Source organism: Halobacillus litoralis (assembly GCF_020524085.2).
Taxonomy (GTDB): Bacteria; Bacillota; Bacilli; order Bacillales; family Halobacillaceae; genus Halobacillus; species Halobacillus litoralis_E.
On record NZ_CP129016.1, the window covers coordinates 1,469,861 to 1,527,531 of the forward strand.

Genomic DNA, 57,671 nt, shown 5'->3' on the forward strand with positions numbered 1-57,671 from the left:
CTACAATGAACCTTTATATCAATTTAGACTTACTAAAACCAGTCTTATCTCCGATCGAATTTACTTACCACGGGGAGACAATCAACATAGAAAACCGTGGGGTCGACGGCATGCTGGAGTTTCTCATCCGGAAAGCCGCCCATCTGACCGTATTTTTCCTCCTCATGGTCACGACGTTTCTGGCTTTCCATCACAACACAGGCTGGGGGTTAAAAGGAAAGCTGATCGCATCTTACATCACTACCGTCCTCTATGCTTGCTTTGATGAGTATCACCAGTCGCTCACACCAAACCGCACGCCCTATGCAGGGGATGTCGTCTTAGACAGCGTCGGAGGTATGATAGGGCTCTTAGTGATCCTTCTCATTTATTTTAGAAAAAGGAAGGTTACACGTTGATGCTGAATGATGTATATTTTGAACAACTCAACCTAAGCACATCTAAAACATCCCATATTGATAAAAAAGAGAACCAGCACGCCATGTACTGGTTCTCTTCGTCATTTTTCAGGAGTTAAAACGAGCGTTTCCGCACCACTCAGGTCTACTTGAAGCGGTTCGACTTGGTAATCTTCCAGAGCCAATTCAAGTCGTTCTCTTTTACTATCATCCCATTCATCAAAAAGGGCGACCGTGGTCGGCCCAGCCCCGCTGATATAATGGCCAAGAGAATGTTCTTTCTCCAGGATCCCTTTGAAAGAGGAAAAGCCGGGAATCAGAATCTGCCGGTAAGGCTGATGCCAGCGGTCGCTCTGCATCATTTTTCCGGCAAGCGGCCAATTTTTCGTTGCTAATGCCGCGACGAGGACATTAGCGCTCCCACTATTGTTGACCGCCTGTTTATAGTCCATCTCCACAGGTAGCAACCCACGTGCTTTTTCTGTTTCCAAATGGTAGTCCGGTATGATGGCGAGCTCCAGGTCAAATCATCCATTCCTTCTGTAAAATGGACATAATCCAAATGCTCCCCATCGTAATTGGATACCATAATGCCACCGAATATAGCAGGTCCTACATTATCAGGATGCCCTTCGATTTCGCAGGCGATTTTAAACTTCTCATAACGGCTCAAGCCAAGATCGAGAAGGTGATCGGCCAGTTCAATTCCTCCGACAACGGCGGTTGATGAGCTGCCAAGTCCCCGAGCAATCGGCACATCATTCGTCAACTCCACGTGGGTCGCCGGAAGCTCTTCATGACCCATGGCTTCGGCTGTGAATAACGCCGTTTTGTAAATCAGGTTGCTTTTGCCCGAAGGAATATAGGGCTGGTCTTTTTCAGGAACGGAAAAAAACCACTCATCCGCCGGCTGACAGTCAAACGTCACGTACTTCGATAGTGCAATGCCGACGGAATCAAATCCCGGACCCAGGTTCGCTGATGTTGCAGGCACTCGGATTTGAAACCGGCTCATGATTGGACACCTGTGACAGCAGAAGCGAAAATGTTGTAATCATTTCCGATCCTTGTAGGCTTGACCGGGCTCTTATCAATAGCTGTGTTCGGGTCTTTCAAGCCATTTCCTGTTAACACATGAACGATTTTCGAGCCTTGCGGGATCGTGCCGTCTTTTACTTTTTTGATCATGCCTGCGATAGAAGCGCAGGATGCCGGTTCAGCGAACACGCCTTCTTTTTCAGCTAAATATTGATACGCTTCAACGATTTCTTCATCTGTTACTTCATCAATTAGACCATTGGATTCATCACGCGCGCTCAACGCTTTATCCCAGCTAGCCGGGTTACCGATCCGAATCGCTGTCGCCAGCGTTTCCGGATCCTCGATGATTTGATTGCGGACGATCGCAGCAGAACCACTCGCCTCAAAGCCCATCATCTGAGGCAGGCCGGAACCATGGCGCTCATTGTATTCCTTGAACCCTTTCCAGTACGCCGTAATGTTTCCGGCATTACCTACGGGGATGCTTAAAATGTCCGGTGCAGAGCCAAGAGCGTCACAAACTTCGAATGCAGCCGTCTTCTGACCTTCGATGCGGTAAGGGTTCACAGAGTTCACGAGTGTGACCGGCTCATTCTCCGCCATTTTCCGGACCATACGAAGAGCGTCATCAAAGTTCCCTTTGATTGCAAAAATTTCCGCGCCGTACATAACGGCCTGCGCCAATTTTCCTTCCGCAATTTTTCCATCCGGAATGACGACGATGCAGCGAAGTCCTGCCCGTGCAGCAAAGGCAGCCGCTGAAGCGGAAGTGTTCCCAGTAGAGGCACAAATGACAGCCTCTGAGCCTTCTTCGATTGCTTTTGCCATCGCCATCACCATGCCACGGTCTTTGAAGGAGCCTGTCGGGTTCGCTCCTTCAATTTTTACATAACCCTCGATACCCAGGTCCTGCGAGATGGACGGGATGGGAAGGAGCGGGGTATTGCCCTCATGTAACGTCAGCTTTGGTGTTTTTTCGGAAACGGGTAAAAACTCGCCATATTCATGAATTAATCCACGCCACATGTCAGTTTCCTCCTTCTACACGGAATATACTGTCGATACTTCTTACGGAATCAAGGGACTCAATGTCCTGGATCGCTTTTTCAAAATCTTCCTCACTGACCTGATGGGTCACCATCATCAATTCACGTTCGCCATCCTGATCGGTGGAACGTTGAGTAAACTGATCAAAGGAGAGGTCGTATTGGGCGAAAATGTTCGTCAGGTCGTTCAACATCCCGGCTTTATCATCGACGTGAAGGCGAATGTACTTCTTCGTCAATTGATCTTTCTTCGCTTTCACTTGCTTAGGGAATTGCGGCTGTACATACGCCGTTCCTGTCGTGCCAAGGCGAATGTTTTTCAGAACAGCAATAAGGTCAGCAACAACAGCAGTGGCTGTCGGAAGCTTCCCGGCCCCTGGTCCATAAAACATCGTTTCGCCGACGGCATCCCCATAAACGTAGACCGCATTGAATTCATCGTTAACAGAAGAAAGCGGGTGTTGGATCGGGAGCAATGTCGGCTCGACACTGACAGAAACTCCATTGTGGTTGTTTTCCGCAATTCCAATCAGCTTGATGCGGTACCCCAGCTCTTCTGCGTAGGTGATGTCATCTGATGAAATTCCACGGATCCCTTTGATATCAACATCTTCTAAACTATAAGGCATAGAAAAACCTAAGATTGATAGAATCGTCATCTTCATGGCCGCATCCAGACCGTCCACGTCAGCAGTAGGATCTGCTTCTGCAAAACCAAGGTCCTGCGCTTCCTTCAAGACGCTGTCAAAATCAACGCCGTCCTGCGCCATTTTCGTCATAATATAATTTGTCGTTCCGTTCACGATCCCCATCATTTTCGTGATGCGATCGGAGGACAGGCCATCCATAATGGAGCGGATAATTGGAATTCCGCCGGCTACGCTTGCTTCATAATACAAGTCACACTTATGTTTCTGGCAAGCTTCGAAAAGCTGCTCTCCGTGCTGGGCGACAAGATCCTTGTTCGCAGTCACAATGTGTTTTCCGTGTTCAATCGCTTCTAATAATATAGTAAGCGTGTGATCGATCCCACCCATCACCTCTACGATGACATCAATCTCCGGATCTCTCGTAATATCCTGGTACTGATCCGTCAACTGGGTCTCAGCCGGAACCTCGCGGGGCTTAGACATATCACTGACAAGCACAGACTTAATCGTGACGTCACACCCTGTCTTATGTTCAATGCGTTCTTTATGATCGCGGAGGATCTCAATCACTCCACTTCCGACCGTTCCAAGTCCTAGTAGTCCTACGGTAATGGCTTTATTCATCGTTCACACTCCTTGTCTACTTGAAATAAACATTATTCTTTGTATAAAGGACATTGTAACGGAAAGGAAATTGAATCACAAGAGCGAATTATCCGACTATTTCATTATCCAAATTTTGTATGACCTGATACACCAGTAAATGGAAATTTAGTTGTGGGTTTATCCCCTGCTCTAAATGGATTTATTGGTTGATGCTATAGATAAGCCCATGCTTTTTAGTAGATTCAATAACTTTACATTAAATTAACAAACCCAAAACATTTCATTTTTAGAAGTCATTTTCATATTGAAAAGGGTTTTTTTATATAATTTCAATGGTGAAAATCGTTTTCTTTGTATCGTTTATTGTAAAAATTACAAATGGAGATATTTTGAAAAATATAGGATATATTGACTAATAATGGAAGGTACATTATAACTAAATGGAACAGATGAGGAGGTGAAACCACAAATGGAAATGTCAACACAGTCGGGAATACAAGGCGTCTTACAATTACCCAAGAATTTCGAAATCTATGATGAATTCGTAAGGAAACTCATTAAAGAATGGGGAATATATGGACGCGAGGATGAATTTATAAGAGAAGGAAGAGCAACCGTGTATCGCCTCCATAGAGAGAAGAAAGAGACGATGGATATAGATATATGTATAGAGATAAAAAACGATCTACTGAAATTTTTCCCCTCAGACTAAACTCATAATAAGGAAGCAAAAGAAAAGAAGGCCGCTAGCTACATCCACAGCGGCCTTCTTTCTTTTGGAAATAATAGTGAGACCAGGTCATACAAATATTCCCATCATTAATTTACATATTAGAACAGTATAAACAATGGAAATCTATCGATGGAAATAAAAGGTGTAGCAGGTCATACAGATATTTCCATAACAGCCCCAACCTATATAAATGTTACAATTATAGTAAGCAGTTACATAGTTTATTAGCTCTCGGTGTAAAAAGATAAGAAAAGTAAAAGATTTCTATCTAAATGCGCCGAAAAAACAGGAATTCGACCAAATAATGGCGAAAGAAAAGAACAGAGAAGAACGAGTAGGAATCCAATGTCGGTGTGGGTGATTCACCCATCACTAATCTAAATTCTGCTCTTAGAAAATGACTTCCCTATATCACTAACGAAAAATAATAACGAAGGAGTGTTGTGCATGTGGAAAAATGATTACAACCGTTGGAAAGAATTTACCGAACTTGATGCCGATCTTGCATCAAAGCTAGAAGAACTAACATCAGATGAACAATCTTTGGAAGATGCTTTCTACAAGAACCTGGAATTCGGGTGGAATGCGCGGAAAGCTCGGACCAGGAACAAACCGCATGAACATCTACACAGTGAGAAAAGCCGCCGAAGGTCTGGCTACGTATGTCAACGACCAGGGCTTGTCTAATAGAGGGGTGGCGATCGCCTACGACTCCCGTTATATGTCCAAGGAGTTTGCAGTTGAAACCGCTCGTGTGCTTGGTCACCACGGCATTCCTTCTTATGTATTCACGTCGTTAAGACCGACACCGGAGTTGTCTTTTGCTGTCCGTCATTTGAACGCAGCAGCAGGCGTTGTCGTAACCGCAAGCCACAACCCTCCGGAATACAATGGTTTCAAAGCCTACAATGAGGACGGTGGACAACTACCTCCTGAGCAGGCGGAAATCATGATCGATTTTGTGAACAAAGTGGAAAACGAATTGAAAGTCGAAGCTGCTGATCAGCAAGAGCTTGAAGAAAAAGGGCTGCTTCGCTGGATGGATGATGAAGTCGATGCTGCCTATCTGGAAGCATTGAAAGGCGTCACCGTCCAACCGGATATTAAAAAGGACCTATCCCTTGTATTCACACCTCTGCACGGTACGGCACGTGACCTTGTAGAAAAAGGGCTGCAGCAGAGTGGATTCACTTCCATTCACATTGTGGAAGAGCAAGCGAAACCGGACCCTGAATTTTCTACTGTCGCATCACCGAACCCTGAAGAACATCAGGCCTTTGAGATGGCGATTGATCAAGGAAAAGCCATTGGAGCTGACTTACTGATGGCGACAGATCCTGATGCCGATCGCCTCGGAATTGCTGTCCCTAACGAAAAAGGAGAATATGTCGTCCTTACAGGAAACCAGACAGGTGCCCTTTTACTGGATTACATTCTCGGTCAATCTGAACAACTGCCGAAAAACGGACTTTTGATCAAAACGATTGTAACCTCTGAATTCGGCCGGGTCATCGCAAACGCTTACGGCATTCGTTCCCTCGATACGCTGACAGGCTTCAAGTTCATCGGGGAAAAAATCCGTGAATATGAACAAAGTGGGGAGCACACGTTCATGTTCGGCTATGAGGAAAGCTACGGTTATCTAGTTAAAGACTTTGCCCGTGACAAAGACGCTGTCCAGGCCGCTGTCCTTGCAGCAGAAGTCGGGGCACATTGGAAGAATCAAGGGAAAACGTTACTGGATGCTCTCGATGAGTTATATGAAAAACACGGCTACTTCCTTGAGGACCTACAGTCGATGAAACTCGAAGGGAAATCAGGGACAGAGCAAATCAAGGCAATTATGGACGACTTCCGTAACGCAGAAATTAAAGAAGCGGGTGGAAAGAAAGTCGTTGCCATCGAAGATTATGCGACGACCATCCGTAAACATGTGCAGGACGGAACCGAAGAGGAAATCGATCTTCCGACGTCCAACGTGGTCAAGTTCATCCTTGAAGATGACTGCTGGTTCTGCCTTCGTCCATCAGGTACGGAACCGAAAATCAAGTTTTATTACGGGGTGAAATCCAGTACGAGACAAGAAAGTGAAGAATTACTGGCCTCAGTGAAAGCAACCGTTAACGAACGCTTGCATGCGCTCATCTAAATCAAGAAACCTCGATTCCGTTTCCACGGGATCGAGGTTTTTTTGTTACGAACCTACGTTAGCTCGTTATCCCCCAGCGTTAAGTCGCTGCACGACTCAGTTTGGTCGTTATACAACAATGTTCAACATTATTCACCTAAACACGAACCTATAAACTCCAAACCCACAGCCCATTCCGGATTAATCGCTTTCATTTTGTTGACAAATGAGCGATAATAGAATAAAATACTGAAAATTCAGATTTAATGAAAAAGGGGTGGGCCTATGTTGAACATAAAAATGCTTAAGCCATACTATGTTAAAGAAGACAAACGCTTCATTCGAGTCGTTCTAGCCTACCAGTACTTTTCGCTACTCATCGATAACGAGTTGTATCAGTTCATCCCAATGGAATCAAGAGAAATTATAATCGACCGCAATCGTCAACGGGTGCATAACGTTTTCGATATATTCGTCTTTCAACGGGGCAAGAAAATGGTATATGTTTCTGTCTCCGATTTACTGCAACTCCCTGAGTTTCTCAAGCACCTTCATTCGATTGTGTCGCCGTATTATGAAGAGGGGATCGAAATCAGTCAGCAATCATCTAAAGAAGTGAAGGAAATCATCCGTGAATTAGAAAAAAATAACCTTCGACGCCTCATCGACAAGGCGATCGATCAAAATGATGAAGACGCCTTCCGTCTTCTCACTGAAAAATGGAATCACATGTACAAATGAAGATACCCAGGTATGAATGCAATCATGCCTGGGTATTTTATCCCAATACTCTATTCTACAAAAAATTACAATAACTTTATGAAAAATCAGAAAAATTAACTGAAAAATGTGAAAAAATAGTGAGTATATTTAAATTTCCATCTATATCCATCCATTATAATAGTACATAGAAGATAAAGGTATAGGAGCATGAGAGCTCATAGAATTGGGGATACAACCGATCATGAAGCTCACCTCATCGATTTAACCATTTTAGGGAGGGTGACCGGATGAAAACGTTACCTGGAAAGCAAAAGTTGGATGATGAATGGGTTTCTCTCATAAAGGAAGCAAAAGCATTGGGGTTAAGCACGGAAGATGTTAAAAGCTTTTTGCAGGAAAATCAAAAACAAAAGAAATCAGTTTAACATCCTTTACTTGAAAGGGTGTTCTTTTTTTGACATGATAGAATTAATGAGTAATAAGATGCAGTGAGGGGTCTATCATGACGAAATATGAAATTATTAATTTATTAAAGGATTGTTCTATTGCCCTACAAACCCCGGTTTTGTTAATTAACGATCGTAACAAATTGTCATACCATTTTCCTGATAGCTTTCAAAAGCCACCGTATGCACTGAGAGACTTACATAGAAGTTATATCAATGAGAGCAGAAAACGTCCGTACACTATTCAGATGTTCACAGATCCTTATGATCAACACCTTTTTCTATATCCTATGGAGTTGGAAGGAAAAGAATATGTATTAGGTGTAGGTCCATTTTTGGAAAAGGATGTATCAAGGAAGCATGTAAAGATGACGCTTATTATGAATGATCTTGATGATACATTAGAGGAACAGTTCGTTCAATACTACCAGCAGCTTCCTATATTGAATCAAGTTCAAATCCAGTCGGTCAAACGGTTGCTTAACCAACTATTTCCGAAAAAAGAAAAGAAAGTCAGATATGCACTTGAGGAAGAAAAGATCCGTAACCAGTATCAAGCTTTTACACAGTCGCTTCATTCATACCCTGAAATCATCGCTTCCAAACAGAATTTTATTGACCTCTTTAAAAAAGGGGATGCCCGAGCTTTGGAAGAATATCAGGCGCATAGAGAAAAAGCTCTCATTAACCCTGATGTGCGAATGATGAAGAATCATATGATCCGTCTGGTGTCGGAGTTAGGTTACATATGCACGGAAGAAGGAGCCCAACAGGATGAAGTCAATTCCCTTTGTGACTTCTATATCAATTTCTTAGAATCAAAGATTTTGGTGGAGGATTTGAAATCCCTCGAACTGAACATTCTGCAATCCTTTTTAGATCGGATTAAAAAAATAGATGAACAATCATTTTATTCACCACTTGTCGAACGAGCGCAGAAATACATTTTTCAGAATCTGACGAAGGAGCTCACATTGAAAGGCATCGCAGAAACTCTGAAAGTGAACCCCAATTACTTGTCAGGGGTGTTCACTAAAGAGAAAGGGGTCTCCATCACTCACTTCATTAATCAGCAGCGAATTAAGGAAGCGAAGGAACTTCTCTGTATCACTCAACATTCCTTGTTGGATATTAGTATGCTGCTCGGATACAACAGCCAAAGCTACTTCACGAGAGTTTTCAAAAGTATGGAAGGCATCGGTCCAAAAGAGTTCAGACGAAAATATCAGATGGAAAAGGGTTAACAGTCAGGAAAATGATCCTGGCTGTTTTTTTGTTCTCAAAAAAGGAATGAAAATAAAGGAAATTCGTGATATCGGTAGTATTTTGTTTATAAAACGTACATAGTAAACAAATTCGAGCGTTTTCTTTAAAGAACTGAACCGTTATAATATTCTTTATAAAGAACATACGTGAAAAAGGTCAACTACTAAGAAGGTGAGGGAAAATGGATGTTGTCTATCGGGGAGAAAATCCGTGTGCTGCGAGTAGGAAAAGGGATGTCTGTCAATGAATTTGCGAAAAAGTCCGGAGTTTCTAAGTCGTACATTAGTAATATTGAGAGAGACGTACAAAAAAATCCTTCATTGATTATCATGGGAAAGCTGGCAAAGACACTTGATGTCCCATTAGAAGAATTACTGACACATAAATACGGGGAAGACGAGAAAAAAGATGTGAATTGAGCTTTGCAAGAAAGGAGAAAAAGCTTGGGTAATTACGAGAGTCAAACCGATAACGAGTGGGTGGATCTGATCAAAGAGGCCAAAGCAATAGGGCTTTCTATAAGTGACATCAAAGGCTTTCTGCAAAATAATAAAGACTAAGAGCTTCTTAAAAAGGAACAGGAGGAGCAGGTGTGAAAAATAAAACGATATTTAAGCGCGAGGCTACCTTTAAAAATAGGATCAACCCTCCTATTCCTCCCATCCCATTAAAAACGGGAGAAAGGATACGTTTAGATGGTGTAGTCGATCAGTATTCTCAACTATACTTGAAACATGGATGGTCTTTATTATGTTCGAACAATGATGTTTTTGCGAATCACTATGAGCAAGGACTTGAAGATGAATTCATGTTAAGTATTGCAGGAGACGAGTCCCCCTTATCTTATGTACAAGCAGCGATTTGTTATCATCACCTGCTGGAGTATAGTCATAATAAAACGGATGTCATATCGCAGGCGATCATTGATGATGATTATGTTCGTCAATTGGATTTGCTAGGCAAGTGGAAGTTGAAGAAGGTAAACAGAAGTTTCAATCCCATCTTCTTTTATGATTCCTTCATGCACCCCGCCGTCATCTTTTTCACGTACCATGTAGAAGGATTGGAAGTGATCCAAAAACATGTACACAGGTTTGATGTAGGGGGGAGTTATAAACTGAGGACCCTCCGGAGAACATGGGCTACCGTTTCTTAAAACAGAAAATGAACTATCCATAGTGCCAAAAGTGATGTGAAGCTTAGTTCAACCAGGTGTTTTGGGCTAGGCTTTTTAACTGTTTTATTCACGGAAGGTTATAATTTTCATAAATTACTAATAATTAAACGCTTTTAATTATCTAACAATTAAGCTATGATTATATGAGCGTTTGTTATTTAGACATATTTCCCCCAGGAAATAACTAGATTTTTGAAACCTTTTAGGAGATGGAATCGTCTAATGCAGTAATTACATAGACAGCCGTCAGAAAAAGTCGTTTAAAGACGAAGGTTTAAGTAAATATAAGAGATTAAGAGAACAGAAAAGGTGGGTAGCATGGATAATTTACAGGAAGTGTTACAGAACATTATTCAACGAACAGAAAATGCTGAATTGCTATCGTCTCGCGAAGTTATTGATCAATTAATAGAGCAGCTGCAAGAATAGAAAAAAGACGCCCTCCGAGGACGTCTTTTTTTTTATCGCGGCTTTAAGGAAAATACTTTCTTCATCATCAAATGAATGAATGTGGTCAAAAAACCTGCAATGAATAAGAATACTATGAACATGAACGGTTGGTTGTACCGATCATAGGAAAAGAAAATATTGTTTAAGATGGTCGTGTAGAGAATGAGCAATAGCAAAAACATGTATTCCCTTTTTCCTTCTTGCAACATGAAGAAGACCGTTAAGGAAGCTAATCCTAAATACATGATCCAAACTTGGATCTTATTGATCAGTTCCTTGCTTATGTTGAATATTTCAATCCAGTAAAATTGGGTTTCCCATTGATTAATGGTTTTAAATTCGATATAAGACTTTAAAAACAGCCTTGGGTCCTCTTCCCACCATGTTTTAATTCTTTCTATGGCAGCTTCTTTTTGCAGACTCAACCTTTCGTAGGCATGGGCAGTGTCCATATCTTTTATATCCTGCTTCACTTTTTCATAGGGTTCGCCAATATTATATCCATGTCCCTGGTACGTTCCTAGTAAAAGAGGGTTTCCGGATCCTCCCGTCAGTGGGATGAATTCATCATAATGGATATAATTCCTCACCCACCATGGGCCGAGAGTGATAAGTAAAATACCAATCGCAATCAGTGCTTGTTTGAGAGCTAGCTTTATCGGGTATTTTTTTGCGATGAAATAAATGAGCAGTACAAATGGATATAAAGCAATCGTAGCTTTGAACATGATGGCACTCACATAAAAAAGCATCAATAGAAAGAACTGAGACATTTTCTTCTCATTGGCTAATTTGATGGAAAAATAGACAAGACCGAGCAGGCATGTCATAAATGGTGTTTCCGTTAATAATAAATTATCCGTCAAAATTTGGGGCACGAAAATAGCTAAGAAAAAGGCGGCTAGAAGGCCGACTTTGATATTGGCTATGTACTTGCCAAGGCAGTAAACGAGGTACACATTCAATGTACCTAACAGGATCAATAAGGTTTTGGCTGCATAGATGCCTACATCTCCATGGCCAAGGAAAAAGAAGACACTTGCCAGCAGGACGGTCTGTCCAGGCATGATGTGAACGGTCGGGTGTGTAGGGTCATGGTAGGTGAGCATACCCGTTTCAAGAAATGTAACAGCACTTGAGATATAACCGGCATCGTCACTATTTAGGTGAAGAGACAATCCATAACTGAACAGAGCGGTTAACCTTAGAGCAAGTGCTAGTCCCACAATGCCCCAGATGAAGTGGTTTTGATATCGTTTTAAAAAAGAAATCATTTTGATGTGCTCCTTACATGCTGTTACTGGAAAATCCGATCAATGAAACACCGATCATGATCAACAGGACACCTGCGATTTTAGTCGTAGAAAGGGGTTCATTAAAGATAAAGTAAGCGCCGAATACAGCAAGAATATAGGCGATACTTTGAACCGGATAAGCGACACTGAGTGGGACTCTTGTTAGGATGAACAACCATAGGACGGTTGCGAAACCGTATAGAGTCAGTCCACCAATAATAAAAGGTGATAAAAATAATGAAATGATGTCACCGATATTTTGAAAGTTGACTTCTTTCTGCATGAGTCCATACTTCCATAAAAATTGTCCGGATACTAATACCAGGGTGTTTAAAAAGATTAAACCAAAGTTCACGATTCCCATTTAAAACATCTATCCTTTGAGTTGATTTTTCTTTATTTCTCGTATCTCTTTGTTTAAATAAGCTAATTCTTGAGTTAAATTTTTCACTTTGTTTTGCTGCTTCGTAAGGCTGATGGTATGAAAGATTAATAGGTTCAGGATGATTAAAAACGCGATGACAAAAATAAGGGATGGCATATAGGCGATCCCAATGGAACTTGCGAGCTGGTTGATTTTATCTAAGAACAATGCCAGTAAGACACCGATGCTTGCAAACATCAACCATATAAAAGCTTGTTGATCTTGTAATTTATTCTTGGAAGTGAAATACATCACCTGTCCGAAGAAAAATAAAGCTGAGACAATAACGATGATTTGTACGATGCTCATAGGTCCTCCTTAAAAAATCGACCTGATTAAAGAGAAGTAGGTGACTTTTGTCATGTAATAAATAGACTTGATGGGAGTGATGGAAGATTGCCCTCCCTGTCGGTTGTTCATTTCGACTTTAATTTCTTTGATTTTAAATTTCTTCTTCGTTAAATGAACCAGGACTTCCACTTCTGGATAATCAATAGGGTAATGGTTGGCAAATTCATGGATGACTCTTCGGTTGGCTACCCGATAACCAGAGGTAGGATCGGTAATCCTGATTCTAGTGAGTAGCTTAAGCATGGCATAAAAGTAGTAGATACCGATTCTTCTCGTGATGCTTCCTCTGTAACCACTTTGTTCCACAAATCGCGAGCCTATGATCATGTCATATCCGGTACTTTCAATTTCATCAATCAAGTTTCTCAAATCCACTGGATTATGCTGGCCGTCGGCATCCAGTTGAATGGCATAATCATAACCGTTCCTTAAGGCATACTTGTACCCGGTTTGCATGGCTCCTCCGATTCCTAAATTATTAGGAAGGGTCAGGTGGTGGATGCCATTTTCTTCGAGAATATATGGGGTGCGGTCTCTTGAACCGTCATTAATAACGATATAGTCGTAATCCGTTGATGCTTTTACACTTTGGACAGTATCATAAATTGAATCTTCTTCATTATAAGCTGGTATAATGATAAGAACCTTCATACGTTCTTTTTTCTCCCTTCCATAATGGAAAATAATGTTTCAAATATTTCTGCACAAAGAATATTGTAACATAGAGTAGGAAGAGGTACATGCTCAAATTCTACTGTGAAATTGGAAATAAGATGTTCTTTTACAATTAACGACATCATGGTTGCATCCGTATGATATAATGTAACCGCCAAAATCACGTAAATATCAAAAAATAAGTGAGGATTTTTATGAACATATATGTAGAAATGACAATAGCGATATTACTCTCGATGACCGTCAGTTATGTGCTCGTCTTCCCGGTTATGAAGTTAGCGGTGAAATGGAAGATGATGGACTATCCTGAACTACGGAAAATACATAAAGAAGTGACTCCCCGGATGGGAGGACTTGCTATATTTGGAGGGGCTGCAGCTGGGATTCTCTTCATACGTCCTGAGTTGCCTTATATCATCCCCATCTGTATCGGAGCCATCATTATTGTGTTAACGGGACTTTTTGATGATCGTTTTCAAATACGTCCGATCATGAAACTGGGGGGACAGGTATTAGCAGCAGCTATTCTCATCTTCTCCGGTTTGAAAATTGATGTTTTGAGCATACCTTTTATCGGAATGGTGACATTAAACGAGCCGATCAGTATCCTGTTCACATTCTTCTGGATCATTGGAATTACAAATGCCATCAACTTAATTGACGGACTCGATGGATTGGCAGCCGGAGTATCGACCATCTCGTTAATCAGCATTGCGGTCATGGCACTGGCCATTGAACCTCAAGTGGCCATCGTTTACCTTTGTGTCGTATTAATAGGAAGTAATATCGGCTTCCTTTTCCATAACTTTTATCCAGCACGCATCTATATGGGGGATACCGGATCCCTTTTCTTAGGGTACTCGATGTCTGTCATCTCAATGGTTGGCTTATTTAAGAATGTGACCCTTTTCAGTTTTGTAATTCCGATTATCGTCCTGGCCATCCCGGTCTTTGATACACTCTTTTCCATATTGAGAAGGCTTATTAACAAGCAGAAGATCATGATGCCGGATAATAAACACATTCATTATCAAATCTTAGCCGCGGGCTTTAGTCATCGAGCGACGGTTCTCATTATTTACGCCTTCAGTGCATTATTCGGATTTTTAGCATTATTGTTCTCTTTAACGTCATTTGGAATCTCACTGATTATCACTTTCGTTTTGCTCTTATTGCTCCACTTGTTTGCGGAAATGACTGGAGTCGTTTATCGAGGGAAACGACCGATCATTGACCTCTTTACAAAAAGCGAAAAAAAGAAAGAGAAAGATCATTAAAAAAGTCTTGCTGGCTTCTGTCCAGCAAGACTTTTTTAGGTTTCATTGATTAAAAGGAGTCCACATCTCCAGGTGTAATAAACCACTTCTCTGGATTTCCCAATCCGAGGGTATGGGCTGAAATTTCTTTACCAACAAGAGGCATAGGGCTGTCTTTATGGATAAACCCCTGCTTCTTCAAGCTCTTAACCGGCGGGGAGTGTTCTAAACACCAGGTCTGGATGATGTCGGCATCGTGAAGATTGAGAAAAGCCTGTTGCAACAGCAATGGCCAGACATCGTCAGAAAGGGCAAGCCAGTCCACGATGAATCCGTTGGTGAACTTCCCTTTCTCTTTCGACGTTACCATGTACCCTTTTAACTCGTCCCCTTCATATAGACCGTGCATCTCGTAGGTGTTTTCCGGGTGGTCATGATACCTCCAGTTCAAGTAGGCTGAATCTCTTACCACCATAACGTGTGATTGGTTACTAACTTGATCAGCAAGGCGGTCAAAGGAGTGGTCGCACTTGGTGATTTTCTTGATGCTGTAATCACTGTCTGTTCTTTTAGGCACTCTGAATTTCTTATAGATCTTATCTAAAGGTTTGAAAATCCCTATAGGACTTATTTTTGTTGATAAAAGCGAAAAAGGCTGCTGGATAAACATCCAGCGAGGCATGTCAGTCATATGATGGGCTCCTGTGTAGCGGAGGAACAACTCTTTCGCTTTTGGGGCAGGGAACCCATAGAGATAATCAATGCCTGCCTGTTCAGCTTCGTCGAGCAGAGAATCATTCAATTTCTTATAAATGCCTTTTCCCCTGGCATCAGGGTCGACCATCGTATCTGCCCGCAGCCCAATCTTTGATTTCTTTCCATCGATATAAGCTTCGGTCATCCATAAACTAATATGGCCTAGAATTTTGCCATCTTCATCGTACAAGAGAATGAACGGCTCTGTTTGTTTCGGGTTATCTATAAACTTCCAACTCCAAGATTGTAGGGAGCGATCTTGGTCGAATGTTTTCTTGAAAAGTTCCTGAATTTGATGCTCATCTCCAGGCTGATAATGTCTGACAGTCATAGTTTTCGTTCCTTTCAAGGTGTATTGCTTTCACATTATAACAGATGAAAGAAAGTGAGGACTCCTGAAATAGGAGTCCTCACCGTCGTTAAGCTTTGCGCAAGCGATTATTAAGGTCAAGCATATTCGTCAATAACAATACGATACTGATGGCAAGATAGATACTTACCGCGGGGGCGTAAAGCACATGCCCTGCTAAAAACGCAATTCCTGTACCAAAACCGATCGACAATAAGATCAGAATGTTTTGTGGATGTAACATTTCTCCCGGTGCTTTAAAGAGCAGTTTCAAGAAAAGTCCTGCAATAATTAAGAAAGGTGTAAGGATTAAAAGAATTCCCAGAATACCGAAAGAGAAGAATAGGTCAAAGAAGTCCATCTCGATCAACTTCCGAATGTCCTCATAATTTCCTGCATATCCCATTCCGAAGGATTTCTGTACGATATCTGCTTCTTCATACATTCCATAGATATGAGCGAAATAAATGTTACGTGAGCTCAGGATGATTTTCAGGATAGGAGATTCAATCAGTGCCTGCTCACCAAGGGCGGCAGCAGCATCATCTCCTCCTTTTGTTCCTTCATCACCTTCACCTGCTTCTTCTTCGGTCCCATCCCCATCAGGAGCTTCAGTAGCTTCTCTTTGTTCATTAATTTGACCGACATCCCCCGAAACGTTCGAGAAAGTCGGAGAGAATGGTGTAGCAATCAAGAATAAAATCAAAAAGATCAGCGAGCTTATTAGTCTTAAAGGCAGGTGGGATTCTTTACTTACTCCCTTTACCTTTGAAATCAACCAATAAATCAGGTAGCTGACAAATACAATGAGTGAAGCTCCTAAGACAGCGAAGAAACCAACTTTCGTACCAAGAAGGATGGAAACAAGGGCGATGAAGATCATTGGGATAAAGTAATACAGCTTTTTAAGGCTGTCTACTTTGTTCAATGTATAGATATAGACGAGCGGAAACGAGATGGCAATAATAGAGCCGATTTCATTTCCTGAGTTGAACCAGCCTTTAAAGCCGAATTTGTTCCATTCATACGTTGCTGAAGACGTTCCAGTAAGGATGGCAAGGAACATAGTGACAGCAATGATGACCATGGCAATTGTGATGGCTTTCATAATCCGCATACGTACGATTAACGTTTTATCAAATGTGGTAAACAATAACAGATAAGCCCCAAGCATGATCGGGAAATATACGGTTTTCGCCAGGAACTGTAGTTCAAGGAACGGGTTAAAGATTGGTTTTGCAAAAAAGTTATAGGTCAATCCGATCGTAAGCACTGCGGCTAAGGCTATTAAATAAGTAATGACGTATTTCTTCAAGCGGCTGGAATTACCAAAGAAGATAAACCAGAGGGAAGCGGCCATGAAGAGGACACGGACGATTATGCCGATGGTCAGGCTTGCATTCAACGCTTGCATTGAAAAGTATGTTAAGATATCTAGTATTGGCTGTATGATGATAAAGATTAATAAGAGCTTTTCGAACAGTTCTCTGTTAACTAATTTCGACATGATTAACACCTCAGTAAGTTTCCTTGAATATGGATTTATCCACATTGAAGTATAAACCATTACATGAGAGCTGTCTATAAATGAGCGAACTTGTCTAATGGCGTTGAGAAGTCGAAATTTTTGTTGATGCTCCAAGGGAAAAGCAAGTATAATGAATAGTTGTGAATACATGATCATAATTAAAAATTCCCACTGGATTTACAGGATAGAATACATCGTGGGAACAGATAATACGGGTAAAGGACATCAGGGATTATTCGCAATAAACAGAATAGTATGAATGTCTGAATGGAACGTCATAAACCGGTTGAAGAAACGAATAATATAAACAAAGCGCTTTTAAACGTGATCGACACAAATATATTCAAAGAATAAACTAATTTCTACATAGGAAATTATGTTTTTATATTATCATGGAACAAATCATTACAATTCATCCACATCAGGTCGCCTTTTTAGGATTACCGGCCAATCGTGAGTGCATCTGATTAAGATGATCAGCAGGAATGTTTGGAAGAGAAAGGGAGTATTGGAATGAAGAAGTCATTATGTGTTGTCGGGTTAGGTTATATCGGGCTGCCCACATCAGTAATGTTTGCTATCCACGGTCATAAAGTTCATGGGGTGGATATCAACCATAAAGCAGTAGAAATGATCAACAATAAACAACTTCATATAGAAGAGAATGGATTGCAGGAGCGGTTGGAAGAAGCCGTTGATGCTGGATTGTTCAAAGCTTCGGTAGAACCTACGGAAGCAGATGTCTTCGTCATTGCCGTACCATCTCCAATCCGTGAAGATAAGACAGCGAACCTTGATTACGTAAGGAAAGCGACAGAAGCGATTGTACCTTTTGTCAAAGAAGGGAACTTAGTGATCCTGGAATCGACCGTCCCACCGAGAACGGTTGAAGATGTCATGATCCCAGTCTTAGAACAAACAAGACTAACTATCGGCGAAGAGCTTTTCGTTTCTCATTCACCAGAGAGAGTCATTCCAGGAAAAGTCTTCCAGTAATTGGTGGATAATGATCGGATCGTTGGAGGAATCAACGAGAAGTCTTCTACAATGACAAAGGAGCTTTATGAGTCTTTTGTTAAAGGAAACATCCATTTAACGGATGCTACAACAGCAGAAATGGCTAAGGTCATTGAAAATACTTACAGAGATGTAAATATAGCTTTTGCCAATGAATTGGCTCTGATCAGTGATAAGATCGGTGTGAATTCGTGGGAAGCGATCAAGCTTGCCAATTACCACCCACGTGTGAACATTCATACTCCAGGGCCTGGTGTCGGAGGACACTGTATAGCGGTTGATCCATGGTTCATGGCAGAAATAGAGCCGGAACTTTCTAAAATCATCCAGTTGTCCCGGAATACGAATGATCACATGCCGACGTACACCGCTGAGCAAATTCAGGAAATATCGAAAGAACAATTCATCAACGATCCGAAAGTGGCTTTGTTTGGTCTCTCATTTAAAGCAAACATTGATGATCAAAGGGAAAGCCCATCTCTTAAAGTCATCATGGAACTAGTTGAAAAAGGGATCAGTTTCACGACGTTTGACCCTCATATTAAAGAAAATGTGGCTTCCAACCAAACGCAGGATATGGAAGAAGCACTCAAGGATGCTGACATTCTTGTTATCCTTACAGATCATGATGAGTTTAAACAACTTGACCCTGAGTATATAAAAGGTAAAATGAGAAATAGGCTTGTCTTTGATACGAAAAATGCGTTATCGTTAGATGAATGGAAAAACGCAGGATTTGTAACGAAGCGATTAGGAGATTCAAAAAACGGATAAGGGTCTAGGTGAAAACATGAAGGAAAAGTTTTTAGGGGTTGACGTTAGTAATTACACATACGATCAGCTCAAGAAAAATATAATGACGGATATTAATGAGCACCGCAAGTCCTTTATTGTGGCCATCAACCCTGAAAAAATATTGCAGGCGCAAAAGGATGCAGACTTGTTAAACTTATTGAATACTGCAACCTATCAGATCCCTGATGGTGTAGGAATCCTGATAGCGTCTAAAATGACCGGCGGGACGATACGTGAACGGGTCACCGGTATTGATATGCTGCTCGCTGCGTGCGAACAAGCTTCCCTTCATGGAAAATCCGTATTTCTCTATGGAGCAAAGCCTGGGGTAGCAGAACAGGCTAGTGATCGTTTAATTGAAATGTATCCTGACTTGAAAATAGCCGGTATTATTGATGGTTATGAAAAAGAACCAGGATCTTATAAAAGAAACCATAAATCAGGCAAAACCTGATATTGTCTTTGTGGCCTTAGGCAGTCCTAGGCAGGAACATTGGATTGTCGACCACATGGAAGAAATGGACGCGAAAATCTTCCAGGGAGTAGGAGGTTCTTTTGACGTCTTGTCCGGACGTGTGAAAAGGGCACCAGATGCCTTCCAAAAAGTCGGTCTTGAATGGTTGTACAGACTCATTAAAGAACCGTGGAGAATCAAACGTCAAATCAAGTTGCCTACATTCTTGTTAAAGGTTTGGAAAACGAAAAAATAGAGAGCATCCGCTTCAGGATGCTCTCTATTTTTTATGTTGTAGGTTTTGTAAAGCCACTTGGGCTGTTTCTTTCGCTCTCGTGGATAGGGTAGCAGCTCTCTCTTGCAGTTTTTCTGTTTGTGACAGCCGATCTTCATAAAGACGTTCGACTTCTTGCGTAATGGCCGAAGCTTCCCAAGTAGGGTCATTGATATCGACGGTGACAGGGAAATCGAGTTGGTCTGCTAAGGCATCAATCTTAGGATCGTAGGAAAGGGCAACGAATGGCACAGAGCAAACCCCTGCAAAAATAAGGGAATGAAGGCGCATGCCGATCAATAGGTCTGCCTCTGATAACAAGTGCAGTTTTTCGTCGATCGACATGTGGCCGGGGTGAACCTCCACTTCCTGGTCTAATCGTTGAGCTACCTTATTAGAAAAAGCTTCATCAGATTCCCCGTGCATAGGAATAAAGCGTAGGCGGTACCCTTTTGCCAAACAGGTGTTGAATGCTTCCGTCAATTTCTCTACAAGTTTTTCTGAGTCTCCCCATTCACGGATACTCACTGCAATCAAAGGTTTCTGTGAATGACGGTCTGTTTCCACATTCTTGTAGTCATAACCGAAAACAGGATCAGGGAAGAGATCTATGCTTTTCCTTATCCCGATTCTTTCAAGGAGTTCCTTTGATTTCTTATCACGAACAGAAATTCCAGTAACTCTATCTAAAGCGATGCGAACCAACAGCTGGTGGATAGGTTTCCGTATGGGTCCCATTCCTTGGGCGTATATGAAAACAGGCTTCCTCAGCCATTTGGCCATATGCATGATGCCTGTATAGTACAACACGGATCTCGGCCCAGTGGCATCTTGTAATAAACTGCCTCCACCACTAATCAAGCCATCCGATTCCTTTAATGCTCGAATGATCTCTTTATAATTCCATCGATCCACGGCGGATACCCCATAGTCGGTTTCCGTCTTGGAGGGGTTCTGAGATAGAACAATGATTTGGATGTCAGGGTCGAAGGTTCTCAGATGTTGAATCATCGATTTTACGATCGCTTCATCGCCTGTATTATCAAAACCGTAATAACCGGAAAGTACGACTTTCATTGTTCCCACCTCTTCCACTTACAAAAAAATTTAATAACCTACACATCATTACACCTAAAGGGACAATCTTGCTGTTTATTTTACCTGAACTAGAACGATCACTTCAGCCATTTCGATAATAACGGAACATTCTGTATCATTTCTTGATTGAAGGCTTTTAACTTCAGGAGAGATAAGCAGTAAATCACTACAAAGAGCAAACCGGTCATAGAAACATACGAAAAGGAGAGAACTCTGGACCATTCGAATGGGCTGGCAAATAAGTAAGTAGTCGCAGTCATCCCTCCTAAGAGGACAGACATCACCAGAATCTTCACCATGTGTGCCGGGAAGACAGGAACGTCGATAAGTCTCCTGATCATCTTGTTATTGATCGTAACAATGAAAAGGTATGTGATCAATGTTGCTACTGCAGCACCTTCTATACTATAAAAAGGAACGAGAACGGCATTGGCTATTGCTTTGATCAGAGTACCGAATAAAATGATGGTCGCGGCTAATCGAGAAGCATTCATTCCTTGTATAATGGCTGTTCCAACGAGAGTCATAGAAATGAATACAGACGAAAAGCCGGTAATGCTAAGCATAAGGCTTCCTTCAGAGTTGGTGAAAAGCGCAATGTTGATCGGTACAGCCAGGATGAGAAGAAGGACTGAGGCCGGCCAAGACAATACGTGTGTAGCCCAGCGCGTCGTCTCTATCAGTTTTCTTGCATCTTTGAACTGGTTTGATTCTACATGTTTGGTCAGGGATGGGATCAACGGGAGCACCACAGAAGTAGCGAAAACCGTTGCGATTTGCACGACCGCAAGCCCGCGGCCATAAATGCCATACAAATAGGTGGTGTCACTCCCAGTTTCCGTCTTTAATAAATGTGGGATCGTGATTGAATCGACCACGTTAAAAAGAGCCATAGTGACAGTACCTATGGCAATGGGTATGGAGACAGATAGGATTCTTTTTCCCCAGACTTTAAATGTATTCCAATTATAGTTGTACTTTCGGTCGATCTTTATATTGGATCGGTATAATCGTGTTTTCAAATAGACCATGGAGCTGAGGACGCCTAATAGAGAACTTACCATCACTCCAGCCGCTATGTAAGAAGGATGATATCCCAGCGAAACCATATAAGAAGCAACGCCTATAATAAAGATTACTCGAATGAATTGTTCGATGACCTGTGATACAGCCGTAGGTCTCATATCTTCATACCCCTGGAAGAATCCTCGGTCTACAGCCATATAAGGGGCAATGAGTAAGGTTAAGGAAACGGCCATTAAAGCAGGCTCTGTTGAAACACCGCCAATCAGCTGGGAAATTGATCGGGAAAAGAGCAGGATAAAGCTCAGACTGATCGCGCCAAGCAGCAAGCCAAGAATGCGGGCTGTCTTTTGAATATAATAAATATCCTGAGTTGTACCAGATGCGCGTGCTTCAGCAATCAACTTCGAAATAGCAATCGGAATTCCCGCTACAGAAAGAATGAGAGCGACCATGTAGACCGGATAAACCAAACTGAAGATCCCGAGTACTTCATCTCCTGCAATATTCTGTAAAGGTACACGGAATAAACTCCCTAAAACTTTGGAAAGTAGAGTGGCTATGGTTAGAATCATCGTGCTTTTTAGAAAAGTAGAAGGTTTCACGATTGAGAATCAGACCTTTGTCGATAAACTTGATAGGCGAACCTTGGAAGTGCAAGCATCCGTTTCCACCGGCTTGGCTGCTTGATTAATCGATAGAGCCATTCCAAGTTCATGTTCTGCCATCTTATCGGCGCACGCTTCACATCCCCGGACACGACATCAATGCTTCCTCCCACACAAATGAATACACCCTGGTCAAAGTCAGAGAAATTTTCTGCGATCCATCGTTCCTGTTTCGGTACACCAAGAGCGACAAAAACGATGTCCGGCTTCTTTTCTTTAATGTCTTCCGTTACGGAAGAATCATTCCAGGTAAAGTACCCATTTCTATGGCCGACTACTTCTATATGCGGGTAGTCGATATTTATATTTTTTATAGCTCTATGCAGTGTTTCTTCTTTTGCACCGAGCAAATAGATCCGATACTTGTTTTCGTTCGCTTTTTCAAGGAATTCCATCATAATATCATAACCGGTCACCCGCTCAGGAAGAGGGGCTTTCAAGAGTTGTGAAGCTTTCACAATACCTATTCCATCCGCAGTTATATAGGAAGCTCGTTGAAGGCAGTCCATATAATAGGAATTATCATGAGCACGCATAACAATTTCAGGGTTTGCTGTTACGACGAAGGATTTTTCCTTGTTTTCTATATGTTTTTGTAATTGTTGGACTAAGGTGATATGGTCCATGTTGGTAAAAGGTATTCCTAAAATGTTTACCTGCTTCATTTTATGATGTGACTCCTTTAATTTACACATTCATGCTCTCCATAATATAACATAAAACGGGAAGTAACATATAGTTGTTACTCCCCGTTTTTCGTGTAGTCGGAATTATTCAGCTATTGGAAGCTTCTCTAAGCTCGTTCCATAAGCACCGTACCCGTGACTGTAAACGAAAGCTTGTTCATAATCATGGTCACCATAGGCTTTTGGCGTGATTTCATACCATGTGCCATTTCCTTCGATCGTGTTTAAAATCTGCACATTTGATGCAGGCTTTTTCATTTGGTAAAGCAAGTTGTCCGTCCCAGTTTCAGGCGTGGAGCGGACATTGACGTTTGATGTTACGGTTTTTGCAAGTTCATATTGACCGTATTCCGGCTCTGTGCCGTATTTCTCGCTCAAATAAGCATCTGCGCGATACATGAATCCGGCAATTTTCTGTCCCCAGTAAGGGTCTGAGGCCCAGCGGACGTTCATCCCGGAGCTCTTATTTCCTAAATGAGCTCCATTAGCACTCCAACTGTCCTGGTTGAAATAATTGGGGATGATAAAATTCTTGGCAGCATCTAAAATGCCTGTTTCATAGTTATCATAAGTTTTGGCGCCTTCCATCGGGGCTGAATCGATGGCATGAATTCCAAACAGGTTATTCTTAGTTACCGCAATCTGGCTTGTTCCCCATGTACTCTCATGAATAGCGTGTGCCATGAGGTAGAGGGCATTTGTACCATGCAGTTCTTCAGCCTCTTTGAAGTATTCACCTAATCCGATTAGGAGGTTATCGGAACGACCAAACTCTAAATATTCATTGAGTTGTTCAGCCGTATAGCTCGTCTCCGTGTACAAAGGCATACGGTTGAAATATTGATAAGCTTCTCCCACATGATTTCCATTTGCATCGTAAAAACTGTTCCCGTTGTCGCTGTAGTATTTGGTCCCTTCTTTCATGAAAGATGGTGCAGGACCGTACATATAAGTCCTGAATTCGTCTGTGATCGGAAAGTAAATGTAGTGCTGAATATTCCCGTCTTTATTGGAATAGTAGCTTTTACCTTTAATTAAATGGGATGGAATCAAATTAAACTCTTCTTTTTTTACGAAGCCTTCAGTGTCTGCGACTTTCACTTCAAGAGATTCCTCATTAACATCTAATAACTCTACCTCGATCCCAGCCTGGATGTACGTGGCGTGAGAAGTAAAGGATTCGCTTGTGAAAATGGTAGCCTTAGCATTTGCTACAGCCGTTCCTTCAGAAATCCATACAACCTGATTTCCACTTAATACAACTTGGTTCCCTTCAGCGTTCTTCACAGCTTCTTCGTATGTTTCATAGTTGCCTTCAATTACTGGATCTTCCAACTCAGTAAGAGAAGCAACTTTAAAGTCCATCTCAACAGGTGGATAAAGAACTTTCAGTAAACGATTGATAACAGCAGCCGTTTCCCCACGTGAAGTTTCATCATAAGGGGCAAAGAACAATGATCCATCTTTGTGCTGCTTTCCGCTGATAATCCCTAAGTTCGTCAAACGTTCTACTGATTCAACAGCATACTCACGAATTTTGTCATTATCTTCAAAGGCTAATTCTTTACGCTCAGAAATGATGTTCTTGGAATCTGCCGCATTCATAATCATGACCGCCATATCCTGACGTGAAATGATTTCTTTAGGGCGGAACGTCCCATCTGGATATCCATTGATCAAACCGTGACTGTAGGCAGTCATAATAGAATCGTAATACCAATCTTCTACTTGGATATCACTGAACTGATCAGCAGAAACATCCAGTTCCGTTTCATCCAATTCTAAAGCTTTGTTAATAAAAACAGTAAATTCTGCACGCGTGACCGATTTTTCCGGTCGATATGTACCATCTTCGTACCCTGTCATAATCCCGGCTTCAATTAACGCTCTTAAATCTTCTTCGAAAGGTGTTCCTGTAATGTCATCTTCAGCATGAACAGCGGAGCCGAAAGACGCGAAGAAGAGGAGAAAAAGCATAAGTATTGATAGTTTTTTCACATTCCATCCTCCTTTATTTACCACTCTTAATCTATCAAATAATGAACAGGATGAATAGTTTAAATCAGAAATTTTTGGAAAAGTCGGGTCAAAAGGAGGGGGAAATACCCGTTTTTATGATAAATAAATCTAAGAAACTACAAAATATATAAAATGAGACTTTTGAACGATGTAATTCCTTATTCTAGTGAACGATATAAGAAGAGATAAAACACCGGTTTCGTTTACATAAAATTACAAAATAGCCCAGGAACCTACAAGGGAGTGGTCGTTAAGTCATTTTTTTCGAAATGTCAAAGTGAACGCGCGGATTATGGACAATCTAAAATACGATGTAGAAGGAGCATGAGAATTATTATGCTGAAGAAAATTGGAAGTCTGCTGTTTGCCCTTTCTGTTTTGTCCTTGGTCATTTTCCAACCGATTCAAGAAGTGTCTGCTGAGGAATTGAGTGATATACCCGCTCGTTCTAAAGAGAACATTCATCTATTAATAGAAAAAGAGATCATCTTTGGTTATACAGATGGTACATTCAAACCCAAAAATCCAGTTTCCAGACAAGAAGCTACAGCAATGATTGGTCGTGCTTTAAAGTTAGACAACACAAAACAAGAAACGACTTTTCCAGATGTCACCTCTAATATGTATGCTTCAGGTTACATAGCTTCTGCGACAGAAAAAGGGATCATTACAGGCCACTCCGATGGGAAATTCCGTCCGAATGAAACGGTAACGAGAGCTCAAATGGCCATTATCATCTCCCGTGCTTTCAATTTTAAAGGGGAGACGAAGAAATCTTTCCCGGATGTAGCGAATGACAGCCTTTACTATGAAGCGATCAATTCCATCGCTTCCGCAGGAATTTCTGTCGGTTACCCGGATGGAACATTCAAGCCTTATAATAAGCTGACTAGAGAAGAGTTCTCTATTTTAGTTGCTAAGGCCATTAGTGAAAATGGGGATTACGTAGTTCAGGAACCATCAGAAGATGAGCCTGAGGAGCCTCAAGAACCGGAAGAGCCGGAAGAGCCGAAAGAGGAACCCCTTGATGTAATCGATGAAAGAATTGTCACGGCGGATTCCTTGAATGTTCGTCAAGGCCCAAGCATTGACTACGATATCGTTGGAAAATTAACAACAGGAAACGCTGTGAAAGTTCATAAACTTGAAGGGGACTGGGCCTATGTTTCACACGGGGAACTAAAAGGTTATGTCCACACCTATTACCTTGTCGCTAAGCCAGGGGAGGCAACACCTCGAACGGTAGCCATTGATCCAGGTCATGGAGGCAGAGATCCAGGTGCATCCGCAAATGGTTTAGTAGAAAAAGAAGTCGTTTTGGATGTTTCTTTGATGGTACGTGATTATTTGAAAGACTCTGGGATTAATGTGGTGATGACACGTCAAAGTGACTGGTATCCGTCTCTTGATGGACGAGTAGCCATTGCTCAAAAAGGTAAAGCGGACGCTTTTGTCAGTGTCCATGCCAATGCATTCGTGAGTAGTGCGACTGGTGTTGAAACGTTCTATTATGCAGCGGGGATGACCGACCGTGAAAGAAAAAGCTACCATCTGGCGAAATTCATCAATGATCGTTTGTACAAAGCGATGGATATGAATAATCGTGGAGTTAAAAATGCAGGGTATCGAGTGATCAAAGCTACCACTCTACCATCTGTTCTTACAGAAATTGGCTTCCTTACGAACGATAATGATGCAAGAAAACTTAAAACTCAACATTATCGTGAAGAAGCGGCTCAAGCTATTGCTTTAGGGATCATTGATTATTACAATTGGAGAGATTGATAAATGAAGAGCGGGATTTTGTTCCGCTCTCTTTTTTTTAACTTCATAGATTATATTCATAGGAGGTCCTTAAAATGAAAGAATGGGTAAAAGTCTGTTTGGTTGCTTTTCTGGTAGTAGTTGTAACGCCAGCCCTCGTCTCTGCATCATCCGAGAAAGATGATCCAAAAAGAGTGATTCTAACATACGAAAAGGATGAAGGTTTGGCCTTCTTGGACGAAATTCCTCACACAATTCATCATCATTATGAACGGTTAGGAGCGGCAGCGGTAACCGTAAGCGAATCGGATCTTCCACTATTGGAAAACGCAGAGGCCGTTACTTCTATCGAGGAAGACCAGCGAGTGAAAGTGAGCGCCCAGCAAGAAGGATGGGGATACACAAGTATAGGTACACAAAAATCTGATAACCTCGGCTTGACTGGTGAAGGAGTAAAAGTGGCTGTCATTGATACAGGGATTAACACCAATCATCCAGATTTAAAGGTTACCGGTGGAGCGAGTTTTGTGGAAGATGAAACATTTGTAGATGATAATGGGCACGGCACCCATGTAGCGGGGATTATCGGAGCATTAGATAACGATGAAGGAACGATAGGAATAGCCCCTAAAGCACAACTGTATGCGGTGAAAGTATTGGACCAGGATGGAAATGGCCTTGTCAGCTCAGTACTAGCTGGGATTGAATGGGCCATAGAAGAAGAAATGGATATGATCAACTTAAGTTTGACGGCTTGCACTCCTTCTGATCTAACGAAACAGGCCTTGCAAGGTGCTAAGGATGCAGGGATTATTGTAGTGGCTGCTTCCGGAAATAAAGATGTATGTACATACGATGATGTGACGGATGTTCTTTATCCAGCCAGGTATCCAGGGGATTGTAAGTGTTGGAGCGGTAGAAGAGGACCAATCAGATTCGGGTTATACCTATGGAGGGCCATCGCTTGATTTCACAGCCCCCGGGATGAATATAAAGAGCACCTACATCACTACGGAGGATAATCAAAGTGGTTATGAAATGCTGAGTGGATCTTCGATGGCGGCCCCACACGTCACGGGTGTTTTGACCTTATACAAAGAAATGTTCCCAGAGTTCAATAAAGACGAGTTGCTGAATCTTGCAATCAACAACAGTTTGGACCTTGGAGAGAATGGTAAAGATAATATTTACGGTTATGGAATGATCCAGGCGCCTACCACACCTTTTTCTGATTTTGAAAGAACCCGCTGGTACAGTGAAGCCCTTGAGTTGATGGCTCAAAACAATTGGATCAGTGGATATAGAGATGCTTCTTTTATGCCACAAAAAGAGATTACGAGAGAAGAGGTTGTTTCCATAATTGGTAGAATCCTCGATTTAGATAATGAACAGAGAGAAACACAGTTTTCAGATGTCCCAAAAGAAACTTTTGGATCAGGTTATATTGACTCAGCGGTTGAAGCTGGATTTGTTAATGGATATCCTGATGGCACCTTCAGGCCAAAAGATTCGGTCACACGCGGGGATGTGGCTATTCTAATCCATTATGCTTTTGATATAGAGGGGGATAAAGAAGCGGAATCTTTCCCGGACATATCAAAAGACGATTATTATTATGATAGTGTCACCACATTGAAAGCTTCAAATATTGTTAGTGGATACCCTGACAAGACCTATAGACCGTCGGAGAACATTTCACGATCTGAGGTCATTTATATGCTATATAAAGTTATTGAATTGAAATAATGGAAAAGTAATAAAATGCTTCATTTTGTGGTGGAATTTCTGGAAAACAAGATAATGTTAACGAGTTGGGCTTATTTGTTGGAATATAGATTATCAATTTTTCTAACTTCTACATCTCGCTCATTTAATCTCGTAAATTAACCCAGCAGAGTGTATTTTCTGCTGGGTTTTTATCGTTATTTTAATGTGGTAATTGTAAATGAATCGTTTGAAAATCTTTAAAGTTATGAAAATTATGTGGGAAATGATAGAAAATTCTTGTAAGATAGAAATATATGGGGGTATTTGTCCCTTTATTCAGTTACATAGAATGGGACCGAAGTCCGCCCGATTATATATTCAAGGAGGAGTCATTTTAATGAAGAAAGTTAATAAGAAAAGTGCTTTATTCCTATCCTCAGTGAGTGCCGCGCTAGTTGCATCAGCTGTAGCCCCAGGTACAAGTGTTTCCGCAGAGGATGTATTTCCAGATGTCCCTTCCGATCATCCCTACCATGATGTGATTCATGCTCTAGCTGAAGCTGGAGTTGTAACCGGTTACGAAGACGGAACTTTCCAATTGTATTCTTCTGTCACTCGTGCGGAAGCAGCGGTCATGATGGCCAGAATTCTTGATTTAGATATGGAAACAGGAGAAGATTCTACTTTCTCTGATGTATATGAAGGAGATTGGTACGCTGCCTCCATTAATGCCCTACATGAAGCGGGGTACATCAGCGGTATGGAAGATGGTACGTTCCAACCGAAAAAAAGAAATGACTCGTGGTGAATTTGCTCAATTGATTGTAGAAGCCTATGGTCTTGAGAGTGATGCAAGTGAACACCCATTTGAAGATGTTCAAGAAGGTGCCTGGTACGAAGATGCCATTGCGACTCTTTACAATCTTGATCTTGTAAGCGGGCAAAGTGAGACGAAATTCGGTCCGAAAGATGATATCCGCAGAGGCGACTTCGCCTGGTTGCTTGCGAATACAGATTATGAGTATGGAATCACATTGGGTGATGAGCATTTTGAACTTTCTTTAATGCACACCAATGATACACACGCTCATTTGGATGAGGTCGCTCAACGTGTGACAGCGGTGAATGAGATAAGAGAAGAAAATCCGGATGCTCTTCTTCTTGACGCCGGGGATGTTTTCTCTGGAACTCTATATTTCAATGAATTCAAAGGTCAGGCAGATCTAGAATTCATGAATATGATGGGGTACGATATGATGACACTTGGAAACCACGAATTCGACCTTGGTTCAAGTGAAGATGGTCATAAGGCTCTTGCTGAGTTCGTCGGCGGTGCAGATTTTCCTTTTGTAAGTTCGAATGTGAACTTCTCTCAGGATGAGAACATGAAAGGACTTTATAACAGCTACATCAGCAAGAGGCCTGCAGATGGTGAAATCTACAATAGTGTCATTAAAGAAGTAGATGGGGAAGAAGTTGGTTTCTTCGGATTGACGACAGAAGAAACGGCTGATATCTCAAGTCCTGAAGCTATTACTTTCGATAACTATATTGATACAGCTGAAGAGCGAGTGAAAGCACTGGAAGCCCTTGGTGTTGATAAGATTGTAGCTCTGACACACATTGGGTACGATGATAACCCGAACTATGACAATGACCTGTTGTTAGCCGAAGTGGATGGAATTGACGTCATTGTCGGAGGACACAGTCATTCGAAACTTTCAGAACCAGTGGAAGTGACGACCGATGAGAATGGAGAGCCTAAAGATCCAACTGTCATCGTTCAAGCCGGCCAATATGGAGGGTACCTGGGTACATTGGATGTAGAATTCGATGATGAAGGTGTCGTCGTCGGTTACGCGGGGGATTTGATTGATGTAAGTGAAAAAGAAGCAAACGCTGAAGCGGCTGCCGCTCTTGAAAAATACACGTCTAAGATCGAGGATATCCGTGACGAAGAGAGTGGAGCCGTTGCTACAGAAGCCTTCCCGAATCCACGTCTTGAAGATGGGGACGAGATTAGTGTTCGTAACAGTGAAACAGCACTAGGTAATCTCATCACCGATGGAATGCTTGATAAAGCGAAAGAGTATAAGCCGGATACAGTTGCGGCCTTCCAAAACAGTGGCGGAATCCGTGAAGCGATCGACAAAGGACCAATTACGATTGGTGAGATCCTGACGGTTATGCCATTTGGGAATACACTGGCAACGATGGAACTATCCGGTGCTGAAATTATGGAAGCATTAGAGCACAGTGTGAGCAATGCTCCTAAAGAATCTGGTGGTTTCCTGCAAGTTTCTGGGTTGAACTACACGTACGATAGTTCCTTGGCTGTTGGTGAACGTGTACAATCTGTTGAACTGAATGTTGATGGAGAATGGGTTGCATTAGATGAATCTGCGACTTATACGATTGCAACAAACGCATTCACAGCTAAAGGTGGAGACGGTTATGATGTGTTTGCTAACGCCTATGACGAAGGACGCGTGACAGACCTAGGTTCATCAGACTGGGAAAACTTCCGTGACTATGTTGCTGAACTAGGAGAGGTAACACCAGTCATTGAAGATCGTATTGTAGACGTAGCATCAGAATAAGAATAAGAAAAAACGCAGGAGATCATCTCTCCTGCGTTTTTTAATGTGAAAATATGGAATAAAATGCCACACCAGGTCATCCATATATTGGATGACCTGGTGTGGCAATGTTTTACAATTCATCCTCACTTTGAGTTGGGGCGGTTTTTTAGGGCTTCTAGTTTTGCTTTGGCCTGCTGTCTGCGTTTTTCGGTTTCTTTATGAAGGATCCGGTAGCCATCGTTGTCAGATGTCTCTATCAGATCTCCTTCTTTAGCAGACTCGGGTAATACGCTTCGATCTACCAGTTCTTCCGTAGCTTCGTTTCCTTTTAACAATAAGACAGCCTTGTTACCTTCAAACCGATCGATTGTATATGTTGGCATCAAATCACCCCAGTGTAATTTCTGATCGCATTTCCTCCAAAGTCACTTCTCCAATATAGCTGACATTCAACAGTTCACTGTACGTCTCAAATGGACCGTTAGCATTCCGGTAATCGATAATATTTTGTGCGATTGTCGGACCGACGCCTGTAATTTCCTGAAGCAATTCATAACCGGCTGTATTCACATTGATTGGATAGGAGACCTGTCCATCATCAGATCCATTTCCACCACCAGATCCTGAATCACCATCATTGTCTTCCGTCGTGCATTCATCACTTCCATCAAAAGGAGAACCTTCAATATCGTAAGTCGATCCATTTGTAGTGACTGTAATGTCACCAGTATCACACGTGGAATAAAGGTCTGTTCCGTAATTCCATAAGCGATTGGTTACTTCGGAATCAGGGTGACCATAATGATTGTCCCCATAAGACAAAATTCCGACTTCCGGGTCTACATAATGGACAAATTCATTTGAAGTTGAAGTGTCAGCTCCATGGTGGCCGACCTTGAGAATTTCTGCTTCAACATCATAGAGACGACTCATCGTCTGTTCGTTTTCTACCGTTGCATCTCCTGTAAACAAGAAATCAATCTCATCATAAGAGGCCTTCAATACGATCGATGACTCATTGTTATCACTCGATGTATTTTCAGAATTGAGGATTTTAATGTCCAGTTGTGAAAAATCTAAGCTGTTTCCCTCTTCCGCCATTTCAAGCGGGATATCTTTTCTTTCAATAATATCCAGATATTCAAAGTAAGTATCTGTCGTATGCGTCTTTCCACTATCCAGGACTTTATTTACTTGGATGTTTTCCATAACATCAATCAATCCACCGATATGGTCGGCATCCGGGTGTGTGGCGACAAGTAAATCAATCGTGTTGATTCCAGCGTTTGATAAGTAATCCACGACTTCTTCGCCGGCAGATTTCCTACCACCATCGATCAAAATCGTTTTTCCAGACGGTGTTTCGATCAGGGTGCTGTCACCTTGACCAACATCGATAAAATGAGCGGTCATTTCAGAGTCTGGTCGCAAATCTTCATTAATAGTAAAGGCAAGAATAACAGAAAACTCAGCACGAATGATGGATTTCTGCGGTTGGAATGAACCATCCCGATAACCATTAATGATTTGGAGCGAAGCCAATTCTTCAATCGATTCTTTCGCCCAGTGATAGTCCAAATCATTAAATGTCGTTGTGTTTCCTTTTCCTTGAACGTCATAAGCTTGGTCGATCATGTAAGAAGCTTCGGCGCGGGTAATTGGTGCCGAACCTCTGAATGTACCATCCGGGTAACCACTGACGAGTCCTTTTTCTGCCGCAATGGCAATGGCTTCATAATAAATACTATCCTTTTCCAGATCACTGAAATCCGGTTGAGATTGAGGGGTCTCATTCGGATACAAGTCATTCACGAGCATCATCGCTGCCTGCTGACGTGTAATGGGATCCCTCGGCCCGAATAAGCCATTTCCGTACCCGTTGATGATTCCTTCTTCATTCAAGTACAAGATTTCTTCTTTCGCCCAGGGGGTCTGGTCTAAATCATGAAAGGTTTCTTCCGCGCTCACCATATTCCACTGTCCTGCTAACATAAGGGTGAGCATAATGATCCATGTTGTTAAGAACCTCATCCAAGTCGCCTCCTCTTTCTATGTTTAAGATCTCTAATACTAGGAAATTAACATTATAGAGTGTTTATGTAAATAAAAAGTAAAAGATTGACAACTTTTGTAACATAAATCTTATAAATTGTCCTTTATGTTACAATCAGATTACAATCAATAGAATAGTAGGAGGAACTCTCATGAGAAAAAGACCCCTGTTGTTAGTACTAATGACTTGTTTTGCGTTAACTTTGTCGGGTGTCTTCATTCATTCTAAGGTGTATGCATCTTCAGATTTTCAGAACATCCAGGAAACCTATGAAAAGAAACAATACCAAAAGAGTTCATTGAGAGTAGATCTTTCACAAATAGACCAACATAGTATAGTAGTGAAAGGAAGTAAAACCTCCGTTCAACACGTTATACATACATATAATCTAAAGCCACTGGATGTATCAGAGGCGCTGAGTAAGCGGAACTTTCATGTGCTTCAAGTGCCGGAATCACAAAATTATCAGGATGTTTTGCAAAAACTGAAAACGGAAGCAGATCTTCAACGGGTGGAGCCGAACTATATCCGAACATCGACAGCTGCCCCTCAAGATCCTTATTACGAGGAGCAATGGCAATACAATCCTTTAAATATGAATGAGGTTTGGGGAATGCGCGGCTCCCATGACACGGTGATCGCTGTCCTGGATACAGGAGTGAATGCTGATCATCCCGATTTGAAGGGAAAGATTTTACCTGGTTATAACTTTTTAGATGATACCCCAGACCCCTCTGATGATCATGGCCATGGCACCCATATTGCTGGACTGATTACAGCGAATGCAAATAATGAAGGAATTATCGGTGTGAACCCTTCAGCCAAAATCCTTCCGTTGAAAGTAGCTGGAAAGGAAGGGAATGTCAGTTTTTCCTCAAGTTTGGATGCGATTTATTATGCCATCGATCAAGGTGTAGATGTAATCAACATGAGCTACTCCAGTTATCAAAAGATGGACAGTGAGCGGGAGGCTCTCTATGAAGCCTATAGAAAGGGAATTGTATTGGTAGCTGCTGCCTCCAATGATGACTCTTCCAAACCTGCGTATCCAGCTTCTTATCGACCGGTCATCAGTGTTGCGGCAACAGATGAAATGGATCGCCCGACAAGCTTTTCCAATTATGGAGACTGGATCGATCTCACTGCCCCGGGCCAGAACTTAGTCAGTACCCATTACAAAGGAGGGTATGCCTATAATGATGGGACTTCCTTTTCATCTCCTCTTGTGGCGGGAGTGGCAAGTTTAGTGAAAAGTCATCATCCTTCATGGGATCCCTCGGAAATTGAATGGGCCATGCAGAATACAGCAGAGACGTTTACGGGAGTGACTTGGAACTTATATGAGGGATTCGGTATCCCTGATGCATCTCTATCCATCAATAGTCAGCCCTATGACTCAAGTGCAGATGCAGCAGATACGTATGGAGATGCCTACGAGATGACAAGCACAGACGTGAGTAACCGAATTGGGAAACCAGGAGATACAGACTGGTACACATTCGAAGTTAAAGAAGACGGGGAAACGACGATCAATATTGATCAATTGGATGAGCACATGGACCTGGTGGGAGTTCTTGTGAATGAAGAAGGGGACCACACCATCATTGATGAAAATGGAAAAGGTGAACAGGAATCGTACACATTTCCAGCAGAAGCAGGAGAATATCATTTGCAGATCTTTGAATATTACAATCATTGGTCATCAAAATCTTACAAACTGAATGTAACGACCCCAGATCGTGAATATGGACCAGCAGCTCAAACGTTTCCGGATGTGAAAGGGACATGGGCGGAATCCTATATCAATTATCTAGTAGAAGAAGAATTGATGGTCGGCTACCCGAATGGTAATTTTGGTTTCAAAGATTCGATTACTCGAGCCTCTGCTTCGGTCATGATTGCCAAAGAGATGGATCTACCACTGAAAGAGTCGCGCTTTCCTGATGTCAGCCCCGACCATTGGGCGGCGAAATATATTGGAGCGATGGAAGAAGCGGGAATCTTCCTTGGCTATGATGACGGGACATTCAAACCGAACAGAGCTTTATCGCGTGAGGAAATGGCTAGCTTGGTTGTCCGTGCTTATCAGTTAACAGGTGATAAGGAAAGTGATTTTACGGATGTTCAAAAGGGGACATGGTCGTATGAACCCATTTCTATCCTAGTATCCAACGAACTCGTCACAGGATTCCCGGATGGTACATTCCGACCTAAGAAAGAAATCAACCGAGCTGAATTTGCAACGCTTATGGCTCGTTTATTACAGAATAATAAGTGAAAGAAAAAGCCAGCTTCTATCCAAGAAGCTGGCTTTTTTAAGTCTTCTAGTTATAAGTAGGCAACAAATTGCTTTACCTCAATCTCTCCTATAATCAGCCAAACAATAAGAAAGACAGGGGGACTCCAATGAAGATGAAAAAGCATGTAAGTGTAAGGGTCAGCGAGTCTTTAAATGATGAAATTGAGTAGAAAGCGAAAGAGCTGGGACTTAGTAAAAGTTCCTTTATTTCATTCTCAAAAAAATTTTTACTGAATCAATTGAAACATGTACGAATTGTTAAGAACAAATATGGAAATACATATAAAGATAAAAAAAGCCACCCACCGGTGGCTTTTTTATTTCGGATAAACCTTCCATCTGGACAAGTCGACCTCATCACGGTTTACCTTATTTTTAGGGAATACAAAAGTCCATGGCTTACTTGTATTGGCTTTTACTTTTAAATCATTCAGTTTAAATCCACCCTTAGCAATGACCTTTCCTGTTGCATCTTCAACGACAAGGGGAATGGATTTCAAAGTGATATCTTCTTCATTCCCATTTCTCACAAGAAGAGTCACATGCAAATTGCCCTCGTCGCTAAATGTCACTTGCAATCCTAGGAAATTGACTTCCCCAGGCTTTGGCGGGGTTATAGTGCTCACATACTCTTCAAGTTTATCTATTTCTTCCGTATCCAATGATTTTTCCCATGTCTCTTCAAGGTCGAGGGAGTGTTTTCTTGTTTGCGTCTCGAAAGCTAATTTCCAACCATTGACCGGGATATTGGTATCATTATTGATAAAGTCCTTTTGATGAAAGGAGAAAATCCATGGGCGGCTGGATCGGCCGGGTAAGAATCCTACATCGGTGAGATCAAATTGTTTCCGGGCCATTAATTGTCCTTGTTTATCTAATAGTAAGATCGAAGTAGGGTTGAAATGAATGCCTCTTTGCAAAGAATTCCGTAGAAAAGCTTTGACGAGAATGTTTTGATCCTTCTTTTGAATATCAAACCCAGTGACACTCACTTGATTCGGTTTAAGTGGAGGCAGACCACTGTTATAAAAGCGGTAAACATAGGTTTCTTCTTCCGGTAGATGCCAGTCCGGGTGAAGAGACAGTTCGGTGTAGACTTCTTCCGTATCCTGAACCTCTTCTTCTTTTCCGGTTAATAAGGAAGCGTCTACCGCCCCTTCATCATACGCTTTCGTTTCTTTCTCTTTCTTTTTCCATTTAAACATTCGATTCCGCCTCCTTATCCTGTTGTTTCATGAGCTTGGTCTTCACTACTTGCGCAAGCATGAACACCATCTCTTTGTTGATTTCGGCATAATTATGCTGGAAGATGTCATACCCATCTTGCTGGTAAAGGCGCAATGGATCTTCTTGTTGATATTGTCTGATCCCGACCCCTTCTTTTAATCGTGTCATCATTTCTAAATGGCGGACCCAAAGCTTGTCCAGGATATCAATGGAGAACTGTCGCAACTTCAGTTGGAGTGATTCATCCTCAGACCATGATTGGATTCGTGCGCAATACTCATCGGCATAGGAAAGAACATCTGCTTTTAATTGCTCGATATCCTCATAACTCTTTTCTGATAACGCTGGAGCGGTACCAGGTGCACTTCGCTGGATTTCATTTTCGAGTCTTTCCAGCGGCCAATTTTCAGGAACGACCGTTTCCGGACAAAGTTTGTCTATTAAATGTAAGAAGTGCGTAGGAACTTGTTTGGAAATGAGGCTGAGAATATCTTCTTCAACAAGAAGCTTCTCTCTGAATTCATAAATGACCTTCCGTTGATCATTGACGACATCATCCATTTTCAGTGTGAACTCGCGCACGTTGTAGTTGCTGCCTTCACTGATCAGTTGAGCGGTATCGACGAATTTGTGAATGTCCTTGTTCGTAACCTGACCCTGATCATCCGTTTTGAGGGACTTCATTTTTCTTTCCTTCTCATCTCTGGCAAAACGAACAATCAAATCGTCCTCTAAGGAGAGGATGAATTGAGAAGACCCCGGGTCCCCTTGACGACCGGATCTTCCTTTTAATTGGTTATCGATTCTTCTTGCTTCATGACGCTCGGTTCCGATGACGTGAAGACCGCCTAACTCAGCCACTTCTTCACCAAGAACGATATCGGTCCCACGGCCGGCCATGTTGGTGGCGATGGTGATCTGTCCTTTTTGTCCGGCTAAAGAAATGAGGCGTACTTCTTGTTCAACACTTTTCGCGTTCAATAGTTCGTAGGAAAGGCCGGCCTCATCTAAATAGGTAGCCACCTCATCTGATTGCAAAATGGAAGTCGTCCCGATCAAAATCGGCTGACCGGTACGGTGGACGTCTTGAACTTCACGCACCAATTCTTCGTACTTTTGCTCTTTAGTAAGAAACACTTTATCAGAACGGTCTTCTCTGGCTACGGGTTTGTTCGTAGGAATCTGGACAACATCCATGCCGTAAACCGTCTGGAATTCTTTCTCTTCCGTCTTGGCTGTCCCTGTCATTCCTGCTAAAGAAGGGTACATACGGAAATAGTTTTGAACGGTGATGGAGGCTTGAGCCTTGTTTTCCTCCGTAATTTCAAGACCTTCTTTTGCTTCGATTGCCTGGTGGAGACCATCAGACATCGTACGTCCTTCCATCATTCTTCCTGTGAACATATCAATCAGTTTCACTTCCTGATCGTGGACGATATAGTCCACATCTCTCTCAAAAAGAACATTGGCTCTTAAGGCTTGGATCATATAATGATAGAGCGTTTGATGCTCAAGGTCATAGAGGTTATCAATTCCGAAGGCACGCTCGATTTTGTTCATGCCATCATCCAGAAGATGAACGGCTTTCGTTTCAGGGTCAAAGTGATAGTCGACGTCTGCTTTAAAAGCACGGGCAAGCATTGCACCAACTTTATGTAAATTCGCACTAGGTTTCATTTTTCCAGCAATGATTAAGGGCGTTTTCGCCTCATCGATTAAGACGCTATCAATTTCATCAACGATGGCATAGTGGTACGGACGTTGGACTTTTTGATGGACGGCTGTCACCATATGATCCCTTAAGAAGTCAAAGCCGAATTCTGTTCCGATTCCATATGTGAGGTCAGCCATGTAGGCTTTCTTTTTATCCGCCGATGAAATTCCAGGAACATTCAAACCGACTGAAAGACCTAAGAACTCATATAAAGGACCCATGATTTCCGCATCTCTCCGCGCAAGGTATTCGTTGACAGTAATGACGTGGACGCCTTTGCCTTCTAAGGCTCTAAGATAGGTGGCAAGAGTAGCGACCAGCGTCTTTCCTTCACCTGTCGACATTTCGGAAATATCCCCATCTGTCAGCACAAGGCCTCCCATCAACTGGACATCAAAGTGACGCATGCCAAGGATTCGTTTTGCAGCTTCACGTACGACCGCAAATGCATCATTACGAATATCATAAATCGATCGTCCATCCTCGAGTTCTTTTTTTAATTTATCTGTTTTAGCTCGTAGTTCATCATCACTAAGATTCTTATAAGTTTCCTCTAGTTCATTAATCTTCTCTACGTATCTATTATACTTTTTAAGCTGGAGGGTACTTTTGTTCGGCAGTATACGCTTCACTGAATCTATCATTAGTCCTAGACGCTCCTTGATGTAGTAGTCATTATCTTTCAGTTTACCATGTTCCTGCTAGTCACTTCTACACAACGAAGGGAGTGTTTGGAAGATTTGTAGAAAGAAATAGGTAATTGTTTGATAAGTGAGAATAATACGAATATAATGGAGAGGTATGTAGAAAGGGGGAACATTGTAGCACGATTCTGGAAATATTTGAAGGAGGAGAAAAAGTGAATTTGAAAAAGACGTTAATTTTGTTCTTTGTATTTCTTCTAGCATTCTCTCATTCTGTTTTCGCTGCGACTGGGGTTCCGAACAAAAATTTGGAAGGTTCAACCAAATCTGCAGATAAAAAGACGGAACGGGTATTTTCGCTGGAGGATGACCGTGAGAATTATGGACCAAATGATGAAGTACGAATCATTGTTGAGTTAGAGGACGAGCCTACTATTTATTCGGCTCAGAGCTTAGGAAAGAGTTACAGCGAATTATCTGAAGCGAATAAGAACAAATTGCGGGAGGAAGCTTTAGATGCGCAGGCGAAAGTGAAAGCTGCCATTAAGAAGGAATCCGTCCCGATGGATTACAAACAAAGCTTTATAACAGTCGTGAACGGCTTTAGTGGTACAGTGAATTTCAAAGCTGTAGAAGTGATTGAAGCTCTACCAAATGTCGGCAAAGTACATATCACAAACGAATACCAGCGCCCGACAGAACAGCCGGAGATGCTTTATAGTAAAGAGCTTGTCAATGCACAAAAAACTTGGCAGGAATATGGCTATAAAGGGGAAGGAATGACGGTAGGTGTCATCGATACAGGAATCGATCCAGAGCATAAGGACATGGTCCTTAGTGATGAAACAGATCCTGAAATCAGTAAGAGCGATGTCGATGCCCTACGTCAGTCCGGTGAATTGAAAGGGAAATATTTCACTGAAAAAGTCCCTTATGGTTACAACTATGCAGATGAGAACGATACGGTACTAGACCTGGGTCCTGATGCGAGTATGCACGGCATGCACGTTTCCGGAACAGTAGGTGCCAATGGTGATGAAGACAATGGGGGAATTAAAGGGGTTGCTCCGGAAGCTCAAATCCTCGGATTGAAAGTTTTCGGTAATGATCCTGAAATGCCTTCGACTTATGGAGATATTTATATTAAAGCGATTGATGATGCGATCCTTCTAGGAGCGGATGTCATCAATATGAGTCTTGGTTCAACAGCAAGTTTCGTAGATTCCGAAGATCCTGAACAGAAAGCGATTGCAAGAGCTGTCGATAATGGCGTCATGATGGCGATTTCTGCAGGTAACTCTGCGCGTTTGGGAGATGGATTCGCTAATCCGTTAGCTTCGAATCCTGATATCGGAGTCGTGGGGGCACCGGGGCTATCAACAGAGTCCCTGCAAGTGGCATCTTTTGAAAACGAATATTTGATGCTGGACGGATTCAATACACGGGTAGATGGGGAAGAAGGAATTCCTGTACCATTCCTTTCTGCAAGTGATGTGCATCCTGACACTCTAGCAGAAGGGTACCATGAATTGGTGTATGCTGGACTCGGACGCACACCAGGTGATTCAGAGGTGAACCCGGAGGCGAACGACTTTGATGGCGTGGATGTTGAAGGGAAGATCGCTCTTATTCAGCGTGGGGAATCCACATTCGTAAGTAAGACGCTGAATGCCCAAGAACGTGGGGCAAAAGGGGTCATTATCTTCAATAATGTTTCTGGTTATATCAGTATGGCATCCAGTGGAGAAATCGACATTCCTCAATTGGCCATTCTGAAAGATCTAGGAGAGAGTTTGAGAGACCAATTGCAGGAAGGCAGCACCGTTGAAGTTTCCTTTGAAGGGGAAGAAGTAAAATCGATCAACCCTGAATTCGGTAATCTTTCTTCTTTCACTTCATGGGGAGTGACACCAAACCTTGACTTCAAACCTGAAATCACTGCACCAGGTGGGAACATCCTATCCACTTTGCAAGATGATGAATATGGTTTGATGAGTGGTACATCCATGGCTGCTCCACACGTAGCTGGAGGCTCAGCGTTAGTCATGCAGCGCTTGGAAGATGAATTCGATCTTGCTGGTGAAGATCGTGTGGAAATGGCGAAGAACCTTCTTATGAACACGTCTGTACCGCAAGTAGATACAGGTTTGTATAATGACTACTACCAATCAGGACTTGCATTCTCTCCACGTCGACAAGGGGCAGGTCTGATGGATCTGCATGCGGCTATGCAGACGCCTGCCATCGTCACAGAGAAAGAAACTGGTTTAGGGAAAGTTGCTTTGAAAGAGATGGATGGCAAAGAATCCTTTACATTGACTGTTGATAACTTCAGTGATGAAAACACGGTGTATAATGTATCGGGTACCGTTCAGACGGACCTTGTATCAGATGGTGAAAACCTTGTAGAAACACAAGGAATCTACAAGGAAGGCACAATCAGTGAAGAATCACCGTACGCAGGTGAATTTCCGATTGAAATCACTTCCAATGCTGGAAGTGAAGTAGACGGGGAATATCAGGTCCTTGTACCAGCCAACTCTTCCATTGAAATTGACGTAACTGTCGATTTAACAGACGGAATTGACTGGTTCGGTAACCAGCCATTGGATGAAATCTTTGAAAATGGCTATTTCGTAGAAGGTTTCGTGACTCTGGAAGATCCTAATGATGTCAATGCACCACTTAATGTTCCTTATGTAGGTTTTGATGGGGAATGGGACCAAGCACCAATCGTTGATGATACCATCTATGAAAAAGATGGAGATTCTTTCTATGGTCAATCCGGTCTCCTTGCTCCATACGGATCTGAACTTCATTATCTAGGTGTAGACCCATTGTTAAGTGAAGAGGAAGCCCTTGTTGGTTCCCGCAATAACATCGGTTTCTCACCGAATGAAGATGGAATGGCTGATAGAGTCATGCCGATTCTTTCCTTCTTAAGGAATGCAAAAGAAGTAGAGTTTAATATTCTAGATGAAGATATGAATGAATTGCGTACCATTCGTTCCCTTAAAGAAGTAAGGAAAAACTACTTTGATGGAGGAGCTGCGCCATCCTATACGATATACGACCAAGGTGCATGGGATGGTAAAGTAGATGGAGAGTACGTTGAAGATGGTCTTTACTACTATGAAGTGAGATCTGTCGTCGACTATCCTGATGCTGATTGGCAGTCCAAAGTGATTCCGGTCCGTGTCGATACAACGACACCTGATTTAGATGTATCCTATGATTCGGAAACAAAAGAAGTTACATGGGATGCGGAAGATCAAGGAGCTGGACTATCTCATTTTGATGTCATTGTTAACGGAAAAGGTGTCACGGAAACACCATTAGCTGCAAATACAGATACTTACACTGTTAACGCAGAAGATGTTTCGAGTGTGAAGGTCGTCGCTTATGATTATGCAGGTAACACAACGACTGACAGTGCTCTTGAAGGTGAAGATGGAACGGTTCCATATGTGACAGCTCTTACACCTTTAGCTTTAGAACCGATAAGCACGAAAGAAGTAATCGTCACAGGATATGTAACAGATGATTCCAAAGTGGAAAAACTTACAATGAACGGTAAAGAAGCGAAACTGACATGGGATGCAGAAAATGAGCGTTATGCATTCAACGAAACCATCAGCTTCAAATCGGACGGGTTCAAAGAAATTGAATTCCATGCCGTTGATGACAGCGGAAACGATATTTCATTCATCCGCCGTTTCATGATTGACTCCACAAGTCCTGAGTTGTCCATTGAAGGACCGCATTATACGGATCAAGAGGAAGCAACGCTTGATGTCTCCATGGCAGACAACTTTGATGAACTTCGTTTAACGGTCAATGGTGATGAAGCTTATGCCAAAGCGTTCAAAGAGCCATTCGAAATGAGAGCTCTTGAAGAAACGCTCGAGCATACGGTCGACTTGAAAGATGGCAAGAACACGTTCACATTTGAACTAGTAGATCTTGCTGGCAATACAACGACGAAGCATATTACAATCTACAAATCTGACAACGCACCAGCTTCCTTCGATGATGTAGCGGACGGTTACTGGGCTAAGGATGCCATTGAAAAGCTTAACGTTGCTGGGGTCATTTACGGTTACCCGAATGGCAACTTCGGTGTGAATGATGATATTACACGTGTACAAGCGGCTCAAATGATTACGCGTGCGCTTGGTTTAGAGACAGACAATGTCGAAGATCCAGGATTCAGCGATGTTGAAGCGGGCGATTACGGTTATGATGCCATTGCTGCTATTGCCGAAGCAGGCATCATGGTCGGTACACCAGATGGTGAATTCAATCCGAAAGCCACGCTGAAGCGTTCTGAAATGGCGAAAATCGTTGTCGATGCCTATGACTTGAAAGGAAATACGGATGATCGATTCAGCGATGTTCCTGTCGCGCATTGGGCTTCCAGCTATATCAATACACTAGCAGCCAATGAAATTACCGTCGGTTACCCGGATGGAACGTTCAAGCCGAATAAAGAAACGACACGTGCAGAATTCGCTCGTTTCCTTGCGAAAGCAGAAGACGATCGTTTCTAATCCCAATCAATAAGTAAAACCGGATGGGTTCCTACCCATCCGGTTTTTTTTGTTTTAAGTGTAGGATTTATAGGTTAACTACAGAATTTGATGAAATTGTGGATCATGATTCGACAAATTCAAAAATGAGTGGGGCCTCGGGATATTTTAGATATTTTTGACTTACTTGGAGGGCTTTCTTCTTAGTAGCAATTAAGTAAAAACACACTATGATAGTGAATAGTTTCCAAGTATAATAGCAGTAGAAACGAAAAAACTCGAGAAAGGGAGATATTTGGAGAATGTTGCAAAATCGTATTAAAATGTTGGTGTTCCTTTTAGCTTTAGTCACTGCAGCTGTTTGGCCATCGAATGTGGCAAAAGCTGCTTCTTTATCGGATATACCTGATCGGTCGGAGGAAGAAATCAATTATTTGATGAATCAAGGAGTATTGAGCGGTTACCCGGATGGAACGTTCAAGCCCCATAAGGAAGTAACCAGAGAAGAAGCGGCGACACTAATTGCGCGGGCGCTCAAACTCGACGGTACTCAGAGAAACACGGTATTTTCAGATGTTTCACGTTACTCCTACGCTTCTGGATACATACAGTCTTCTTATGAACAAGGAGCCATTTCAGGATACCCTGATGGTACATACAAACCAAAAGAAACGATGACACGTGGACAAATGGCTGTTTCGGTCTCTAACGCTTTTTCATTAGGTTCCGGCAGTAATGGAAGTTACGGAGATGTCAGCTCATATGCGTACTATTATGACGCAGTCAAAAGTGTGACGAGTGCCGGGGTAGCGGCTGGATATCCGGACGGTACCTACCGACCGGAATCAGCGATTACAAGAGAAGAATTTGCGTTATTCGTAGCTCGTGCTTTGAATGAACAATTCAGAGTTTCCACGGACATTGATTCTTATGGAGAACGAGTGGTTACAGCAGATATTTTAAATGTCCGCTCCGGCCCGAGCACAGGTTATTCCATTGTCGGTAAACTCTCCGAGGGAACGACGATTGAAGTGCACGAAGATTTAGGTTCATGGCTGAAGATTTCTTATGGTAGTTTGAACGGTTATGTGCATGAAGATTATACGACAAGTCATTCGTCTTCGCATATCATTGCGATCGATGCAGGTCACGGTGATGGAGACGGTGGCGCAACAGGTAACGGGTTGTTAGAGAAAGAGGTCAACCTTGATGTAGCGAAACGTGTTCAGAAGTATTTGGTGGATGCAGGGATTAAGGTCGTCATGACAAGAGACGATGATACTTTTGTTGAATTGGAAGACCGCGTGGATTATGCCGTCAATCGTAATGCGGACACGTTCGTAAGTATCCATTCGAATTCTTTCTATATGGAAAGTGCCAATGGAATCGAAACTTACTATTCTTCCGCTAGTTTGGATGACCGGGCTAGAAAGAGTAAGCAGTTGGCGACTTATATACAAAATCGCCTGGTCCCTGCCCTCGACTTAGCGGATCGCGGTGTGAAGGATGTTCCTTATCATGTGATTAGTGAAACTCCATTACCGTCTGCCTTAGTAGAATTAGGGTTTGTAACGAATGATACCGATGCATCAAGACTCGGATCAGATTACTGGAGAGAGCGTGCAGCAAAAGCGATCGCACAAGGTATACAAGATTATTATAATTGGCTGGATTAACAGATGCCCCTCTGCGGAAGCAGAGGGGTTTTTTGTTATAGGAAAACCGGGCTTAAATAGTGGGGAAGTCCGTATATCTGGTTATTGTTTCATTAAATTGACATGGGCGTCATTTGTATTAAGAATTTAGTTAAAAGGAACAACCTTGGATGCTTTTAATCCCATCCTGCTAATTAAAATGAAATCTCCAAAAAGAGGCTGAACAACACTGATTAGTAAAAAGAGGTGAAAATATTAGGCAAGGAATGTTTGGATTCTAAGAATAGCGGGAAATGTTTGTGAGAAATACTTAAAAAGAACATCATAACGTCTTTATCAATAATGAAATAGATGGGAAAGACTATTAACCTTAAGCCATATGAAAAAAGGCAGCAAAAAAGCCCAGAGTCATAAACTCTGAGCTTTTATACCAATCTCTTATTGATAGAGTGCTCTGTACAAGAATACAGCGAACTCACTACGAATTGTTTCTTTACCTGGCTTGAATGTGTTATCAGAATAACCTGTTGCAATGGAGCTTGCAGATAATGTTTGGATATCTTCATAAGCCCAGTGATCAGAACTCAGGTCAGCGAAGCTGCCGGATCCGCTTGCGTCAAGGTTGAATGCGCGAGTGAATAGTGCGGCGATTTCTGCACGTTCAATCGGCTCATCCGGTTTGAAAGTACCGTCTTCATATCCGGAGAAATAACCTTTAGCTGTAACACCGTTGATGTAATCAGATGCCCAGTGAGAACTAGATACATCAGAATACTCACTATGAGAAGAAGTCGGAAGGTCCAGCGCGATGCTTAACATGGTAGCAGCTTCTGCACGTGTAACTTTGTTGTCTGGCTTGAATAGGCTTCCTTCATATCCGTTGATGATGCCTGTTTCTCCAAGGTGGCTGATGTGATCATAAGCCCAGTGATACTTGTTCACGTCGTGGTATTCACCTGCTGGAAGTTCTTCAACTGCAGATTCTGTTACCGTTTCTCTCTCTTCAATGACACGTTTCGCACCGGAGTAGTTGCGGCCCCAATAACCTGTAAGAGAAGCAACGGTAATGTCGTCTGTCGGGTTTTCTGCTGAAATCATTTTGTTATTTCCTATGTATATACCTACGTGCCAGATTGGGCTGCCGAAGAAGACTAGGTCTCCTTTTTGCAGATTGGAGCGGCTTACATATTCGCCTTGCGTATATTGTTGACGGGAAGTTCGATTAAGGTCGATGCCCGCTTTTCCGAAAACATACTGCGTAAATCCTGAGCAGTCAAAACCACTTGGCGATGTGCCTCCATAAACGTACGGTGATCCTGAGTAATCAAATGCGATATCTACTACTTGGTCCCGAACACTTTGTCCTGCGAAAGCATTTGGTGTAAATAGTAGAAAAACCGTGGCAAAAGCGACAATCGACGTTAAGAATTTTCTCATTCTAGTAGTACTCCCCTTGTGTTTTTTTGTCTGTCTTTGTAATCCTTTACAAGCGTAACATAACAAGATTCGTCATAGTTTTACATTTGTGTAACAAATAAGTTTCATAGGTTTTACTAGTGGGGAATAGGTTCTAGATACATAACAAAAACGACCAGGGAATCCTGGTCGTTTTTACCTTTTCTTATTTAACTTGCCTTCATTTTTGTTTTCGATGGTGCTGATGTCTTAGGTGTATTGAACTTGCCGACAATCATAGCTCCGTATGGTACCTTGTTCAATAGATAGGTAACCAAGATCGGACCACCAACGCCAATGATGAATAAGAGTAAGATGTGCACACCGAAGTTTGTGTAGAAAGGCATGCTTTTCAAAAAGTCGATCGTGTTGAACTGGAATAGCGGGTGAAGCAGATAGATTCCATAGGAACTGCTGCTGATCCACATGACGATTGTCGGTGTTTTCTTCAGCTGTCTCGCAATGAGATACAGCAGACAGAAGATGAAAAACGTGTAAAGCACGACGTCAAATCGCTTCGAGGATACGACCGAATAAATGTGGTTGTATCTCATGAGTAACGGGACCATACCAGTTAGTGCTGCCCCTGCGAGTAGATAGTATTTATACTTCTGAATGTAGCTTAAGAATACATCAATGTTTTTCCCTGCGTAATAGGCGACCGTAAAGTAGAAGATCCAGCCAAGGAATGGCAGCTTATAATAAGGTCGTAGAGCAGCGACAAATGAAAGGTCGTGAAACCAACTGAAATTATAAATTGCCAGATAGAACATGTTGATGACAAGAGCGATACCAATCATCAAGAATGGCGGGAAGCGATCGAAATACTTCTTCAATAAGAAATGCAGCGCATAGAACTGGAAGATGATTAAGACGAAATAACCGTGCCACAGTCCTAAGAAGCCTTTCTTGAAGAACAATTCCATAAAGCGTCCCCACGTAAAGCCTGTCCCTACCAATAGAGGGTAGGCAGAATAGATGACAGCCATCACGATATAAGGCACTAAAATATATAAAATTCGTTTCTTCCAAAAAGCTTTTGGAAGTTTATCTGGATAAGAGTAGGATAATAAGAATTCAGAAATCATAACAAAAACGGGTGTCGCAAACATAATCGTCAGTTTGAACATATACATCAGTTCATCCGTCATTCGGAACAGCTCATAATTATGCTGGGTCATCGTCATGGAATGGATGAGCACGACACATAAGCAAGCGATCGCCCGGATGAAGAAAATCTCGTTGATCATCGTACGTTTCATAGGATGCTCCTTTCTCATAACTACTATATTTTATAGGGTATAGCTGGAAAAGAAAAGGAGAAATTTCACCCATCTTTCGTCGGGCTTTCGTGTATTCCGTTCACCCATCCCCGCAGCTGTGGTAAAATCATGCTAATGGATTTTTATTGTCAATATATGAAGAGATATGAAAGAGGTATAGAAATTGAAATCGAAGTTAGGGATCGCAAGTCTATTATTTATCGGAGCGACACTGCTCCTGAAAGTCTCTGGTCTGATCAGGGATATGGTCATTGCCTATTATTTCGGAGATAGTTATGTCGCGGATGCGTATTTAGCTGCTTTCATTATCCCGAACATGCTCATTCTTTTCATGACGAATGGGATGAAAAATGCGTTAGTACCGAGCTATATCGAATCGGTAGAACAAAATAATGGAAAGAGATACTTAGGGCAGGTGTTCAAAGGGACGCTCGTCCTTGCCTTCATTCTTTCTGTCATCGGTATGCTGATTGCCCCTGTGCTCATGCCGCTGCTCTACCCGAACTTTAGTGAAGAAGCGACACAGATTGCGACATGGGTAACAATCATCTTTTTTGCCTGCATCTCCTTTGTCGGGATGAACAGTGTGTTGGAAGCGTTCTTTGATGCAGAGAGCAAATTCTCCTTATCGATCGTTTCACAAATCATCGTCATCTTAAGCTCGATCGGGGCGGCCTTTTTGTTCGCCAATCAAATTGGAGCTTATTCACTTGCACTCGGGTACTTGGCGGGGACGATCTTATCCTTGATCTTTAAGTTGTTCCTCGTTGTCCCGAGAAAAGTGATGGATGTGAAGCAGAAGATCGACTGGCCGGAGGTTAAACAGTTCTACTGGATCTTCTTACCCGTCGGGCTCACCGTAGCCGTCGGACAGGTAAACTTGATGGTCGGTACGATTTTCGCCGGATATCAGGGCGAAGGGGCCGTGACGTACATCAACTACGCGAAAAACCTTGTGCATATGCCACAGGCAATTTTCGGTGTGACGATTGCAACGATCATCTTCCCGTTGTTATCAAAAGCGGTCACCGCAAACGACAACGATCAGTTCAAGAAAGGCATCGAAAAGGGACTGACGACGATGTATCTCGTCCTACTACCTTCGGTTATCGGGATGATGCTGTTGATGCCCAACTTGATCGAGCTTTTTTACGAACGTGGAGCGTTTTCTAATGAAGCGACGACAGCTACGACCCAAGTGGCTTACTTTTATTTCGGTTCGGTCGTTTTCTTCAGTTTGAATAACGTCATCAACAAAGGATTCTACACGATGAAGAAAGGCCACCTGATTTTGATGATCAGTATCGGATCGATTGCACTCAATGTGGTGTTCAATTTCCTTTTTGCTGAATGGCTCGGATACTTGGGAATTCCACTCGCTGCATCCGTCATGGCTTTGTTCTACACAGGTGCGTGTTTGATCGTTTTCGTAAAACTCGTCGGTGGACTGGACTTCAAATATTTAACGATCGACTATTTGAAAATTACGTTGGCCGTTGCTGCGATGAGTGGAGCGGTGATCGGTTTTCAACAGCTGATCACCGATTGGCCGAACATCGTTCAAATCATAACAGTCGCCATCACTGGTGGCGTCGTGTTTGCCGCTGTTGCTTTTGTATTAAAAACACATGCCTTCTTGTTCTTGCTAAGAAATGTCACGAAACGTAAGGGGTAGGGATTATGAGTAGAAAAGAAACCTTAATGAATATCTCAAGACCGGTCAACCGACCTGTCACGCGCAGAATATTGAAAAGACATTACAGTGCCGATTTAGAGGTCACTTCTATTGAAGGGGAGAAAAAAGTGCTTGTCCTGGCGCCTCATATGGATGATGAAACCATTGGTCCTGGAGCGACCCTTCGTAAACATGCCGAACATGGAGCGGAAATTCACTGCCTTTTCATGACCGATGGAGGCGGAAGTGTCAGTGATTTAAGTGAAGAAGAACTGAAGCAAAGCCGGAAAGATGAAATCGATCAAGTGATGGACATTTTGAAGCTATCCGATGTGTCTTATATGGACCTTCCTGATGGCGGCGTCTCAAGCAGCGAAAAGAATATTCAATTCTTAAAACAGAAGATCGAAGAAGTTTCACCTGATGTGATTTATACGACACCTTATGTGGATGCCCACACCGATCACACAGCAACCGCCCAGCTTCTCGCGGACACGCTGAAACAAATGGATTACCGAGGAATTGTCCGTATGTACGAAATCAATTGCGCGTTTCCACCGGACTTCATCAACTGCCTTGTCGACACATCCGATCAGTACGGTAAGAAAGTACAGGCGACGGAAATATTCGCTTCACAGGCGATCGCTTTCGACGGATTCCTTGAACTGAACCAATTGAAAGGGAATCTTGCTAAGTCACCCGTTCAATCGGCTGAAGGGTTTATCCAACTGGACAAGTATGCGTTCATCACACACTGTGACACGCTGAAGGAAAAGGAAATCAACTTCCCGAAAACGTTCAAGCAGGTGAACCGTACGGACACGCTGCTGTGGGCGATTTTCAAAAACTATGACCAGAAAAAAGATTTCTATCGTCACTCGATCAAGTAGTGGCCGGGGAGGATTCATCTATGAGTAAACGTGTACTAGTCATCAGTAATATGTATCCCAGCCGGAAGAACCCGACCTACGGCATCTTCGTAAGGAACCAGGTCGAAGCTTTGAAGAAAAAGGGGCTGAACATCGACACGGCTGTGAACCGTGATAACCGAGGCGGGAAGGTCAACCTTTTGAAAAAGTATGGCCTTTGGTTCCTGAAAACGATCAGTAAACTGCCGGCCGGCCGTAACTACGATGTCGTCCATGCCCATTATATCTTTCCGAGTGGGCTGCCTGCTCTCTTGTTCAAAAAGCTCTTTGGGACGAAGTTGATTGTTACCTCCCACGGCGGAGACCTCGATCAGATGGCGAAAAAGAACAAGTGGATCCGGAAGATGACGGGATACATTTTGAAAGAAGCGGACCATGTCATTGTTGTTGGTGAAGCGTTGAAAGAAGAAGTCATTCAAGGCTTTGGTATTGCTGAGTCGAATGTTTCAGTTATTAACATGGGAGTGAACCGAAACGTCTTCGCTCCGAGGTCGAAAGAGGAGACGAAACAGGAACTCAACCTTGCAGCTGAAGATCGTCACATTCTTTTTGTCGGGAACTTGATTGAAGCGAAGGGGTTACGTGAATTAGTGGACGCTTTCCAGGCTTTGAATGATAGAGAAGGGAATCTCCAACTTCATATCATCGGAAGCAAGAAGAGTGAGAGTTTCTTACAGGAATTGAAGTCTTCCATTCAACGCGATCAAAAAGACCGCATTCATTTCCATGGACCGAAAGATCAGGCGACTGTCGGGAAGTGGATGGCAGCGGTGGACCTTTTCGTCCTGCCTTCCCATATCGAAGGGTTCGGACTTGTCGCGCTTGAAGCGATGTCTGCCCATACTCCTGTCGTCGCTTCTGATGTCGGTGGATTGTCTTATCTCTTGAAAGACGGAGCGGGCGAGCTTGTGCAGCCGAAAGATGCCCGGGCTCTTGAAGAAGGCATGGAGAAAGTCCTAAACGATTCTTCTTTAAGAAATGCCAGGATTGAAAAAGGAGAACAGCTTGCCCAGGAGAATGATGAAGAAGTTATGCTGGAACGGATCATCAATATTTATAATAAATGAAACTAGAAAAGCCACGAGATCATAGAGAGCTCATGGCTTTTCCTTTATTCTTCCTCTGATGAGGAGTCGGTGACTTGTTCAAATACCGCTGTGACGTGTTTATCCCTGTTCATGGTGATGGATGAACTTGCAGAACTTCCTGAGCGATCGCCTTCCCAGCGGACAAATGTCCATCCCTCAGCGGGAATCGCCTGGAACGTAATACTTTCTCCTGCTTGAACCGTCCGTTTAGCAACTCTAATATATCCTTGTCCATCCGTAGATGTCGTTAAAGTGTACATTTCCGGTTCTGGATCTGGTTCGGGCTCAGGATCTGGCTCTGGGGATGCTTCCTCCTTAAAGACCGCTCTTACAGAATAATCACTGTTCATCCTTAAGGTAATATTCATGGAGGTGCTATTCACATCTCCTTTCCATCCTGCAAAAGTGTAACCGTCCGCAGGCGTGGCCGATAAGTTGACGAGGGTTCCTTCGTCGAAACGGCTGCCGGATTTATTTTTTTGGACGGAGCCATTCCCGCTTTTCTGGACACTCAATCGATAGGTGACAGCTTCAGAAGGTAAATCGTCTTCGTTTTCCTCTTCCTCTTCTATTTGCTCCTCATCCTCTTGTTCTTCATCTTTAACAAAAACCGCACGTAAGGACTTTTCCTCGTCCATCGTCAATTCAATATTCTGTTGTGAACTCGTAACATCGCCTTCCCAGCCTTCAAACGTCCAGCCCGGTTCAGGCCGTGCTCTTAGAGAAATCGTTTCGTTATGAGCAAAAGAGGTAGCAAGGGAATCTCTATAGACTTCTCCTTCTCCAGAAATGCTCAGACGGAGGTCATGACTACCGGATTCGAATACGGCGGTTACGTTCAAGTGCCCGTCTATCGTATGCTTAACCGGGTTCTCACTTCCTTGAAGATCGCCCTTCCATCGGACGAACTCCCATCCTTCTTCGCCAAACGCTTCTAATTGAATGTCTTCTCCTGGCTCGTATTCCTCTTTGTCAGGAGATACTTGGATGCGGCCTTCACCTTCGACATAGGTCTGAACGTAAGACTCTCCATCGCCTTCTACGATGATTTCCCACTCCTTCGTAAAGTCTTCAAAGGAAAGGATCAAGACATCTTTTCCAGCTTCAACTGCTTCAAGAGTTACTTTTTGATCATCGGTGAATTGTACGGCGACATTCCCTTCTGTCGTAGACCATTCGGGCTCAAAACTCATGTTCTTCCCTGAAGCATCCTCACCCGTCACTTCAAGATTTAATGTTTCTCCAACGGCGAGTGGTTCCGGATCTCCTGGAGTGATTTCAACTTCAGAGAGAAGCTGGTCGACAACTTCCATTGTCACATTCTCTTCAAGGGCTTTCCATTCCACTTCAACCGAAGTTTCTCCCAGCTGTTCTCCGGTAAATAACACGGCAGGGGAATCCTCTAACTTTGAGAGGGTGCCTACCTTCTCATCTTCTACAACATAATCAGCTTGAAGGGGTACACGTTTGCCTTCTTTGTTCTCCCACACCAGTGACAATTCTTGATCGAATCCCTTTTGTACCCGGTTTCTTTCCATATGTAAGTAAATCTTGTCCGTTAACTGCTGAAAAGCATCATTGATTTCTTCTGTTCCCGCATACGTCTTTCCTTTTTCCAGCGTTTCGTAGGAATTCTCTATATCTTCACTTTCTAGGAAAAGATCAGATAAGAACAGGTAGAGAGAAGACTCCTCTGGATTTTGGTAGATTCCCTGCTGCAAGGTTTTGATCGCTTGTTCTGTCTGCTCGAGTGCTGCATGGGATAGCGACAATTCTGTTATGGCTGCTGTGTGACCAGCGTCTTTCCGGAGCACTTGTTCATAGAGGGGTATGCTTTTTTTGTAGTCTTTCGCTTCATAGGCCTCTTTCGCCTCCGAGTATAAGGTGTTCAGTGTGTTCGCTCCAACGGCTTTCATTGTAAAAAACGTCCCTGCTCCTATAACGGCTAGAGCAAGCACAAGTATAGCAAACGCTTTTTTATTCATGGACCACATCCCTTTCTCATCTTGATTATTATCCATCATTATACAACGTCCCGACAATGATTTGGGTCGTAATCCATAATTTTCTGTTGAATCTTGTTGATTCTGCCTATTTTTATAGTTCATTAGAATTAAAAACTATTCATCTTATTCATAGATTCAAAGATCATCCGATGTTTGTAAAAGGGGAGTATTGAACTGTTTTTTGTAAAGCAATTGAAAAAAATGTCATGTTTCCCCTTAACGCAAGAGAGCATTATGCTATAATGTCCTTATTGTGTAAATTTCGACAAAAATGGAGGTACACCTATGGAAGAAACGATTTCCTTGAAAGAAATTTTCGAGGTCCTTAAGAAGCGAATCTGGATGATTATCAGTCTAGCTGTCGGGGCAGCTGCACTCAGTGCACTTATTACATTCTTTGTTCTTACCCCGTCCTATGAAGCATCCTCTCAGTTCATTGTTAATCAGTCCCAGGATCAGTCGCAGAATGCCGCTTATGATATCAACGATATCCGCACAAACGTGGAATTGATCAATACATATAACGTGATCATCAAGAGCCCACGCATTTTGACAGAAGTCTCTGATGAATTAGGGTTGAATATGACAGCCGGGCAGCTGGCTGACAAAATTCAAGTAGGCAATGAGCAGGAATCCCAGGTGGTGAATGTGACCGCTACCGATACCAATCCGCAGCGCGCTGTAGACATTGCGAATACCGTTGTCAATGTATTCAAAGGAGAAGTCCCTCAGCTTATGAATGGGGTCGACAATATCAATATCTTAACAGAGGCTGAGCTAGGTCCTAATCCAGCACCTGTGAGTCCGAATACTGCACTTAATATTGCGATCGCCCTTGTTGTCGGTACGATGATTGGTGTCGGTCTGGCCTTCCTGCTGGAATACTTAGACAATACGATCAAGCAAGAAGAAGATATTGAAGAAATCCTTGGCCTTCCGGTCCTAGGCGTTGTCTCTACCATTTCTGAGAAAGATCTCCCAAAGAAGAATCCGGCACGTGGAAGAGCGAAAGTGTCAGAAATCAGAGGTGAATCCGTTGGTACGTAAGAAAAAGAACACCATGAATACAAAAGCCAGAAACCTGATTGCTGAAGACAATCCCAAATCACCGATTGCTGAGCAATATCGGACCATCCGTACAAACTTACAATTTACATCGGTCGATCACGAATTAGAAACCATGCTCGTAACCTCCGCCGGACCTTCTGAGGGTAAGTCCATGACGACAGCGAATACGGCTGCCGTATTCGCCCAACAACAGAAAAGAACGCTGCTGGTCGATGCAGACATGCGGAAACCGACGGTTCAGTATACGTTCCGTATTCAAAATATGCTGGGGTTGAGTAATTATCTAGCCGGTACACAGCGTGTGAAAGACCTCGTCAACACGACCCACGTGGATTATCTGGATGTCATTACGAGTGGCCCGGTACCTCCGAATCCTTCCGAATTACTGGGCTCTCATAAGATGGAGCAGTTCATAAACGAAGCGAAACAGCATTACGACATGATCATTTTTGATACACCACCGGTTCTAGCTGTGACAGACTCCCAGGTACTATCCAACTACGTCGATGGTGTCCTCCTTGTGGTGCGAAGCAAACAGACAGAAAAAGAAGCGGCCGCAAAAGCCAAAGAAAAACTGGATCAAGCGAAAGCTAATGTGCTCGGGGTTGTGTTGAACGACCAGGAGATCACATCTTCAAGCAATTACTATTATTATTACGGTCAATAAGAGAAAGAAGAGTCTTCGGACTCTTCTTTTTGATATTCAAAATAATTATCAAAATTGTTACAAATATGAAAATAAACTGTAAAATTTTAAAAAACTAGTAAGCTAGTGTTTAAAAATGTGTCGGATATTGCTATAATCTAGCTTGGTATTTAAAGTTTGTCTGTAAAATAATAGAAAGGGGGGTGGGTCTTTTGATAGATATTCATAGTCATATCTTGCCTGGCGTGGATGATGGGGCACAAACCATAGAGGAAAGCGTCCAGATGGCTGAAGCCGCGGTCGCTGACGGCATTCGAACCATCATTGCTACCCCTCATCATAAAAATGGGGCTTACGATAACTATAAGAACGACATCCTCATCCAAGTCAATGAATTGAATCGAACGTTTCAGGAGCGGGGCATTGAACTTGAAGTTCTGCCTGGCCAGGAAACGAGAATCTATGGCGAGATGATTGAAGGCTTGCAACAGGAAGAAGTCTTACCATTGAATCAGGAAAGTAATTACGTATTTGTTGAATTTCCATCGGGCAGCATCCCCCCCGTTATGCGAATCAACTATTCTTTGATTTGCAGGTAGCTGGTTATTCCCCGATCATTGTTCATCCGGAGCGGAACAAAGCGATCATGGAGAACCCAGACCTTTTATATTCGTTCGTTAAGCATGGAGCTTACGTCCAGTTGACAGCCGCTAGTGTTTGCGGAAAGTTCGGGAAGAAAATCAAAAAGTTTTCAGAACAACTGCTGGAAGCGAACCTGGCGCATCTGATTGCCAGTGATGCTCACAATACGGGTTCCCGAGGCTTCTGTATGACAGAAGCTTATAGTGAAATCAGAGGTACATTCGGTCTTGATTTCGTTTATCTCTTATCAGAGAATGCGGAAGATGTTCTGGTTGGAAGAGCCTTGCAGGCAGAGCCACCGCACCATGTGAAAAAGAAGAAAATATTCGGTTTGTTCTAATAGGAATAAAGAGGTAATCATTAATAACTGTGATTACCTCTTTATATGAATATAAGAGTTTCTTAAAAAAGAAAACGCTTTTTTATAATTTTTTACAAAAAATATAAAAAATCTGCAAAATTCTACTTTTATGCCCTTTTAAGCATTCATAGATATTGGTACAATGTGGATTGTTACAAGAAAGTTACAAAAACATGAGTGGAATCAGAGGAGATGTATGAATGGAGGAAGAAAAGCAATTAACGAATTCAGCAATCAAAACCATTCGACACAATAAGTATCAAGCACCCGAATGGAATATTAATTTATCGGAAAAAGAAATACATAAGGCGATTGATCAAAGAAAGAGGAGGAATTCAAGTGCCCAACGCATATAAAAAACGGTTGTTTTTATTAGTTTTCGTTGATTCCATCATCGTTTTCTTTTCTGTTTATATGTCCCACTTTTTTCTAAATCCTTACGTTGCTGTCTTTGACAATGTCATGATCGTACTTTCAGCTACACTACTTATCAGCCATCATCTATTTTCTAGTCTGACGGGGATGTATAAGAAGAAGTGGCGCTACGCAAGTACCGAAGAGTTGATCGGTATTTTCGGTGTAGTTACCTTATCGATTATTACTGCTGTACTGATTCAAGCCATCGTATTTGGAAACGTTTATGAACGGGCTTTGACGATCACGTGGATGTTACATATATTACTTATCGGTGGCGTGCGTTTTGCCTGGCAGTATTATAGGAACTATGGCATGACACTGAAACCGAAATTGAAAAAAGGAAAAATTAAAGTCAATGATCCTAGCCGACAGCGCACACTTATTGTAGGTGCAGGAGCTGCCGGACGTATGCTTGCACGACAAATGAAGGACTCCAAAGAATTCAAAGGAGACCTTGTCGGATTCGTGGATGACGACTTTACGTTGCACCATTTAACCGTCTCCGGACTTCCTGTGCTTGGCAGTACAAATAACATCGAACAATTAGCAGCTAAACATCAAGTGAATCATATCGTCATGGCGATGCCATCAGTCA

General features: G+C 42.5%; 45 protein-coding genes and 4 pseudogenes (2 of these 49 running past the window's edge). 28 read left to right on the top strand and 21 right to left on the bottom strand.

The annotated features are described in order from the left end of the window. Positions 1-398, top strand: the 3' portion of a protein-coding gene (locus tag LC065_RS07515) for a VanZ family protein (protein WP_226592571.1). Its footprint begins 97 nt before the window's first position; only the last 398 of its 495 coding nucleotides appear in the window; the start codon falls outside the window, past its left edge; its stop codon occupies positions 396-398. Between the two features lie 101 nt (positions 399-499). Here LC065_RS07515 and LC065_RS07520 read toward each other — a convergent pair whose 3' ends face one another. The 4 genes from LC065_RS07520 to LC065_RS07535 are packed head-to-tail and all read right to left on the bottom strand — an operon-like array spanning position 500 to position 3,759. Next, positions 500-850 carry a homoserine kinase gene (locus tag LC065_RS07520; protein WP_306163860.1) on the bottom strand — a complete coding sequence of 117 codons (351 nt, stop codon included), beginning with the start codon at positions 848-850 and terminating at the stop codon, positions 500-502. Further along, entirely contained in the window at positions 790-1,413 is a 624-nt protein-coding gene (locus LC065_RS07525) for a homoserine kinase (protein ID WP_306163861.1), read from the bottom strand. Before LC065_RS07525 ends, LC065_RS07520 begins: the two co-directional genes overlap by 61 nt. After that, the gene (gene thrC, locus LC065_RS07530; RefSeq protein WP_226592567.1) at positions 1,410-2,465 is read right to left on the bottom strand and encodes a threonine synthase; all 1,056 of its coding nucleotides are present in this window, start codon (positions 2,463-2,465) and stop codon (positions 1,410-1,412) included. The genes LC065_RS07525 and thrC overlap by 4 nt, the downstream gene beginning before the upstream one ends. A gap of 1 nt (position 2,466) precedes the next feature. Then, positions 2,467-3,759: a homoserine dehydrogenase gene (locus LC065_RS07535; RefSeq protein ID WP_306163862.1), complete on the bottom strand. Its 1,293-nt coding sequence runs from the start codon at positions 3,757-3,759 to the stop codon at positions 2,467-2,469. A 451-nt stretch (positions 3,760-4,210) separates the two neighbouring features. Here LC065_RS07535 and LC065_RS07540 point away from each other — a divergent pair, with 451 nt between their 5' ends. The 8 genes and pseudogenes from LC065_RS07540 to LC065_RS07575 all read left to right on the top strand — a co-directional run bounded on the left by LC065_RS07540 (position 4,211) and on the right by LC065_RS07575 (position 10,193). Next, a complete protein-coding gene (locus LC065_RS07540) occupies positions 4,211-4,453 on the top strand; it encodes a hypothetical protein (RefSeq protein ID WP_226592564.1) in 243 nt (80 codons plus the stop codon). A gap of 468 nt (positions 4,454-4,921) precedes the next feature. Further along, positions 4,922-6,623: pseudogene (locus tag LC065_RS07545) on the top strand (phospho-sugar mutase). A gap of 264 nt (positions 6,624-6,887) precedes the next feature. Beyond that, on the top strand, positions 6,888-7,343 hold the full coding sequence (locus tag LC065_RS07550; RefSeq protein WP_226592560.1) for an IDEAL domain-containing protein: 456 nt from the start codon (positions 6,888-6,890) through the stop codon (positions 7,341-7,343). A gap of 269 nt (positions 7,344-7,612) precedes the next feature. Continuing rightward, entirely contained in the window at positions 7,613-7,750 is a 138-nt protein-coding gene (locus LC065_RS07555; RefSeq protein WP_226592559.1) for an anti-repressor SinI family protein, read from the top strand. A gap of 77 nt (positions 7,751-7,827) precedes the next feature. Then, positions 7,828-9,015 (top strand): helix-turn-helix domain-containing protein, encoded by a 1,188-nt coding sequence (locus LC065_RS07560; RefSeq protein WP_226592557.1) that lies wholly within the window; start codon positions 7,828-7,830, stop codon positions 9,013-9,015. 207 nt (positions 9,016-9,222) lie between these two features. Continuing rightward, entirely contained in the window at positions 9,223-9,456 is a 234-nt protein-coding gene (locus tag LC065_RS07565; protein WP_226592555.1) for a helix-turn-helix domain-containing protein, read from the top strand. 24 nt (positions 9,457-9,480) lie between these two features. Then, positions 9,481-9,597, top strand: a complete 117-nt coding sequence (locus LC065_RS07570) for an anti-repressor SinI family protein (protein WP_226592553.1) — start codon at positions 9,481-9,483, stop codon at positions 9,595-9,597. 32 nt (positions 9,598-9,629) lie between these two features. Continuing rightward, on the top strand, positions 9,630-10,193 hold the full coding sequence (locus LC065_RS07575) for a hypothetical protein (protein WP_226592551.1): 564 nt from the start codon (positions 9,630-9,632) through the stop codon (positions 10,191-10,193). Between the two features lie 482 nt (positions 10,194-10,675). Here LC065_RS07575 and LC065_RS07580 read toward each other — a convergent pair whose 3' ends face one another. From LC065_RS07580 to LC065_RS07595, 4 genes are read right to left on the bottom strand one after another with little or no spacing between them, the layout of a single operon-like run. Continuing rightward, positions 10,676-11,938: an ArnT family glycosyltransferase gene (locus LC065_RS07580; protein ID WP_226592549.1), complete on the bottom strand. Its 1,263-nt coding sequence runs from the start codon at positions 11,936-11,938 to the stop codon at positions 10,676-10,678. A gap of 13 nt (positions 11,939-11,951) precedes the next feature. Next, the gene (locus tag LC065_RS07585) at positions 11,952-12,323 is read right to left on the bottom strand and encodes an EamA family transporter (protein ID WP_226592547.1); all 372 of its coding nucleotides are present in this window, start codon (positions 12,321-12,323) and stop codon (positions 11,952-11,954) included. A gap of 9 nt (positions 12,324-12,332) precedes the next feature. Beyond that, positions 12,333-12,692, bottom strand: a complete 360-nt coding sequence (locus tag LC065_RS07590; protein ID WP_226592545.1) for a DUF2304 domain-containing protein — start codon at positions 12,690-12,692, stop codon at positions 12,333-12,335. 9 nt (positions 12,693-12,701) lie between these two features. Continuing rightward, entirely contained in the window at positions 12,702-13,385 is a 684-nt protein-coding gene (locus tag LC065_RS07595) for a glycosyltransferase family 2 protein (protein WP_306163863.1), read from the bottom strand. A 218-nt stretch (positions 13,386-13,603) separates the two neighbouring features. Between LC065_RS07595 and LC065_RS07600 the strand changes: the two genes are divergently transcribed. Continuing rightward, positions 13,604-14,686, top strand: a complete 1,083-nt coding sequence (locus LC065_RS07600; protein ID WP_226592541.1) for a glycosyltransferase family 4 protein — start codon at positions 13,604-13,606, stop codon at positions 14,684-14,686. A gap of 49 nt (positions 14,687-14,735) precedes the next feature. Here the strand turns inward: LC065_RS07600 and LC065_RS07605 are convergent, their stop codons facing one another. Both LC065_RS07605 and LC065_RS07610 read right to left on the bottom strand, forming a co-directional pair. Next, positions 14,736-15,752, bottom strand: a complete 1,017-nt coding sequence (locus LC065_RS07605) for a GNAT family N-acetyltransferase (protein WP_226592539.1) — start codon at positions 15,750-15,752, stop codon at positions 14,736-14,738. Between the two features lie 88 nt (positions 15,753-15,840). Continuing rightward, the gene (locus tag LC065_RS07610) at positions 15,841-17,277 is read right to left on the bottom strand and encodes an O-antigen ligase family protein (protein ID WP_226592536.1); all 1,437 of its coding nucleotides are present in this window, start codon (positions 17,275-17,277) and stop codon (positions 15,841-15,843) included. 534 nt (positions 17,278-17,811) lie between these two features. Here LC065_RS07610 and LC065_RS07615 point away from each other — a divergent pair. Together LC065_RS07615 and LC065_RS07620 are read left to right on the top strand one after the other, a co-directional pair. Further along, positions 17,812-19,089: pseudogene (locus tag LC065_RS07615) on the top strand (nucleotide sugar dehydrogenase). Between the two features lie 16 nt (positions 19,090-19,105). After that, positions 19,106-19,820 (top strand): annotated as a pseudogene (locus tag LC065_RS07620) (WecB/TagA/CpsF family glycosyltransferase). 24 nt (positions 19,821-19,844) lie between these two features. On the opposite strand, the gene csaB reads toward LC065_RS07620, so the two are convergent. The 4 genes from csaB to LC065_RS07640 all read right to left on the bottom strand — a co-directional run bounded on the left by csaB (position 19,845) and on the right by LC065_RS07640 (position 25,311). Continuing rightward, a complete protein-coding gene (csaB, locus tag LC065_RS07625; RefSeq protein WP_226592530.1) occupies positions 19,845-20,915 on the bottom strand; it encodes a polysaccharide pyruvyl transferase CsaB in 1,071 nt (356 codons plus the stop codon). A gap of 98 nt (positions 20,916-21,013) precedes the next feature. Then, the gene (locus LC065_RS07630; protein WP_226592528.1) at positions 21,014-22,564 is read right to left on the bottom strand and encodes a putative polysaccharide biosynthesis protein; all 1,551 of its coding nucleotides are present in this window, start codon (positions 22,562-22,564) and stop codon (positions 21,014-21,016) included. Next, on the bottom strand, positions 22,561-23,292 hold the full coding sequence (locus LC065_RS07635) for a WecB/TagA/CpsF family glycosyltransferase (RefSeq protein ID WP_226592526.1): 732 nt from the start codon (positions 23,290-23,292) through the stop codon (positions 22,561-22,563). Before LC065_RS07635 ends, LC065_RS07630 begins: the two co-directional genes overlap by 4 nt. 105 nt (positions 23,293-23,397) lie before the next feature. Continuing rightward, positions 23,398-25,311 carry an S-layer homology domain-containing protein gene (locus LC065_RS07640; RefSeq protein WP_226592524.1) on the bottom strand — a complete coding sequence of 638 codons (1,914 nt, stop codon included), beginning with the start codon at positions 25,309-25,311 and terminating at the stop codon, positions 23,398-23,400. Positions 25,312-25,668: 357 nt separating this feature from the next. On the opposite strand from LC065_RS07640, the gene LC065_RS07645 reads away from it, so the two are divergent. The 5 genes from LC065_RS07645 to LC065_RS07665 all read left to right on the top strand — a co-directional run bounded on the left by LC065_RS07645 (position 25,669) and on the right by LC065_RS07665 (position 31,403). After that, positions 25,669-27,117, top strand: coding sequence for an N-acetylmuramoyl-L-alanine amidase (locus LC065_RS07645; RefSeq protein ID WP_226592522.1), 1,449 nt, complete (start codon positions 25,669-25,671; stop codon positions 27,115-27,117). A gap of 74 nt (positions 27,118-27,191) precedes the next feature. After that, the gene (locus LC065_RS07650) at positions 27,192-28,064 is read left to right on the top strand and encodes a S8 family serine peptidase (protein WP_306163864.1); all 873 of its coding nucleotides are present in this window, start codon (positions 27,192-27,194) and stop codon (positions 28,062-28,064) included. After that, positions 27,964-28,842: a S8 family peptidase gene (locus tag LC065_RS07655; protein ID WP_306163865.1), complete on the top strand. Its 879-nt coding sequence runs from the start codon at positions 27,964-27,966 to the stop codon at positions 28,840-28,842. Before LC065_RS07650 ends, LC065_RS07655 begins: the two co-directional genes overlap by 101 nt. Positions 28,843-29,200: 358 nt before the next feature. Beyond that, complete coding sequence (locus LC065_RS07660; RefSeq protein WP_306163866.1) at positions 29,201-29,611, top strand: S-layer homology domain-containing protein; 411 nt, start codon at positions 29,201-29,203, stop codon at positions 29,609-29,611. Further along, entirely contained in the window at positions 29,571-31,403 is a 1,833-nt protein-coding gene (locus LC065_RS07665) for a 5'-nucleotidase C-terminal domain-containing protein (protein ID WP_306163867.1), read from the top strand. Before LC065_RS07660 ends, LC065_RS07665 begins: the two co-directional genes overlap by 41 nt. Before the next feature lie 125 nt (positions 31,404-31,528). Here LC065_RS07665 and LC065_RS07670 read toward each other — a convergent pair whose 3' ends face one another. Together LC065_RS07670 and LC065_RS07675 are read right to left on the bottom strand one after the other, a co-directional pair. After that, a complete protein-coding gene (locus LC065_RS07670) occupies positions 31,529-31,768 on the bottom strand; it encodes a DUF3006 domain-containing protein (RefSeq protein WP_226592517.1) in 240 nt (79 codons plus the stop codon). Between the two features lie 4 nt (positions 31,769-31,772). Next, on the bottom strand, positions 31,773-33,416 hold the full coding sequence (locus tag LC065_RS07675; protein WP_226592515.1) for an S-layer homology domain-containing protein: 1,644 nt from the start codon (positions 33,414-33,416) through the stop codon (positions 31,773-31,775). Positions 33,417-33,589: 173 nt separating this feature from the next. Here LC065_RS07675 and LC065_RS07680 point away from each other — a divergent pair, with 173 nt between their 5' ends. Further along, positions 33,590-35,716, top strand: coding sequence for a S8 family peptidase (locus LC065_RS07680; protein WP_226592513.1), 2,127 nt, complete (start codon positions 33,590-33,592; stop codon positions 35,714-35,716). A 338-nt stretch (positions 35,717-36,054) separates the two neighbouring features. Here the strand turns inward: LC065_RS07680 and LC065_RS07685 are convergent, their stop codons facing one another. Both LC065_RS07685 and secA2 read right to left on the bottom strand, forming a co-directional pair. After that, entirely contained in the window at positions 36,055-36,942 is an 888-nt protein-coding gene (locus LC065_RS07685) for an accessory Sec system S-layer assembly protein (RefSeq protein ID WP_226592511.1), read from the bottom strand. Further along, the gene (secA2, locus tag LC065_RS07690; RefSeq protein WP_226592509.1) at positions 36,935-39,322 is read right to left on the bottom strand and encodes an accessory Sec system translocase SecA2; all 2,388 of its coding nucleotides are present in this window, start codon (positions 39,320-39,322) and stop codon (positions 36,935-36,937) included. Before secA2 ends, LC065_RS07685 begins: the two co-directional genes overlap by 8 nt. Positions 39,323-39,537: 215 nt before the next feature. Between secA2 and LC065_RS07695 the strand changes: the two genes are divergently transcribed. Both LC065_RS07695 and LC065_RS07700 read left to right on the top strand, forming a co-directional pair. Beyond that, entirely contained in the window at positions 39,538-43,872 is a 4,335-nt protein-coding gene (locus tag LC065_RS07695) for a S8 family serine peptidase (RefSeq protein ID WP_226592507.1), read from the top strand. Positions 43,873-44,153: 281 nt separating this feature from the next. Beyond that, the gene (locus tag LC065_RS07700) at positions 44,154-45,527 is read left to right on the top strand and encodes an N-acetylmuramoyl-L-alanine amidase (protein ID WP_226592505.1); all 1,374 of its coding nucleotides are present in this window, start codon (positions 44,154-44,156) and stop codon (positions 45,525-45,527) included. A 417-nt stretch (positions 45,528-45,944) separates the two neighbouring features. Here LC065_RS07700 and LC065_RS07705 read toward each other — a convergent pair whose 3' ends face one another. Together LC065_RS07705 and LC065_RS07710 are read right to left on the bottom strand one after the other, a co-directional pair. Beyond that, positions 45,945-46,943: a C40 family peptidase gene (locus tag LC065_RS07705; RefSeq protein ID WP_226592503.1), complete on the bottom strand. Its 999-nt coding sequence runs from the start codon at positions 46,941-46,943 to the stop codon at positions 45,945-45,947. Between the two features lie 188 nt (positions 46,944-47,131). Then, positions 47,132-48,223 carry an acyltransferase family protein gene (locus LC065_RS07710; protein WP_226592501.1) on the bottom strand — a complete coding sequence of 364 codons (1,092 nt, stop codon included), beginning with the start codon at positions 48,221-48,223 and terminating at the stop codon, positions 47,132-47,134. Between the two features lie 184 nt (positions 48,224-48,407). Here LC065_RS07710 and murJ point away from each other — a divergent pair, with 184 nt between their 5' ends. From murJ to LC065_RS07725, 3 genes are read left to right on the top strand one after another with little or no spacing between them, the layout of a single operon-like run. Next, complete coding sequence (murJ, locus tag LC065_RS07715) at positions 48,408-49,919, top strand: murein biosynthesis integral membrane protein MurJ (RefSeq protein WP_226592499.1); 1,512 nt, start codon at positions 48,408-48,410, stop codon at positions 49,917-49,919. A gap of 5 nt (positions 49,920-49,924) precedes the next feature. Then, on the top strand, positions 49,925-50,809 hold the full coding sequence (locus tag LC065_RS07720; RefSeq protein ID WP_226592497.1) for a PIG-L deacetylase family protein: 885 nt from the start codon (positions 49,925-49,927) through the stop codon (positions 50,807-50,809). A gap of 20 nt (positions 50,810-50,829) precedes the next feature. Continuing rightward, positions 50,830-51,915 carry a glycosyltransferase gene (locus tag LC065_RS07725; protein WP_226592495.1) on the top strand — a complete coding sequence of 362 codons (1,086 nt, stop codon included), beginning with the start codon at positions 50,830-50,832 and terminating at the stop codon, positions 51,913-51,915. Between the two features lie 44 nt (positions 51,916-51,959). On the opposite strand, the gene LC065_RS07730 is transcribed toward LC065_RS07725, so the two are convergent. Then, a complete protein-coding gene (locus LC065_RS07730) occupies positions 51,960-53,960 on the bottom strand; it encodes an InlB B-repeat-containing protein (RefSeq protein WP_306163868.1) in 2,001 nt (666 codons plus the stop codon). Positions 53,961-54,227: 267 nt separating this feature from the next. On the opposite strand from LC065_RS07730, the gene LC065_RS07735 reads away from it, so the two are divergent. From LC065_RS07735 to LC065_RS07755, 5 genes and pseudogenes are all read left to right on the top strand, one after another. Next, entirely contained in the window at positions 54,228-54,989 is a 762-nt protein-coding gene (locus LC065_RS07735; protein WP_226592491.1) for a YveK family protein, read from the top strand. Next, on the top strand, positions 54,979-55,677 hold the full coding sequence (locus LC065_RS07740; RefSeq protein WP_306163869.1) for a CpsD/CapB family tyrosine-protein kinase: 699 nt from the start codon (positions 54,979-54,981) through the stop codon (positions 55,675-55,677). The genes LC065_RS07735 and LC065_RS07740 overlap by 11 nt, the downstream gene beginning before the upstream one ends. Positions 55,678-55,868: 191 nt before the next feature. Continuing rightward, positions 55,869-56,638: pseudogene (locus tag LC065_RS07745) on the top strand (tyrosine-protein phosphatase). Positions 56,639-56,859: 221 nt separating this feature from the next. Continuing rightward, positions 56,860-57,015 carry a hypothetical protein gene (locus tag LC065_RS07750; protein WP_226592487.1) on the top strand — a complete coding sequence of 52 codons (156 nt, stop codon included), beginning with the start codon at positions 56,860-56,862 and terminating at the stop codon, positions 57,013-57,015. Further along, positions 56,999-57,671 carry the beginning of a polysaccharide biosynthesis protein gene (locus LC065_RS07755; RefSeq protein WP_226592485.1) on the top strand. 1,193 nt of this gene lie beyond the right edge of the window, so 673 of the gene's 1,866 nt are visible here — the first part of the coding sequence; the start codon lies at positions 56,999-57,001; its stop codon lies off the right edge, out of view. Before LC065_RS07750 ends, LC065_RS07755 begins: the two co-directional genes overlap by 17 nt.

What these genes read in the sequence shown, in the direction of transcription:
- thrC (WP_226592567.1), bottom strand. Translation starts at nt 2,465, where the DNA reads ATGTGGCGTGGATTAATTCATGAATATGGCGAGTTTTTACCCGTTTCC.
- csaB (WP_226592530.1), bottom strand. Translation starts at nt 20,915, where the DNA reads ATGAAAGTCGTACTTTCCGGTTATTACGGTTTTGATAATACAGGCGAT.
- LC065_RS07605 (WP_226592539.1), bottom strand. Translation starts at nt 15,752, where the DNA reads ATGACTGTCAGACATTATCAGCCTGGAGATGAGCATCAAATTCAGGAA.
- LC065_RS07565 (WP_226592555.1), top strand. Translation starts at nt 9,223, where the DNA reads ATGTTGTCTATCGGGGAGAAAATCCGTGTGCTGCGAGTAGGAAAAGGG.
- LC065_RS07555 (WP_226592559.1), top strand. Translation starts at nt 7,613, where the DNA reads ATGAAAACGTTACCTGGAAAGCAAAAGTTGGATGATGAATGGGTTTCT.
- LC065_RS07660 (WP_306163866.1), top strand. Translation starts at nt 29,201, where the DNA reads ATGAAGAAAGTTAATAAGAAAAGTGCTTTATTCCTATCCTCAGTGAGT.
- LC065_RS07655 (WP_306163865.1), top strand. Translation starts at nt 27,964, where the DNA reads ATGTTCTTTATCCAGCCAGGTATCCAGGGGATTGTAAGTGTTGGAGCG.
- LC065_RS07540 (WP_226592564.1), top strand. Translation starts at nt 4,211, where the DNA reads ATGGAAATGTCAACACAGTCGGGAATACAAGGCGTCTTACAATTACCC.
- LC065_RS07595 (WP_306163863.1), bottom strand. Translation starts at nt 13,385, where the DNA reads ATGAAGGTTCTTATCATTATACCAGCTTATAATGAAGAAGATTCAATT.
- LC065_RS07560 (WP_226592557.1), top strand. Translation starts at nt 7,828, where the DNA reads ATGACGAAATATGAAATTATTAATTTATTAAAGGATTGTTCTATTGCC.
- LC065_RS07645 (WP_226592522.1), top strand. Translation starts at nt 25,669, where the DNA reads ATGCTGAAGAAAATTGGAAGTCTGCTGTTTGCCCTTTCTGTTTTGTCC.
- LC065_RS07700 (WP_226592505.1), top strand. Translation starts at nt 44,154, where the DNA reads ATGTTGCAAAATCGTATTAAAATGTTGGTGTTCCTTTTAGCTTTAGTC.
- LC065_RS07525 (WP_306163861.1), bottom strand. Translation starts at nt 1,413, where the DNA reads ATGAGCCGGTTTCAAATCCGAGTGCCTGCAACATCAGCGAACCTGGGT.
- LC065_RS07725 (WP_226592495.1), top strand. Translation starts at nt 50,830, where the DNA reads ATGAGTAAACGTGTACTAGTCATCAGTAATATGTATCCCAGCCGGAAG.
- LC065_RS07720 (WP_226592497.1), top strand. Translation starts at nt 49,925, where the DNA reads ATGAGTAGAAAAGAAACCTTAATGAATATCTCAAGACCGGTCAACCGA.
- LC065_RS07610 (WP_226592536.1), bottom strand. Translation starts at nt 17,277, where the DNA reads ATGTCGAAATTAGTTAACAGAGAACTGTTCGAAAAGCTCTTATTAATC.
- LC065_RS07705 (WP_226592503.1), bottom strand. Translation starts at nt 46,943, where the DNA reads ATGAGAAAATTCTTAACGTCGATTGTCGCTTTTGCCACGGTTTTTCTA.
- LC065_RS07680 (WP_226592513.1), top strand. Translation starts at nt 33,590, where the DNA reads ATGAGAAAAAGACCCCTGTTGTTAGTACTAATGACTTGTTTTGCGTTA.
- LC065_RS07585 (WP_226592547.1), bottom strand. Translation starts at nt 12,323, where the DNA reads ATGGGAATCGTGAACTTTGGTTTAATCTTTTTAAACACCCTGGTATTA.
- LC065_RS07670 (WP_226592517.1), bottom strand. Translation starts at nt 31,768, where the DNA reads ATGCCAACATATACAATCGATCGGTTTGAAGGTAACAAGGCTGTCTTA.
- LC065_RS07590 (WP_226592545.1), bottom strand. Translation starts at nt 12,692, where the DNA reads ATGAGCATCGTACAAATCATCGTTATTGTCTCAGCTTTATTTTTCTTC.
- LC065_RS07735 (WP_226592491.1), top strand. Translation starts at nt 54,228, where the DNA reads ATGGAAGAAACGATTTCCTTGAAAGAAATTTTCGAGGTCCTTAAGAAG.
- secA2 (WP_226592509.1), bottom strand. Translation starts at nt 39,322, where the DNA reads ATGATAGATTCAGTGAAGCGTATACTGCCGAACAAAAGTACCCTCCAG.
- LC065_RS07710 (WP_226592501.1), bottom strand. Translation starts at nt 48,223, where the DNA reads ATGAAACGTACGATGATCAACGAGATTTTCTTCATCCGGGCGATCGCT.
- LC065_RS07675 (WP_226592515.1), bottom strand. Translation starts at nt 33,416, where the DNA reads ATGAGGTTCTTAACAACATGGATCATTATGCTCACCCTTATGTTAGCA.
- LC065_RS07730 (WP_306163868.1), bottom strand. Translation starts at nt 53,960, where the DNA reads ATGATGGATAATAATCAAGATGAGAAAGGGATGTGGTCCATGAATAAA.
- LC065_RS07600 (WP_226592541.1), top strand. Translation starts at nt 13,604, where the DNA reads ATGAACATATATGTAGAAATGACAATAGCGATATTACTCTCGATGACC.
- LC065_RS07550 (WP_226592560.1), top strand. Translation starts at nt 6,888, where the DNA reads ATGTTGAACATAAAAATGCTTAAGCCATACTATGTTAAAGAAGACAAA.
- LC065_RS07750 (WP_226592487.1), top strand. Translation starts at nt 56,860, where the DNA reads ATGGAGGAAGAAAAGCAATTAACGAATTCAGCAATCAAAACCATTCGA.
- LC065_RS07665 (WP_306163867.1), top strand. Translation starts at nt 29,571, where the DNA reads ATGGTACGTTCCAACCGAAAAAAAGAAATGACTCGTGGTGAATTTGCT.
- LC065_RS07685 (WP_226592511.1), bottom strand. Translation starts at nt 36,942, where the DNA reads ATGTTTAAATGGAAAAAGAAAGAGAAAGAAACGAAAGCGTATGATGAA.
- LC065_RS07535 (WP_306163862.1), bottom strand. Translation starts at nt 3,759, where the DNA reads ATGAATAAAGCCATTACCGTAGGACTACTAGGACTTGGAACGGTCGGA.
- LC065_RS07580 (WP_226592549.1), bottom strand. Translation starts at nt 11,938, where the DNA reads ATGATTTCTTTTTTAAAACGATATCAAAACCACTTCATCTGGGGCATT.
- LC065_RS07635 (WP_226592526.1), bottom strand. Translation starts at nt 23,292, where the DNA reads ATGAAGCAGGTAAACATTTTAGGAATACCTTTTACCAACATGGACCAT.
- LC065_RS07650 (WP_306163864.1), top strand. Translation starts at nt 27,192, where the DNA reads ATGAAAGAATGGGTAAAAGTCTGTTTGGTTGCTTTTCTGGTAGTAGTT.
- LC065_RS07520 (WP_306163860.1), bottom strand. Translation starts at nt 850, where the DNA reads ATGGACTATAAACAGGCGGTCAACAATAGTGGGAGCGCTAATGTCCTC.